39 protein-coding genes and 1 pseudogene are annotated in these 47,101 nt (G+C 59.0%); 8 read left to right on the plus strand and 32 right to left on the minus strand.

The window, feature by feature from the left end; translation table 11 throughout:
* Both QZ511_RS04995 and QZ511_RS05000 read right to left on the minus strand, forming a co-directional pair.
* Positions 1-1,665 (minus strand): malate synthase G (locus QZ511_RS04995; RefSeq protein WP_295799866.1); only part of this gene is annotated, 1,665 nt, incomplete at its 3' end.
* A 108-nt stretch (positions 1,666-1,773) separates the two neighbouring features.
* A complete protein-coding gene (locus tag QZ511_RS05000; protein ID WP_295799869.1) occupies positions 1,774-2,709 on the minus strand; it encodes a LysR family transcriptional regulator in 936 nt (311 codons plus the stop codon).
* A gap of 187 nt (positions 2,710-2,896) precedes the next feature.
* On the opposite strand from QZ511_RS05000, the gene QZ511_RS05005 reads away from it, so the two are divergent.
* From QZ511_RS05005 to pta, 3 genes are all read left to right on the plus strand, one after another.
* On the plus strand, positions 2,897-4,495 hold the full coding sequence (locus tag QZ511_RS05005) for an isocitrate lyase (protein ID WP_295799874.1): 1,599 nt from the start codon (positions 2,897-2,899) through the stop codon (positions 4,493-4,495).
* Positions 4,496-4,661: 166 nt separating this feature from the next.
* Complete coding sequence (locus QZ511_RS05010) at positions 4,662-5,897, plus strand: acetate kinase (protein WP_295799877.1); 1,236 nt, start codon at positions 4,662-4,664, stop codon at positions 5,895-5,897.
* 5 nt (positions 5,898-5,902) lie between these two features.
* Positions 5,903-8,038: a phosphate acetyltransferase gene (gene pta, locus QZ511_RS05015; RefSeq protein ID WP_295799880.1), complete on the plus strand. Its 2,136-nt coding sequence runs from the start codon at positions 5,903-5,905 to the stop codon at positions 8,036-8,038.
* A gap of 12 nt (positions 8,039-8,050) precedes the next feature.
* On the opposite strand, the gene QZ511_RS05020 is transcribed toward pta, so the two are convergent.
* The 5 genes from QZ511_RS05020 to ppsA form a co-directional block, all read right to left on the minus strand.
* Positions 8,051-10,303, minus strand: a complete 2,253-nt coding sequence (locus QZ511_RS05020; RefSeq protein WP_295799883.1) for an acetyl-CoA hydrolase/transferase C-terminal domain-containing protein — start codon at positions 10,301-10,303, stop codon at positions 8,051-8,053.
* Between the two features lie 56 nt (positions 10,304-10,359).
* Positions 10,360-12,573, minus strand: a complete 2,214-nt coding sequence (locus tag QZ511_RS05025) for an acyl-CoA dehydrogenase (RefSeq protein ID WP_295799885.1) — start codon at positions 12,571-12,573, stop codon at positions 10,360-10,362.
* A 201-nt stretch (positions 12,574-12,774) separates the two neighbouring features.
* Entirely contained in the window at positions 12,775-13,284 is a 510-nt protein-coding gene (gene rraA / locus QZ511_RS05030) for a ribonuclease E activity regulator RraA (RefSeq protein WP_295799888.1), read from the minus strand.
* 163 nt (positions 13,285-13,447) lie between these two features.
* Positions 13,448-14,020, minus strand: a complete 573-nt coding sequence (locus tag QZ511_RS05035) for a L,D-transpeptidase family protein (RefSeq protein WP_295799892.1) — start codon at positions 14,018-14,020, stop codon at positions 13,448-13,450.
* A gap of 556 nt (positions 14,021-14,576) precedes the next feature.
* Positions 14,577-16,943 carry a phosphoenolpyruvate synthase gene (gene ppsA / locus QZ511_RS05040; RefSeq protein WP_295799896.1) on the minus strand — a complete coding sequence of 789 codons (2,367 nt, stop codon included), beginning with the start codon at positions 16,941-16,943 and terminating at the stop codon, positions 14,577-14,579.
* 205 nt (positions 16,944-17,148) lie between these two features.
* On the opposite strand from ppsA, the gene QZ511_RS05045 reads away from it, so the two are divergent.
* From QZ511_RS05045 to QZ511_RS05055, 3 genes are all read left to right on the plus strand, one after another.
* Positions 17,149-17,988: a pyruvate, water dikinase regulatory protein gene (locus QZ511_RS05045; protein WP_295799899.1), complete on the plus strand. Its 840-nt coding sequence runs from the start codon at positions 17,149-17,151 to the stop codon at positions 17,986-17,988.
* Positions 17,989-18,175: 187 nt separating this feature from the next.
* Positions 18,176-19,534 carry an aminodeoxychorismate synthase component I gene (gene pabB / locus QZ511_RS05050; protein WP_295799902.1) on the plus strand — a complete coding sequence of 453 codons (1,359 nt, stop codon included), beginning with the start codon at positions 18,176-18,178 and terminating at the stop codon, positions 19,532-19,534.
* A gap of 166 nt (positions 19,535-19,700) precedes the next feature.
* Entirely contained in the window at positions 19,701-19,979 is a 279-nt protein-coding gene (locus tag QZ511_RS05055) for a hypothetical protein (protein WP_295799907.1), read from the plus strand.
* A gap of 46 nt (positions 19,980-20,025) precedes the next feature.
* On the opposite strand, the gene cysB is transcribed toward QZ511_RS05055, so the two are convergent.
* The 5 genes from cysB to QZ511_RS05080 all read right to left on the minus strand — a co-directional run bounded on the left by cysB (position 20,026) and on the right by QZ511_RS05080 (position 26,694).
* The gene (cysB, locus tag QZ511_RS05060) at positions 20,026-21,000 is read right to left on the minus strand and encodes an HTH-type transcriptional regulator CysB (RefSeq protein WP_295799910.1); all 975 of its coding nucleotides are present in this window, start codon (positions 20,998-21,000) and stop codon (positions 20,026-20,028) included.
* 213 nt (positions 21,001-21,213) lie between these two features.
* Positions 21,214-22,122 carry a 5'-nucleotidase gene (locus QZ511_RS05065; protein ID WP_295799915.1) on the minus strand — a complete coding sequence of 303 codons (909 nt, stop codon included), beginning with the start codon at positions 22,120-22,122 and terminating at the stop codon, positions 21,214-21,216.
* The gene (locus QZ511_RS05070) at positions 22,119-22,799 is read right to left on the minus strand and encodes a TetR/AcrR family transcriptional regulator (protein WP_295799919.1); all 681 of its coding nucleotides are present in this window, start codon (positions 22,797-22,799) and stop codon (positions 22,119-22,121) included. Before QZ511_RS05070 ends, QZ511_RS05065 begins: the two co-directional genes overlap by 4 nt.
* 97 nt (positions 22,800-22,896) lie before the next feature.
* A complete protein-coding gene (locus tag QZ511_RS05075; protein ID WP_295799922.1) occupies positions 22,897-25,263 on the minus strand; it encodes a TonB-dependent receptor in 2,367 nt (788 codons plus the stop codon).
* A gap of 123 nt (positions 25,264-25,386) precedes the next feature.
* On the minus strand, positions 25,387-26,694 hold the full coding sequence (locus QZ511_RS05080; protein WP_295799924.1) for an FAD-binding oxidoreductase: 1,308 nt from the start codon (positions 26,692-26,694) through the stop codon (positions 25,387-25,389).
* A gap of 225 nt (positions 26,695-26,919) precedes the next feature.
* Between QZ511_RS05080 and QZ511_RS05085 the strand changes: the two genes are divergently transcribed.
* Positions 26,920-28,254, plus strand: coding sequence for a glutamine synthetase family protein (locus tag QZ511_RS05085; protein ID WP_295799927.1), 1,335 nt, complete (start codon positions 26,920-26,922; stop codon positions 28,252-28,254).
* Positions 28,255-28,342: 88 nt separating this feature from the next.
* Here the strand turns inward: QZ511_RS05085 and QZ511_RS05090 are convergent, their stop codons facing one another.
* The 6 genes from QZ511_RS05090 to QZ511_RS05115 all read right to left on the minus strand — a co-directional run bounded on the left by QZ511_RS05090 (position 28,343) and on the right by QZ511_RS05115 (position 33,819).
* The gene (locus QZ511_RS05090; RefSeq protein ID WP_295799930.1) at positions 28,343-30,001 is read right to left on the minus strand and encodes a sodium:alanine symporter family protein; all 1,659 of its coding nucleotides are present in this window, start codon (positions 29,999-30,001) and stop codon (positions 28,343-28,345) included.
* Between the two features lie 202 nt (positions 30,002-30,203).
* Complete coding sequence (locus tag QZ511_RS05095; protein WP_295799933.1) at positions 30,204-31,238, minus strand: D-cysteine desulfhydrase family protein; 1,035 nt, start codon at positions 31,236-31,238, stop codon at positions 30,204-30,206.
* Positions 31,239-31,363: 125 nt separating this feature from the next.
* A complete protein-coding gene (yajC, locus tag QZ511_RS05100; RefSeq protein ID WP_295799936.1) occupies positions 31,364-31,696 on the minus strand; it encodes a preprotein translocase subunit YajC in 333 nt (110 codons plus the stop codon).
* Positions 31,697-31,838: 142 nt separating this feature from the next.
* Positions 31,839-32,285 carry a helix-turn-helix domain-containing protein gene (locus QZ511_RS05105; RefSeq protein ID WP_043316188.1) on the minus strand — a complete coding sequence of 149 codons (447 nt, stop codon included), beginning with the start codon at positions 32,283-32,285 and terminating at the stop codon, positions 31,839-31,841.
* Between the two features lie 387 nt (positions 32,286-32,672).
* A complete protein-coding gene (bcp, locus tag QZ511_RS05110) occupies positions 32,673-33,149 on the minus strand; it encodes a thioredoxin-dependent thiol peroxidase (RefSeq protein ID WP_295799948.1) in 477 nt (158 codons plus the stop codon).
* 133 nt (positions 33,150-33,282) lie between these two features.
* Entirely contained in the window at positions 33,283-33,819 is a 537-nt protein-coding gene (locus QZ511_RS05115) for a DUF2244 domain-containing protein (RefSeq protein ID WP_295799978.1), read from the minus strand.
* A 237-nt stretch (positions 33,820-34,056) separates the two neighbouring features.
* On the opposite strand from QZ511_RS05115, the gene asnS reads away from it, so the two are divergent.
* The gene (gene asnS, locus QZ511_RS05120; RefSeq protein WP_295799950.1) at positions 34,057-35,457 is read left to right on the plus strand and encodes an asparagine--tRNA ligase; all 1,401 of its coding nucleotides are present in this window, start codon (positions 34,057-34,059) and stop codon (positions 35,455-35,457) included.
* 117 nt (positions 35,458-35,574) lie between these two features.
* Here asnS and QZ511_RS05125 read toward each other — a convergent pair whose 3' ends face one another.
* The 14 genes and pseudogenes from QZ511_RS05125 to rpmF form a co-directional block, all read right to left on the minus strand.
* Positions 35,575-36,555, minus strand: coding sequence for a malate dehydrogenase (locus QZ511_RS05125; protein ID WP_295799951.1), 981 nt, complete (start codon positions 36,553-36,555; stop codon positions 35,575-35,577).
* A gap of 78 nt (positions 36,556-36,633) precedes the next feature.
* Positions 36,634-37,263, minus strand: coding sequence for a dUTP diphosphatase (locus QZ511_RS05130; RefSeq protein WP_295799953.1), 630 nt, complete (start codon positions 37,261-37,263; stop codon positions 36,634-36,636).
* A gap of 35 nt (positions 37,264-37,298) precedes the next feature.
* Positions 37,299-38,075, minus strand: a complete 777-nt coding sequence (locus QZ511_RS05135) for a TatD family hydrolase (protein ID WP_295799956.1) — start codon at positions 38,073-38,075, stop codon at positions 37,299-37,301.
* Between the two features lie 116 nt (positions 38,076-38,191).
* A complete protein-coding gene (locus tag QZ511_RS05140) occupies positions 38,192-38,545 on the minus strand; it encodes a PilZ domain-containing protein (RefSeq protein WP_295799958.1) in 354 nt (117 codons plus the stop codon).
* 71 nt (positions 38,546-38,616) lie between these two features.
* A complete protein-coding gene (locus QZ511_RS05145; protein WP_295799962.1) occupies positions 38,617-39,657 on the minus strand; it encodes a DNA polymerase III subunit delta' in 1,041 nt (346 codons plus the stop codon).
* On the minus strand, positions 39,650-40,282 hold the full coding sequence (tmk, locus tag QZ511_RS05150; RefSeq protein WP_295799963.1) for a dTMP kinase: 633 nt from the start codon (positions 40,280-40,282) through the stop codon (positions 39,650-39,652). The genes QZ511_RS05145 and tmk overlap by 8 nt, the downstream gene beginning before the upstream one ends.
* 9 nt (positions 40,283-40,291) lie before the next feature.
* Positions 40,292-41,392, minus strand: a complete 1,101-nt coding sequence (gene mltG / locus QZ511_RS05155) for an endolytic transglycosylase MltG (RefSeq protein ID WP_295799967.1) — start codon at positions 41,390-41,392, stop codon at positions 40,292-40,294.
* 30 nt (positions 41,393-41,422) lie between these two features.
* Positions 41,423-42,220, minus strand: a complete 798-nt coding sequence (locus tag QZ511_RS05160) for an aminotransferase class IV (protein WP_295799968.1) — start codon at positions 42,218-42,220, stop codon at positions 41,423-41,425.
* A 64-nt stretch (positions 42,221-42,284) separates the two neighbouring features.
* On the minus strand, positions 42,285-43,526 hold the full coding sequence (gene fabF, locus QZ511_RS05165) for a beta-ketoacyl-ACP synthase II (protein ID WP_295799970.1): 1,242 nt from the start codon (positions 43,524-43,526) through the stop codon (positions 42,285-42,287).
* 168 nt (positions 43,527-43,694) lie between these two features.
* Positions 43,695-43,931, minus strand: a complete 237-nt coding sequence (gene acpP, locus QZ511_RS05170; RefSeq protein WP_010130751.1) for an acyl carrier protein — start codon at positions 43,929-43,931, stop codon at positions 43,695-43,697.
* A 224-nt stretch (positions 43,932-44,155) separates the two neighbouring features.
* Positions 44,156-44,911 (minus strand): 3-oxoacyl-ACP reductase FabG, encoded by a 756-nt coding sequence (gene fabG / locus QZ511_RS05175; protein ID WP_295799975.1) that lies wholly within the window; start codon positions 44,909-44,911, stop codon positions 44,156-44,158.
* A gap of 65 nt (positions 44,912-44,976) precedes the next feature.
* Entirely contained in the window at positions 44,977-45,921 is a 945-nt protein-coding gene (fabD, locus tag QZ511_RS05180; protein WP_295799977.1) for an ACP S-malonyltransferase, read from the minus strand.
* Positions 45,922-45,973: 52 nt separating this feature from the next.
* On the minus strand, positions 45,974-46,984 hold the full coding sequence (gene plsX / locus QZ511_RS05185) for a phosphate acyltransferase PlsX (RefSeq protein WP_295799981.1): 1,011 nt from the start codon (positions 46,982-46,984) through the stop codon (positions 45,974-45,976).
* 27 nt (positions 46,985-47,011) lie between these two features.
* A pseudogene (rpmF, locus tag QZ511_RS05190) lies at positions 47,012-47,101 on the minus strand (50S ribosomal protein L32); the annotation flags it as partial.

The following is a 47,101-nucleotide window of genomic DNA, read 5'->3' on the forward strand; positions in this document are numbered from 1 at the left end:
CTTGTGATAGTGCAATGCGGGCAGCGCGGCCGCCGTTGGCGACGGTACCCAGGCGGTATTGGCTCCGGCCAGCGGGTGGCCGATCTTTGCTTCCATCATCGCCGCCATCATATCCGGCATGGCCCACATACCTTTTCCGATCTGCGCGCGGCCCTTGAGGCCCGTTGCCAGGCCGGTGTCCACGTTCCAGTCTTCGTAGGCGGTGATCCAGCTGGATTGCTTCATGTCGCCCTTGCGAATCATCGCACCGGCCAACATGGAGGTATGGATCTCGTCACCGGTGCGATCCAGGAAACCGGTATTGATGAACGCCACACGCTCTTTTGCCTCGGCGATACACGCCTTGAGGTTGACCGTGGTACGCCGCTCCTCGTCCATGATCCCCATCTTCAGGGTATTGCGGGCTAGACCAAGCGCATCTTCAATGCAATTGAACAGCGTGTTGGCGAAGGCAACTTCTTCGGGGCCGTGCATTTTGGGTTTGACGATGTAAATGCTGCCGGAGCGGGAATTTTTGTGCGGTCCGCTGCCTTTCAGATCGTGGATACCAATCAGGCTGGTAATCATGCCATCGAGAATTCCTTCCGGAACTTCATTCCCGTCTTTATCCAGCACCGCGTCATTGGTCATCAGGTGCCCGACATTGCGCACGAACAAAAGGCTTCGGCCATGCAGCGTAAGTGCGCTGCCGTCGGGTGCGGAATATTCGCGGTCGGCGTTCAGGGTGCGCAGGATTTCGCGATCCCCTTTGCGTACTTTTTCCTGCAGGTCGCCCTTCATCAGGCCGAGCCAGTTGCGGTAGACCACCACTTTATCTTCGGCATCCACCGCCGCGACGGAATCTTCGCAGTCCATGATGGTGGTCAGTGCCGCTTCCATCAGTATGTCTTTTACGCCCGCACGATCGGTCTTGCCGATGGGGCTGTTGGCATCGATCTGGATTTCAAAATGCAGGCCGTTGTTCTCCAGCAGGATCGACTGCGGTGCATCCTGGGTACCGGTGTAGCCGCAAAACTGACGGCTGTTCTGCAGTGCCGCCACCTTGCCGTTGGCGAGTTCCGCTTCCAGCAGTGAGCCGTTGATTCGATACGCGGTTACGTCACCGTGACTTGCGCCGGAAAGCGGTGCCGCCTGGTCGAGAAAGCTACGACCATAGGCAATGACCTTGTCTCCGCGGACGGGGTTATACGCCGTGCCCTTTTCCGCACCACCGGCTTCCGAAATCACATCGGTTCCGTACAGCGCATCGTACAAACTGCCCCAGCGCGCGTTGGCGGCATTAAGCGCGTAGCGTGCGTTCATTACCGGCACTACCAGCTGGGGACCCGCCATGGTGGCGATTTCACGGTCCACGTTCGCGGTGGTGGCCGTAAAATCTGCCGGGGCCTCTACCAGATAACCGATTTCCTTCAGGAAGGCCTTGTACTTTTCAAGGTCTCGGAAGCCTTCCGGGTTGTCCTGGTACCACTGGTCGATCTGTGCCTGGATCGCGTCGCGCTTCTCCAGCAATTGACGATTGATCGGGGCCAGATCATCGATGATCTTCTCGAACTCCGCCCAGAACACGTCGGCGCTCACGTCCGTACCCGGAATCACTTCTTCGTTAACGAGCTGGTGAAGATCTGCGGCGACCTGCAGGTTGCCGATACGGACGCGTTCCGTCATGTCTGGCCTCTTGAGACTGTTGAGTTTCGCAGCATTCTAAACACTTGTTCCTTCATGCCGCTAATTTATAGGTGGAATCTTCGGTATTCAGGGAATAAATACCAAATATCAGAGCTGGCGCCCTACATCGAGAATCAGGCGTCGCATCCAGCGGTGCGGGGCGCTCTGCTGCAGTAGCGGGCTCCACGCCATCTTGAGTTCCAGCGGCGGGATGCTGAGGGGTGGATCCCGGAGCACCACGCGGGGATTACGCTCCGCAAGCTGCGCCATACGTGTAGGGACGGTAACAATCAGGTCACTCTGTTCCGCCAGCAGCATGGCGACCTGGTAGTGACGGGTGAATACGGAGATATCCCGCTTTTTGCCCGCCCGCCCAATGGCCTCGTCAACCCATCCCAGGCGCTGCACGTCTTCCGGGTTCACCCCTACTCCGACCCCCATACCGGTTTTGCTCACCCAGATGTGCTGGGCCTCGAGATAACTTTCCAGACTGTAGTCGTCGAGGATCGGGTTATCCGCGCGCATCACACAGGAGAAACTGTCACTCCAGATGGTCGCCTGATGAAAGCTCTGCGGCATGCTGTCAAAGCGGTTGATCACCATGTCCACCTTGCCCTGTTCCACATCTACAAAGCTCACGTCACTGGGCGTCATGATGTCTAAACTGATACCAGGAGCGGATACGCGCAACTGCTTCAGCAGCGGCGGAATCAGTGTGGATTCCGCATAGTCACTGGCCATGATGCGAAAAGTGCGGCGGGCTTCCGCGGGCTCGAACTCGCGATTCGGCTGAATCACCTGGTCGATCGCGGCCAGTGCCTCGCGCACCATGGGCTGCAGCTCCATGGCGCGCTCGGTGGGCATCATGCCCTCGCGGGTGCGCACCAGCAGCGGATCTGCAAACAGTTCCCGCAGGCGCTTGAGACCGTTGCTCATGGCCGGCTGGGACAGCCCCAATTGGTTGGCCGCGCGGGTCACATTGCGCTCGCGCAGCAGCACATCGAGGTATACCAGGAGGTTCAGATCGGCTCGTTCCAGATTCATCGGCAGTACTCACGGAAACTTGACTGCGGCGCCACTCCAGCCGGGGTGACGGATCGCAGAATTACTTGGGTTTTGCCATGTATTCACCGCTTGTATAGCGGAAATAACAACAATAAATTAGCCAAATTATGCCATCACTCCTAGGATACGCAACACCTACTTGCAGTCACCTTTCGAGGAATCAGCCATGTCTACCTACTCTCAAGAAATCGAAAAGGCAGCCAAACTGTGCGACGCCAATGGCAGCTCCTGGGACGCTATCAGCCCGGAATCCGTCGCCCGTATGCGCCTGCAGAACAAGTTCAAGAACGGCCTGGATATCGCCCGCTACACCGCGGATATCATGCGCAAAGACATGGAGGCCTACGACAAGGACTGCACCAAGTACACCCAGTCCCTGGGTTGCTGGCACGGTTTTATCGGCCAGCAGAAAATGATTTCCATCAAGAAACATTTCGAGGGCAAGACCGACCGCCGCTACCTGTACCTGTCCGGCTGGATGGTTGCGGCCCTGCGCAGCGAATTCGGCCCGCTGCCGGACCAGTCCATGCACGAGAAAACTGCGGTTTCCGGCCTGATCGAAGAGTTATACACCTTCCTGCGCCAGGCCGATGCCCGCGAGCTGGGCGGCCTGTTCCGCGCACTGGACGCCGCCCGTGACGCCGGCGACAAAGCGGCCGAGCAAGCGACCATCGACAAGATCGACAACCACGTTACCCATATCGTACCGATCATCGCCGATATCGATGCCGGTTTCGGTAACGCGGAAGCCACTTACCTGCTGGCGAAAAGAATGATCGAGGCCGGAGCCTGCTGTATCCAGATCGAAAACCAGGTATCCGACGAGAAGCAGTGCGGCCATCAGGACGGCAAGGTAACCGTGCCCCACGAGGACTTCCTGGCCAAGATCCGCGCCGTGCGTTACGCATTCCTCGAGCTGGGTGTAGAAAATGGCGTAATCGTTGCCCGCACCGACTCCCTGGGTGCCGGCCTCACCAAGCAGATTGCCGTAACCAACGAACCCGGCGACCTGGGTGACCAGTACAACGCTTTCCTGGATTGCGAAGAAGTGGCTCCCGGTGACCTCCAGAACGGCGATGTGATTATCAACCGTGAAGGCAAGCTGCTGCGTCCGAAGCGCCTGGCTTCCAATCTGTTCCAGTTCCGCAAGGGCACCGGTGAAGCCCGCTGCGTGCTGGACAGCGTGACCTCCCTGCAGAACGGCGCCGACCTGATCTGGATCGAAACCGAGAAGCCCCACGTGCGCCAGATCGGCGGCATGATGGACGAAATCCGCAAGCAGGTTCCGAATGCCAAGCTGGTTTACAACAACAGTCCGTCCTTCAACTGGACCCTGAACTTCCGCCAGCAGGTATTCGACGCGTGGAAAGAAGAAGGCAAAGACGTTTCTTCTTACGACCGCGACAGCCTGATGAGTGCCGAGTACGACGGTAGCGAACTGTCCAAGGCGGCAGATGAGAAGATCCGTACCTTCCAGGCGGATGCGTCCCGTGAGGCGGGTATCTTCCACCACCTTATCACCCTGCCGACCTACCACACCGCTGCGCTGTCCACCGACAACCTGGCGAAAGAGTACTTCGGCGAGAAAGGTATGCTGGGTTACGTGGAAGGTGTGCAGCGCAAGGAAATCCGCCAAGGTATCGCCTGCGTCAAGCACCAGAACATGGCCGGTTCCGACATGGGTGACGACCACAAGGAATACTTCGCCGGTGAAGCTGCGCTGAAAGCGGCCGGTAAAGACAACACCATGAACCAGTTCGGCTGAGCCGATTTGCCGGAAGCAGATTCTTCCTTATCCCTGAGAATCGCTTCACCCATTGTGACGGGCCGCACTAGCGGCCCTTTTTTTGGTTTCTATTTCCCTCTCCAGTCTGATTGGCGCAAACCTGAACTAGTCTTAACACATGCGCGAAATCCAGCCGGCGTGAGATATGCAGAACTCCAGCCATGTACTCGTACTGAACTGCGGCAGTTCTTCCCTCAAATTTGCCATCGTCGACCCCCGCAGTGGGCGGGCGCTGGTCAGTGGTATTGGCGAAGCACTGGGACAGGCAGACTCACGGGTCAAATGGAAGCGCAACGGTGAGAGCATCGCGAAAAACCTGCCGGCGCAGGCAAAACACGGTGCAGTGATCCAGCTACTGGTGGACGAGATAATTGCGCGGGAACCGTCCCTGAAATCGCATCTGGTTGCCATCGGCCACCGGGTGGTACACGGCGGTGAGAAGTTCTCCCATTCCGTGCTGATCAACCAGGCAGTTACCGACGCCATTCGCGAATGCAGTGCCCTGGCCCCGCTGCACAATCCCGCCGCCCTCGCGGGTGTCGAGGCCGCGGGCAGTGCCTTTCCCGAGCTGCCGCAAGTCGCGGTGTTCGATACCGCGTTTCACCAGAGCATGCCCCGGCATGCGTATATCTACGCCCTGCCCTACAGTCTCTATCGCGATCACGGTATTCGCCGCTACGGCATGCACGGTACCAGCCACCGCTATGTGGCGGCCCGCGCAGCGGAGCTGCTCAACCTGGCCTTCAATGAGGTGAACATCATTTCTGCCCACCTGGGAAACGGCGCATCCATCACGGCAATTCGCAACGGTAAAAGTGTGGATACCAGTATGGGGCTGACGCCACTGGAGGGGCTGGTCATGGGCACCCGCAGTGGCGACGTCGACCCCGGCCTGCTGATGCACCTCGGTTGCCGTCTGGATTACTCGGTGAAACAGATCAACGATCTGCTGAACAAGGAAAGTGGTCTGCTCGGTATTTCCGAACTGAGCAACGACTGCCGCGAGCTGGAACAGGCGGCGGCACACGGACATAGCGGTGCGGTGCTCGCCCTGGAAATTTTTTGCTACCGGCTGGCGAAATATATCGCCGCCTATTATGTGCCACTCACGGATGTCGATGCCCTGGTGTTCACCGGAGGTATCGGTGAAAACTCCAGCCTGATCCGGGAAAAGGTACTCGCGCACTTGCAGTGTCTCGGATACCACCTCGATCCGGAAAAAAACCTTCTGGCCAGATTCGGGGAGGAAGGCGGCATTCACCGGGACAATTCCCCGGCGGTACTGGTCATTCCCACCAATGAAGAGTGGGTAATCGCCCGCGATGCCGCCGCCCTGGTGCCACCCGAGCAGCCCAACGGCGATTCGGTGAGCCGGGAGTAGTCGGGATGTCACGTACCATCATGCTGGTCCCCATCAGTGCGGGCGTCGGAATTACATCGGTCAGCCTGGGTACGCTGCGGGCGCTGGAACGCAATGGCGTCAGCGTCAGCTTCTACAAACCGGTCGCGGAAACGGTCAAGAACGAGAAACATCACGATCGCTCCAACGAAATTCTGCGCCGGGCGTCGGACCTTAAAGTGCCGGACTCCTGCTCAATGTACCACGCGGAATCCCTGATCAGCCGCGGCGACCTCTCCGCGCTGCTGGAGGATATTCTCGCCCGCTTTCGCGAGGGCGCCAGCAAAGCCGATGTTTCCATCGTGGAGGGGCTGGTTCCCAATGCGGAAAACCAGTTCGCCTCACAGCTGAACCTGCAGATCGCCAAGGCCCTGGATGCGGAAATCGTTCTGGTGGTCTGCCCGAACCTGGATTCCACCCAGCAACTGAAAGACCGCCTGGAGCTGGCGATGGCAGCTTTCGGCGGTGTCGAGTCCGGTCGCGTGGTGGGCTGTATCGTCAATAAGGTGGGCGCACCGACACAAGTACCGGATGCCCCGGGCGCAGATATTACCGGCGTATTCGAAGCGCCCAAGGCGCGCCGCGGCAACCTGGAAATACTCGCCCTGTTCGGCAAAAGTCCGCTGCCGATTATCGGCTGTATCCCGTGGAATGCAGACCTGGTAGCGCCCCGGGCAAAAGACCTGGCGGATCACTTCGGTGCGGAAGTGCTCAATTACGGTGAACTGGATACCCGCAGGCTACACAGCATCACATTCTGCTCCCGCTCCCTGGGCAATATGATCTACCGTTTTGAGCCCGGCGCCATGCTGGTCACTTCCGGTGACCGCCCGGATGTGATTGTGGCGGCGTGCCTTGCGGCCATGAACGGGGTGAAAATCGGCTGTCTGCTGTTGACCGGGGGATATTACATCGAGCCCATGGTGCGCAAACTGTGTGCGCCCGCGCTGGACACCGGGCTGCCGGTGATTCAGGTCAACACCAATACCTGGCAGACCGCACTGCAACTGCAGCATTTCAATACGGAAACCCCCACCGATGATCTGGAGCGTATTGAAAAGGTACAGGACTTTATTGCCGGCCACCTCGACAACCACTGGATCGAATCCCTGAGCAGTGAATCCGACAGGCCCAAACGGCTGTCTCCCCCGGCCTTCCGCTTCCAGCTTACAGAACTTGCACGCAAGGCCAACAAGCGCATCGTGCTGCCGGAGGGAGACGAACCGCGCACGGTGAAGGCGGCCCTCATCTGTGCCGAGCGCGGTATTGCACGACCGGTGCTACTCGGCGACCCCAAGGAAATCCACCGCGTGGCCGAACAGCAGGGACTTGCACTGGGTGACAAGGTGGAAATCATCGACCCGGCAACGGCGCGCAACAAATACGTCGAGCCCATGGTCCAATTGCGCAAGGGCAAGGGACTGACGGAAATCGTGGCCAAGGAGCAACTGCAGGACAACGTTGTGCTCGGCACCATGATGCTGGCCCAGGGTGAGGTGGACGGACTGGTATCCGGCGCCGTGCACACCACCGCCAATACCATCCGCCCCGCCCTGCAACTGATCAAGACCGCGCCCGGTGCCGCACTGGTCTCTTCGGTGTTTTTTATGCTGTTGCCGGACCAGGTGCTGGTGTACGGGGATTGCGCAATCAATCCGGACCCAAATGCCACGGAACTGGCAGACATCGCCATTCAGTCCGCGGACTCCGCAACCGCCTTCGGCATCGAGCCGCGGGTGGCGATGATCAGCTATTCCACCGGCACGTCCGGTACCGGTTCCGACGTGGACAAGGTGCGTGAAGCGACCGAGCTGGCAAAACACAAGCGCCCGGACCTGATCATCGACGGGCCGCTGCAGTACGACGCCGCGATCATGGAAAATGTGGCAAAGAAGAAGGCGCCCGACAGCCCGGTGGCAGGGCGAGCCACGGTATTTATTTTCCCGGATCTGAATACCGGCAACACCACCTACAAGGCAGTACAGCGCAGTGCCGACCTGATCAGTATCGGCCCCATGTTGCAGGGTATGCGCAAGCCGGTGAACGACCTGTCCCGCGGCGCCCTGGTTGACGATATTGTTTACACCATCGCCCTGACCGCTATCCAGGCCAGCCAGAACTGAAAGCCGACGCCGTCATTCCCCGGCGGGCTGGTGCTGCTGGCCGGTTTCCCCTGCGGCTTCAGCGGTCTCTCCCAGCGGCCTGCGGGAATCCACGAAGTGCACCAGTGCGCCCGCCACCAGATACGCTTCCAGGCGGTGTTCGTAACTGTCGGTGTAGGTGAAGGCCATGCGCTCGAGACAGCGCCCAACGGATTCGTGCTCTGGCCTGTCACTCTTCCAGCTGCGCCTGCCGTCACGCAGGACCGGCCACATCTGCCAGATTTTCCGACTGTGGCTTTTCAGCGCCTTGAGTGCAATGGCCAGGCGGGCCTCCTCTTCGGTGAGATCCGTACCCAGAGGAAAGTACGGCAGGTTGCGCAGGCGATGGCCCTGCTCAAACACTTTTTGCAACCGTTGCGGGGTATTGTTGTGGAAGGCCGCGGGAATCTCGTAGCCTGCCTCGATCTTGCCCGCTTTTTTAGCCTGTTTTAACAGCGCGTCCTGAAAACGGGAGTCTGCAATACACAGCATTGCCGCGATCACATCGCGATCGGTTTTCCCACGCAAATCCGCAGCGCCGTACTCCGTGACCACCATATCCCGCAGGTGCCGGGGTATGGTGCAGTGGGGATACTGCCAGACAATGTTGCTGCGGGTTTTCCCGCCGGCGATACGGGTACTGGGTACGGCGATTATCGAACGCGCCCCGGTCAACTCGTGGGCCTGGGCAACAAAGTTGTACTGCCCGCCCACGCCACTCACCACCTGCCCATCTTCCAGCCCGTCGGACACCACCGATCCGGTGAGGGTTACCATCATTGCGGAATTGACGAAGCGGGCATCCTGTCGCTGGGCGACCTTGAGTGCGCGGTCTTGCTGCAGATCGTTGATAAAATCGATGGCGGTCATATTGAAGCCGGCACGCTCATCTTCTGGCATTTCCCGCAGCGCGCGGTACATCGCATTGGATCCGAGGTAAAAGCCACCGTGCAGCCAGGTCGCTCCCGGCAGTTTGCGCCCGGCACATTCCCCCAGCAGCTTTCTGCGCCCGGTGCTGCTGTGCAGATCGCACTCTTCCAGCTCGCCGTGTTTGTCGAGAAAGCGGTGGCCCCGCCAGCTGTAGCTCGGGTCGATAACGCCCAGTCGCTGTAAATAATTGGTATCTTCTTCCGTCAGTGGACACTGAATGCGCCCGGCATCGTGCAGCTTGAGCAGCAATTCCTCGTCCACCTCTCCCGAGATACTGCCGCTGTTGATCAGCGACTGGATCACCGGGTCCGGGTACACTGCCCGCTTGAGGATCCCCGCCTTGCGCAGGTGAAGAAATCCCTCCGGCACCATTTCGCTGGCGCCATACAGCCCCAGCCTGAATTCATCCAGTTCCAACGGCAACCGACACAGCTGGCCGTCTTTATCTTCCCACAGGGTTTGCAGCAGTTCCCGGTACTCGTTGTTATTGCAGTGGCGCAGGCGCAGGATATGAGTGATCGCATCACTGAGCGCACCGATACCCACCTGCAGGGTACCGCCGTCGCGGATCAGGCCGGCGATATGCAACGCGAGCGCGTATTCGGTCAGCCCCACTGGCGGATTCGGCGCCGGGAACAGTGATTGCTGCATCCCCTCACCTTCCAGCAGGAAGTCGAAGTCCCCAGCTGGCAGTTCCGCATCGCGACCGATATATGGCAACTCGGGGTTGACCTCGCCCACCAGTACAATTGGACCGTAACCCCGCTCTTTGGCCAACGCCAGTAATGGCAGGGTGAGATCCGGATTGCTACTGAGGCTGAAACTGTCGCTGCGGTCCGGCGCCGGCGAAACCATCTGCGCAACCACATTCACGCCGCGATCCAGCAGGTCCCTGGGCACATGGGTGTAATTGGCGCTGACATACTGTTGCTGGGCGGTGGGGTTGTGGAGGAAGCTTCCGGGCTGGATAAAGAACTCGCACACTTCAATATTGTCCGGCAGCAGATTTTTGCGCCGGGCCTGGGTATAGGTGAGCTCCTGGTAATCCGTATACAACCTGTCGAGGAGTGGCTGCACGAAGCGGCGCTGCAGTTCGCTACTGGCGCGGGGTCGCTCCAGGGTCAGTGCGGTGTAGATGGTGAGACTAATTTCCGCGTCCTGCTGTGCCCGCGCAAACAGTGCATTGGCAAAATGGTTGGCCTTGCCAAGCCCCAGTGGCAGCCCGAGTACGATCTTCTTACCCACCCGCTCCAGTAGCGCATCGACACAGTCGTCTGCGGCATGAAGTCTCGTCGGTGTCCCTTTGCTGCCAGCCATCTGTTTATTCAGCCTTTTGCTTTCGCCTTGCCGAAATCACACTGAAAGACCGGGATTCAGGTGAGTTTTTCAAAGTGGTCCACCTGTATCGCTTTGTGTACCGCTTCCGACGTGATACGGATCTTTTTCGCCTCTTCCTCACTGATCAGTTTCTGTGAAACCGCAGCGTCGATTGACTCGTCATCCAGGGCCCGCACACCGCCTTTTTTCATTTTTGCGCGGATATCCGCCGTTTCGTGGCTGTGCAGGAAGGCCTTTTCCACCAGGTCGACACCGTCGCCCTCATTGCCGAGAAAAACGCCCTGGGTGAGACGATCGCGGGATTCTCCCGGCTCCATGATCAGTTCAGCGCAGGCGCGCGCCTGGCGGTCCGAGGCCATGCGGATACTGTGCCCCCAGGGCATGGTCAAGAACTGCATCACCTGTCCGACAAAGCGCATCGGGAAGTTGTGGAACACTTCCAGCAGGCTTACCTCGATATTGTGCATCCCCGCGCGCATGGCAAATTCCAGTAGCGGGCGATCACCCTGCGGGCTGCCATCATCCTTGAACCGCTTGAGCATGGCGCTGAGCAGATACAGCTCGCTGAGTACATCGCCGAGCCGGGCGGAAATCAGCTCCTTGCGCTTCAGCGCCCCTCCCAGCGACATCAGCGAGATCTCGGTTACCAGGGTGAGTACCGCGGAATAACGGTTCATCTGCCGGTAGTACTTGGCGGCATCGCCCACGCCCTTTGGACTGCTCGCAAACAGGCCACCGGTCCAGCCGTGGAACACCGCACGACAGAAGGTCTTGAGCTGGAACAGCATATGTTTCGGCAGCAGTGCATCCAGCGCCTTGATCCCCTCCTCCCGGTTGTCGTTGGTAGCGGCCTCCATTTCCTGCAACAGATACGGATGGCAGCGGATAGCGCCCTGGCCAAAGATCATCAGGCTGCGGGTAAGGATATTGGCGCCTTCCACGGTAATTGCCACCGGTACCGCGCGGTAGACATTGCCCAGGTAATTCAGCGGTCCGTCCATGATTGCCTTGCCGGCGTGAATATCCATGGCGTCGTTGACCGCCTGGCGCAACCCGTTGGTGGCGTGAGCCTTCATGATCGCCGACACGACCGCCGGCTTTCGGCCCTGGTCCAGCGCCCTGGTAGTGGTTTTATGCGCCGAGTCCAGCACATAGGCGATCGACGCGATCTCCGCGAGACGCCGCTGCACGCCTTCGAATTTGCCGATGGGAATACCGAATTGCTCGCGGATTGACGCATAGGCGCCGGTCGTGCGCGCGGCCATTTTGGCGCCGCCCGTCGACAACGACGGCAACGAGATACCGCGCCCTGCAGCCAGGGCGCTCATCAGCATGTGCCAGCCGTGACCGATGTTGTCTTGCCCGCCGATGACCCAGTCCATGGGGATAAACACATCCTTACCCCAATTGGGACCGTTCTGGAATGCCTGCATCGCCGGCAGGTGGCGCTGGCCGATGGTCACCCCCTCGGTATCCGTCGGCACCAGTGCCACGGTGATTCCCAGCTCCTCTTCTTCCCCGAGAATATGCTCGGGGTCGTACAACTTGAAGGCGAGACCGAGAATGGTGGCGACCGGTCCCAGAGTGATATAGCGCTTGTGCCAGTTGACCCGCATCCCCAGGGTCCGCTCACCGTTGTATTCCTGGTAGCAGACCACGCCGCGATCCACCATGGCGGCAGCATCGGAGCCGGCCTCCGGACTGGTGAGGCCAAAGCAGGGAATTTCACGCCCGTCGGCAAGGCGCGGAAGGAAATGATTCTTCTGTTCCTCGGTACCGTGTGCCATCAGCAGTTCGCCGGGTCCGAGGGAGTTCGGCACCATAACCGTGACGCCCACGGTGGTGCTGCGGGTTGAGATCTTGGTAACGATCTGCGCGTGCGCGGTGGGGGAAAACCCGAGCCCACCGAACTCTTCCGGAATAATGATGCCGAAAAACCGGTTTTTCTTCAGGAATTCCCAGAGTTCCGGGGAGATATCGTAATCTTCATGGGTGATTTTCCAGTCGTCCACCATACGGCAGAGCTCTTCCACCGGGCCGTCGAGAAACGCCTGTTCCGCGTCCGTCAGTTCCGGCGGTCCCATATCGAGCAACTGATTCCAGTCCGGCTTACCCGACAGTAACTGGGCGTCCCACCATACCTCCCCCGCTTCCATCGCTTCCCGTTCAGTGTCGGAAATCGGCGGCAATACTTTTTTGATCCAGTTCAGGAGCGGCGCGGTAATCCATTTCTGGCGCAGGTTGCTCATTGCTTATCCTTTGATTGGCTTCGGCCACGGCCCTGGAGATTCCCGACCCATGGATGAGGGATATGTGCATGGGATATGTGTATTTGCCGAACACATTCCGTTCATGCAACGCATGCCATCGTTGCAATTAACTCTATCGTTGCAACTATAGGCAATAACCAAGTTAGCAATAGGGGCAACCGTGTTGCAACCTGCGTCAGCTCAGGCCAGGGCCCGCGGTGCGACGATAATGCCGTTGTTGTCGGCGTACAGGTAGTCCCCTGGCGTGAAGGTTACCCCGCCAAATGTCACCGCGAGATTCCGCTCGCCGATGCCTTTCTTTTCCGTTTTCATTGGATGCGCCCCCAGCGCATGCACACCCAGATCGAGAACACCGATAGCGTCGACATCGCGAATGCAGCCGTACATCACAATGCCTTCCCAGCCATTGCTGACCGCCCTTTCCGCCAGCATGTCCCCCAGGCAGGCGCGGCGCATGGAGCCGCCGGCATCCACCACCAGCACTTTTCCCGAGCCATCTTCCGCCACCAGTTCGCGCACCAGGGAGTTGTCTTCAAAACACTTGATGGTAACAATCTCCCCGCCAAACCGTTCGCGGCCACCGTAGCTGACGAACATCGGTTCAACCACCTGCACCTCATCGGCGAATTCGTCGCACAGGTCCGGGGTGGCGAACTGACTGGAATGGGTATTGGCAGGTGAACCGGGCATGATGCCTCCTTTCAATCATTCAATGAGCAAAATCCAGCTCCGATACTAGCGTTGAAGACCCGTTGATGCAGCGCTCAACGACAAATGCCGGGTATCACCCTGATGGATAATACCCGGCATCCGTCCTCGCCAAACAGTTTCGGTTACGACCTTACCTGCCGCATCAGTAGCTCACGCGTACCGGCATACCGACACGGGAATACTGGAAGAATTTACGGGCCATGTGCGGGGGCATGCGCACGCAACCATGGGAGGCAGGATAGCGGGGTACATGGCCGGATGCGTGCAGACCAATACCGCCATTAAAACGGATGTAGTAGTTCATTTTGGCACCGCGATAATAGGTGCCCGGGGGGCGGCGATGCTTGCGGGTGTCCACATCCGCTTTCACCACGCGGCCGGTATTCCGGTCTACGAAACTGCCGTAGATACTGGAACGGTGGTTGGGTCGTTTCGCCAGCACCCGGAAATGACCCGGACTGGTTCGGAACCCGGATTTACCGGAGGAGACAAAGGACACACCTACCAGACGACTCCCCTTGTAAAAGTAGGCCTTCTGCTCTGAGAGGTTGATCCTGATGGAAGGCGGTGCGGAAGAACTTGCGGCCGCAGCCTCATCAAACCAGTTTACTCCGGTATTGGCAGCGGCGGGAAGTGCGGCAGCAATACAGAGCGCAACCAGCAGCCCCTTGATAAACGTCAGCCACACCGCAGGTGAAATCGGGCTACCGGCCAACTGCCCGGCCGCAACTGCGCACCCTGCAGACTTTTGCTGTCCGCTTGCCACTTGCGTATTCAACTCAATCCAATGCCGAACAATTTGCTCTCTGCTTCGCATGATCGCACCTCTTTTCACTACTCGTAATGGTGGCCCGCGCAAGGTCCCGCATTTTGCTTGAAAGGCCGGGTAAACAGTTGCCCGGGCCGACAGGGTTGCGGATAAAACTGGGGCTAATTCGATTCTATTGAGATGGCGGCGAACGCTTAGACTGAATGTCTATTGAAGGGGGCGATTTTTATGGTGATGGGCAATCTACTTAGCGTGGGAATAGCCGGTTCCCAAGGCGGAATCCAACGGGGAATTGAAACGCTGGCCGCCGATTGCGCTATCCGGGGAGAACAAAGTTTTTCGGATAAATTCCACCGCTGCTTGATAAATCACTTTGTGCACGAAATATGCACACCCAACGAAATGTTCGGCGAGATACGCAACGAGAAAATTTGTAGAAAAATGAAAAGCGGCCCGAAGGCCGCTTGGGTTTTCCCCTCGGGGAACCGGCAAACAAGAGCCCTCAATCCGGCTGCTGGTTTGCCAGGTAGAGCCAGGTATCCACCGCGGTGTCCGGATTCAGGGAGACACTGTCGATGCCCTCCTCCATCAGCCACTGGGCGAAATCCTTGTGGTCTGACGGCCCCTGTCCACAGATACCCACATACTTTCCCGCTTTTTTACAGGCCTGGATCGCGCGGGACAGCAGCATTTTCACCGCCGGGTCGCGCTCGTCAAACAGCTCTGCAACCAGTCCGGAATCCCGGTCGAGGCCGAGGGTCAGCTGGGTCAGGTCATTGGAACCGATGGAGAAACCGTCAAAGTACTGCAGGAACTCGTCTGCCAGCAATGCATTGGATGGCAGCTCGCACATCATGATGACCTTGAGACCGTTTTCTCCGCGCTTGAGACCATTCTCTTCCAGCAGTTCCACCACCTGGCGCGCTTCGTCCGGCGTGCGCACGAAGGGCACCATGATTTCCACATTGGTGAGTCCCATTTCGTCGCGGACTTTTTTCAGCGCGCGGCATTCCAGCGCAAAGCACTGGCGGAAATCCTTGGAGCGGTAACGGGCCGCACCGCGGAAACCGAGCATCGGGTTTTCCTCGCTGGGCTCATACATCTGGCCGCCCACCAGGTGTGCATACTCGTTCGACTTGAAGTCGGACAGGCGCACGATGGTGCGGTTGGGCGCAAATGCCGCCGCCAGGGTGGAAATACCTTCCACCAGCTTTTCGACGATAAACTCTTCCGGCGAGGCGTAACCGCCGATACGGTTGCGGATCGTCTTCTGCAGGTCCTGCGGCAGGTTATCCAGCTCCAGCAATGCCTTGGGGTGAATACCGATCATGCGATTGAGGATAAACTCGAGTCGCGCGAGGCCGACACCCTGGTTGGGCAGATTGCTGAAGGCGAAGGCGCGATCCGGGTTGCCCACATTGAGCATGATTTTGAACGGCAGCTCCGGCATGTCGGCCACTTCCGTCAACGAGCGCTCGAAGTCGAGCTCGCCCGCCATCACAAATCCGGTGTCCCCCTCGGCACAGCTGACCGTTACCGGCGTGCCACTGGACAGTTTTTCGGTGGCGTCGCCGCAGCCCACCACCGCCGGGATGCCGAGCTCGCGGGCAATGATCGCCGCGTGACAGGTGCGGCCACCGCGGTTGGTCACAATGGCGCTGGCTTTCTTCAGTACCGGTTCCCAATCCGGGTCGGTCATGTCGGTCACCAGGACTTCGCCATCCTGCATCATCGCCATGTCTTCCACGGACTCCAGTACGCGCACCCGGCCGGCACCAATGCGCTGACCAATGGCGCGCCCCTCGCACAGGATGTCGCCGCGCTCGTGCAGTTTGTAGCGTTCGATGCTGGTACCACTGTCGCGGGAGCGGACAGTTTCCGGGCGCGCCTGTACGATGTACAACTTGCCGCTGTCGCCATCTTTGGCCCACTCGATGTCCATCGGGCGCTGGTAGTGCTCCTCGATCTTGCGCGCCTGTTGCGCCAGATCGGTCAGCTCTGCTTCGCTCAGTGCAAAGCGCAGGCGATCGGCCTCCGCCACCTGCACCGTTTTGACCGAACGACCACATTCACCGCTCTCGTCGTAGACCATCTTGATCGCCTTGCTGCCGCGGTTGCGGCGCAAAATAGCAGGTCGACCGGCTTCGAGCGCGGGCTTGTACAGGTAAAATTCATCCGGGTTAACCGCACCCTGGACCACGGTTTCTCCGAGACCGTAGGCTGCGGTAATGAAGATCACATCGCGGAAGCCGCTCTCGGTATCCAGGGTGAACATGACCCCGGAGGCGCCGGTTTCACTGCGCACCATGTGCTGGATGCCCGCCGACAGCGCCACGCCCACATCCGCGTAACCGGTGTGCACCCGGTAGGCAATAGCGCGATCGTTGTAGAGGGAGGCAAAAACCTCTTTCACCGCCTGCAGCACTGCATCAATACCGCGGATATTCAGGAAGGTTTCCTGCTGCCCGGCGAAGGAGGCGTCCGGCAGGTCTTCCGCGGTTGCGGAAGAGCGCACTGCCACCGCAGTCTCACCACCACCGAGCGCGTCATAACCGGCGCGGATCTCCGCCTCCAGCTGTGCCGGGAAAGGCGTATCCAGCAGCCACTGGCGGATTTCCTCGCCGGCGGTGGCCAGTGCGGTGACGTCTTCGACGTCCAGGTCTGACAGGCGCTTGGCAATCCGGCTATCCAGCTGCGCGCTGGAGAGGAACTCACGGAAGGCTTCTGCGGTTGTGGCAAAACCGCCCGGTACGCTAACACCGGCTCCGGCAAGCGAAGAAATCATCTCGCCAAGAGATGCGTTTTTGCCGCCGACCTTGTCGACATCCGCCATGCCGAGCTTGGCGAACTCGAGAGTGTATGTGGTCAATGGAGTGCCCTCTGCAACTGCTGTGGTGGCGGAGATTATAAGGATGGGTTTTGTAAATAATACCCCGTAAATGTCCGCAAAACAGGCCGATTTCTGTTGTAATTTTTCTACAAAACACCAAAGGAACAGTCCCGCGTTTCCCTCCGCGGGCACCACTGGGATACCATGGAGCGCCGCATTGAACCCTTTTGGAGACACTCGGCCAATGCATGCAGAACAACAACAGCGTAAACGCACCGCTTTCTTCATTTCCGATGGCACCGGCCTGACCGTAGAAGGTATCGGGCACAGTCTACTGGCACAGTTTCGCGACCAGCACGTGGAGCAGGTCACGCTCCCTTACGTGGACTCCGCGGAAAAGGTAAATCAGGTTTTACAGCGTATCGAACGCGCCGCCACCGAAACCGGGCTGCAACCCATCATTATCACCAGTATCGTGTCCGACCAGATCCGCAAACAGTTGCACCAGAGCTCGGCGCTGATGCTGGACGTGTTTGAAAGTTACCTCGCACCACTCGCCAACCTGTTCGGCACCGACCCTGCACGAACCGTGGGCGTATCCCACGGAATCGCCGACGACCGCCGCTACAGTGAGCGCATCGACGCAGTACATTATGCGATGGACAACGACGACGGCCGCCGTACCCGCGAGTTTGAAACCGCCGACGTGATCCTGGTGGGCGTATCCCGCTCCGGCAAAACGCCTACCTGCCTCTATCTCGCCCTGCAGTTCGGCCTGCGTGCCGCCAATTATCCGATTACCGAAGAGGATATGGACACCACTGCGCTGCCAAAGATTTTGCGCCCCTATCGCAACAAGCTGTTCGGCCTCACCATTGATCCCCGGCGCCTGATGAGCATTCGCCAGGAGCGCCGCGCCAACAGCCGCTACGCGTCCCCGGAACAGTGCGAGTTTGAAGTGCGCCAGGTGGAGCAGATGCTGCGACGGGCGCAGGTGCCGTATCTGGATGCAACCGAGCTCTCCGTGGAAGAACTCGCCACCCGGTTGATGTCCCAGGCCGGTATCGAGCGCAGGATTGGCTAGATTTAAAGAGTGACACTGCGATCCCGGGCGTGGCGCCCCGCATTCGGCGCTACAGCCACACCGCTGGCTGCAAGTGAGAAATTGACCGGGAATTCAGGTAAAGTAGCGCCGCCCAAAAGGCCCCTATTACCGTGATCGCAGCGCTATTGCAGCGATAGAGAAGTTGGCCATCCGCCCAGGTACCGTTTTGCGAATCGTTTCCCTGCCCTATTCTGCGAATACCCCGCAGGCATTGACCGCCATTTCCGACCTCCCACTACCCGTGTGGCTGGACTCGGGAAGGCCCCGCGCCCGCAGTGGTCGCTTTGACATCATCAGCGCGGACCCGGTGGCCCAACTATCCCTGACTGCGGACTGCCCGGACCCGTTTGTACAGCTGGACGACCTGATGTGCGAACTGGCGCCACAGGATATGGACACGCAGATGCCGTTCTGCGGCGGCGCCATCGGTTACGCGGGTTACGAGCTGGGTAATCGCGGTAACTTTCTGCCCCCGGACACCCGTGAGACGCCACTGCCGGCGGGCTTTTTCGGGCTCTATACCTGGGCGCTGATTGTCGATCACCAGTTGCAGGCGACACACCTGGTGTTTCACCCGGCCTGCGCCGGGCATCAACAGCGGGACCTGACCGCGCGTTTTCAGGCGCTGGACTGGAGCGCGACACCCCGCACCGAAACTTTCAAGCTGACTTCCGCTTTCCGCCACGAGTTCACCAGGCCCCAGTACGAGGCCCAGGTCGCACGGGTCCTGCAATATATCCGCGCCGGCGACATCTACCAGGCCAATTTTACCCAGCGCTTTTTCGCCGACTGCGAGGGCGATCCACTGGCCGCCTACCTGGCGCTGCGGGAAGCCGCCGCGGGCCCCTTCTCGGCCTATCTCTCACTACCCCAGGGGCAGATTCTCAGCCTGTCCCCGGAGCGCTTCATCCACGGCGACGGGGACCAGCTGCAAACCGAGCCCATCAAGGGCACCGCGCGGCGCCATGCCGACCCGCAACAGGATGCAGAGGCGGCGACCCGCCTCGCCAGCAGCAGCAAGGACCGCGCGGAAAACCTGATGATCGTGGACCTGCTGCGCAACGATTTTGGCAAGGTCTGCAAACAGGGCAGCGTACGGGTTCCGGAGCTGTTCGCGGTGCAGAGCTTCGCCAATGTGCACCACCTGGTCAGTACCATCACCGGCCAGCTGCCGGGGGACGTCGAGTTTGCACAGGTACTGGACGCATGCTTCCCCGGCGGCTCCATTACCGGCGCCCCCAAACGGCGTGCAATGGAAATCATTCGCGAGCTGGAGCTGAGTCCGCGGGGCATTTATTGCGGCTCCATCGGCTATCTCAGCAGCTGCGGACGGGCCGATAGCAATATCGCCATCCGCACCCTGACAGCAAGCCGGGGGAAACTGCAATGTGCCGCCGGTGGCGGCATCGTTGCGGATTCAGACCCCGCGGCGGAGCACCAGGAGTGTCTCGACAAAGTGCGATTACTGCTACATACCCTGGAGGCCACTTTCCGCACACACGCGAACACTAACACCCGAGGCTGAACGAACAGCGACGGTTATAGCGCTATCGCCCTTTGGTATTTCCCTCAAACTTTTCGCTTTGCTAGATTTTGCGCCAGGCTGGGCGGCGTGCCTGCCCGGCACCCACTGGTAACAGTCAGGCTACCGAGGCCTGACAGCGCAAATTACAAGGCAGTAACACCCAAAGATGCATATTACCCTGGTAAAGAAAGTGCTCGCCGACGGCTCACTGTGTGCGAAATGCAATGATGTCGAACAGAAACTGAAGGAAAACGATCAGGAAAAATACCTGGACCAGGTACTGATTGCCGATGAGAGAGATCCGCAAAGTGCGGGCATGCAGCTGGCGCAGTCACTGCAAGTCGAGCGTGCGCCCTTTTTTGTGGTCGAAGAAGACGGCAAGGAACCGCTGGTGTATACCGTCTACTTCAAGTTTGTCAAAGAGATCATCGACGGCAGGCGCTAGGCCAGCGCCCGCCACCAGTCATTTTTTCCGGTAACGCCGGCTCACCTCAGTATACCGGCAGCTCCAGGTGGGAAAACAGTTCATCCACCTCGGCCCGGGACGAGGCCTGTGCGGCCTTGTCCACCAGCTCCCGGGTCAGGTGCGGCGCAAACTGCTGGATAAATTCGTACATGAATCCACGCAGGAAAATCCCCTTGCGGAAACCGATTTTGGTCACGCTGGATTCAAACAGCTCGCTGGCGTCCAGCGCCACAAGGTCGCTGTCTTCATCTTCCACGGCCGCCATATCTGCCACGATGCCAATGCCCAGCCCCAGCCGCACATAGGTCTTGATGACATCCGCATCCGCCGCGGTAAACACCACCTTGGGCGACAGTCCTTTCTCCAAAAACGCCTCATCCAGTTTCGAGCGCCCGGTAAATCCGAATACGTAGGTGACGATCGGGAACCGCGCCACATCTTCCAGGGTGAGTTTGGATACCTGGCACAACTCGTGATCTCTCGGCACCAGAATGCAGCGGTTCCAGCGGTATACCGGCATCATCACCAGGTCACTGAAAAGTTCCAGCGCCTCGGTGGCAATGGCAAAATCCGCGGTGCCGTCTGCGGCCATTTCCGAGATCTGCATCGGTGTACCCTGGTGCATATGCAGGGATACTTCCGGGTAGCGGGCGATAAAACTCTTGATCACCGGTGGCAAGGCGTAGCGGGCCTGGGTGTGGGTGGTTGCGATGGCCAGGCTGCCGCGCTTGTCATTGCTGAACTCCTGCGCCACCTGCTTGATGTTTTCCACCTTGCGCATGATTTCGCCGGCGGTTTTCAGGATCGCCTCACCCGCAGGTGTCACCCGGGTAAGATGCTTGCCGCTGCGGGCAAAAATCTCCACCCCGAGCTCATCTTCCAGCAGCCGGATCTGTTTACTGATACCGGGCTGGGATGTAAACAGGCTCTGCGCCGTGGCAGAAACGTTGAGGTCGTGGTGTGCCACTTCCCAGATATAACGCAACTGCTGCAGCTTCATAGTTTCTCCCTGTCAATCGCGCTGCGGGCTACCCCTGCCAGCAAACTGTACCCGCAAATCGCTCAAAAATGCGCCGCGTACTGGTTATAAAAAGTCTATGACTTTATTCGCGAAAAGCATAGCAGCGATTGTTATTGCGAGCCAACAGCGAAGATGTGCATTGGTGCTCGGTTTGCAACCCCGACAGAAGCACCCCGGAGATTAGCGCGCCAATCAATTTTCCGCGTTGGCGATACCGTGGGGTACGTGGCCGGTGGCGACATGCTCTGCAGCCGAGGCGCAATGGGCAGGCTGGTCATCAAAAAACACGTCGGCGCCAAAAGCGCGCAGGAACTCCCCTTTCGGCAAGCCGCCGAGGAATACGGACTCGTCAATGCGGATATTCCACGCCCGCAACGTGCGGATAACCCGCTCGTGCGCCGGCGCCGAACGCGCTGTAACCAGTGCGGTACGAATGGGACACTGCTCGGGCTGGAATTCCGCCTGCAGCTTTTGCAGGGCTTCGAGAAAGCCCTTGAAGGGACCACCGCCGAGGGGTTTTTTCGCAGAAGCCCGCTCTGCGGTGGTAAATGCGGCGAGACCGTCGCGCTTGAAAATCTGCTCGGCCTCGTCGGAAAAAATAACCGCGTCGCCGTCAAACGCAAAACGCAGGATGTCGTCACCCCGCTCCCTGGCGCCGCCGGGAATCAGCGTTGCCGCGGCAATTCCCTGCTCCAGCGCGCGCCGCACATCACTGCCGTCGCTCGATAGGAACAGGTGGCAACCGAACGGGGCGATATAGCGGTAGGGGCTCTCGCCATTACAGAAGGCCGCGCGACTGATGTTGAGCCCGTAATGCTCGATGGAATTGAACACCCGCAGGCCGGTGTCGGCGCTGTTGCGGGACAACAGGACAACCTCTACCCGCGGCGCGCCTTCCAGGCGCTCGTTGATCTGCAGGAACTTTTCCACCAGCGCGAAGGCATCGCCCCTGGGCAGCACATCGTTCTCGCGCTCGATCTGATATGCGGCAAACGCCTCGACCCCCTGCTCTTCATAGACCTTGTGGCTCTCGCGCAGGTCGAACAGCGCCCGCGAGGAAATCGCGATGATGAGTTTGCCTGTATCCGCGGAGCTGCTCACGGTGCCTCCACATCGTCCAGCCCGGATGGCCGGGTATCGTTGCGATGGGGTTCCAGCAACACCATCAGCATGTTGCGCAGATCCGCCCGGGTGCGCTGGGAGCGAACCCCCTCCTGGTTCACGATCACCAGCATCATCGCGTGGCAGGTTTCCAGGGTGGCCCGCGCAAGACGATTGCTCTCGTTGGGCGGACAGCTAAAGCCCATACGGCTGAACATCTCCACCAGGTGGTTGATTACCAGTTCATCGTGGCGCTGGTCCAGCTCGTGCAGTTCGGGGATGCCCCACATCGCCTGTACCAGTGGCAACAGGCCGCGCTGTTCGCGGTATACGGAGAGCCAGCGCTCGAGCAGATCATCCAGAAAATTTTCGAGCGCCAGTTGCTCCAGGTCGCTGGTGGCCAGATCATCCAGGCGCTCGGTCAGGCTTGCCAGCCACTGTTCGCCCATGGCGTAGAGGATGGCGTGCTTGTTGGGAAAGTAGTGGTAGACCGAGCCCACCGAAACGCCCAGCTCCTTGGCGATCAGGATAGTGGTGAGATCATTCAGTCCCACCTGCTCCAGCAGGCGGCCGGTGACATCCAGTATCTGGCGCGCGCGCTCCCGCGCCCTGGCCTGCACCGGGGCCCGGCGCGGCGCGAGCTGGTTTCTACGTCGGTTTTGCTCTGCAGTCGACACTTCCGGTTCCTTTCTGTTCAAGCCCCTTTTTAACAAAAAAACCGGCGCGATGCGCCGGTTTTTTTGTCCATCCTGTGAGATTGACGGATCAGAAGCGTTAGAAGCGGTAGTCCATGTTGACGCCCACTACGCGACCGCGGGACGGGTCGGTCTTGGTGGCCGGCAGGTTGTACAGCGCTTCGGCGTAACCCCAGTGGTAGTACTCTTCGCCGGTCAGGTTTTCCGCATAGATACCCGCAGTCCAGGTGTCGTCCGCAGAAGTCAGCGCGACACGCAGGTTCATCACATTGCGCGCATCCAGCTTCACCGCCTCGGTGTTTTCCAGGTCGGACCACTGCTCACCGGTGTAGGTGTACTCACCGGAGTAAGCCAGCTCGCCAAAGCTGGTGCTCTGGGTATAAGTCAGGACCGTAGCGGAGGAGAACTTCGGTGAGAACGCCATTTCATTGCCATTACAGGCATCGCACAGCTCTTCCGGCGCACCGCTGAACTTGGTATCCAGCAGCGCGGCGCCGAAGTACAGGTCCAGGTTGTCGGTGATCAGCCAGCGCGCGTCCACTTCCAGACCGCGGCCTTCAGACTCACCCACGTTGCGGGTAATTGCCGCGGCACCCACCCAGAACGCCTGCTGCATGTCTTCGTAGGAATACTGGAATGCGGCCGCATTCAGGGCCAGGCGGTTGTCCAGCAAACGCGCTTTCACACCCAGTTCGTAAGACAGTACGGTTTCCTCGTCGAAACGGCTCGGCTCGGCATTGCTGGCGTTGACCTCGTAACCCTGCTCGTCCAGCCACTCGTACTGGCTATCTTCATCGGTGCCGTATGCCGGATCGGTGATGTGGTAGGACAGGTAGTCGAAGCCGCCGGACTTGTAGCCGGTGGCAACGCTGGCATAGGTGGTCAGTGCATCGCTGATCACATGGGTCAGGGTCACGCGTCCGGAAACGTTGTCCCAGGTGTGGTCGCCGCTGATGCCGTCTTCATCGGTGTACATCGCCTGGTAGTTCCAGCCACCAGTCCAGGTGTCCGGCCACGGCGAAACCACGTCGTAAGTCTTCTGGTCTTCGGTGTAGCGCACACCAAAGCCGAGGGTGGTGGCGTCGGTCAGGTCGTAAGTGGTGTTGGCGAAAACACCCCAGCCGGAGTATTCACCCAGGGTATCCGCAGCTTCGATGGACTGCCTGCCCGGCGCGTACTCCCAGGGCTCCCCTTCAAAACCAAAGGCTTCATCGAGCACATCCTGGGGCAGCATGTCGCAGGTTACGAAGCTGTCCAGCCCCTCTTCCCACTCGTCGGCGTAGATGCCATCACAGATGAAGTCTTCCTGGTCGATACCGGCGAAGAAGGCATCCACCTCCTCCTGATAGTAGGAAGCGCCGAGCACATAGTTGAACGGGCCACTGCTGTTTGAGGCGAGGCGGAATTCCTGGCTGAAGAAGTCGCCGGACTGATCGCGCACGTAGGTGTCGATCGCCTCCGGGGTGCCGTCGAAGTCTTCCCGGTAGGTGTAATTGTGGGTCTTGTAGCCGGTAATGGAAGTAAAGGTATTACCGCCTGCCAGCTCGTGCTCGACGGTCAACACGACGTCGGCGATCTCGGACTGATCGATACCCTCGACGTCGTTATAAACCTGGTCGTAGTCCCCTTCCGGGATCGCATAGGTATAGCCGGCACCGCTGTCGAAGGCGCGGTAGATGGTACCGTCGCTCTCACGGTCCTCATACTGGGCCATCAGGGTCACGGTGGTTGCGTCGAAACCGTCGTACACCGCGGTCATGCGCATCGCGTTCAGCTCGCTGGCACCCAGATCGCGGCCGCCGGCCAGGTTCTCGACGTGGCCATCTTCAGAGAAGTGCTTGCCGGCAATGCGCACGGCAAAATCCTCGCTGACGGGCACGTCCATACCGCCTTCGATCTCGCTGCGACCGTACTGGCCGGCACCTACGGAAATATCACCACCAAAGACTTCGCCCGGCTTCTTGGAAACCATGGAAATGGCGCCGGATGCGGTATTGCGGCCGAACAGGGTGCCCTGCGGCCCCTTGACCACTTCCACCCTCTCCAGGTCGTACATGCTCGGGGTGGCGCCGGTGCGGCTCTGGTAAACGCCGTCGAGGAAGATGCCCAGGGCCGGGTCGCTGCCGCTGCCAAAGCTGTTGTTGTTGACGCCGCGTACGGACACGGAGTCAAAGTATGAATCGTTGGTTTCGCCGGAAACCCCCGGGGTCAGCGCAAACAGATCTTTGAAATCGCTCAGATTGCTGTTCTTGACGGTATCACCGGTGAAGGCACTGACCGCCATCGGTACATCTTTCAGAGATTCGGCACGCATCTGCGCGGTGACGGTCACCTCTTCGATTTCCGGCGCTGCGGAAACACCGCCACTGACGGTAAATACAACTGCGCCGATGGCGGAGGCCAGCAGGTGTTTTCTGGCTGCGAATGGCTGGTCTGTCAGGTTCATCGTAACTCCCCGTAGGTTATTTTTATCGGGATTCGGCCCATTAACTACCACTCAGGACGTGACCCGGAGATTGAGTCGTTCAGCTTGTTATCCCACAAACCGAACGATTATTCAATTTCTACTTCACCGGCCCAGCTTGTCCTTCAAGCTGTAATAGAGCATTCCCGCTACCAACCCGGGCCAACGCAACAGCGTCCCTCCCGGGAAGCTCGGCGTTGGTATGCGCGCCAATATATCAAATCTCTCTTCGGTACCTGCAACAACTTCTGCCAGCAATTTGCCGGCAAAGGTCGCTGTCGGCACACCGTGACCTGAATACCCCTGGCTGTAATAGACATTGGGTTCCAGGCGACCGACACAGGGCATCCGGTTCAGGGTGATGGCGAGGGTTCCCCCCCAGCCGTAGTCCACCCTGGTATCCGCCAGCTGCGGATAGACCTCCAGCATGTACTTGCGCACGAAGGCCCGGATATCCTGGGGGAACCGCGATGTGTAGTTCTCGCCACCGCCAAATACCAGGCGGTTATCCCCGGAGAGCTTCCAATAATTGATCACAAATAGCGTGTCTTGGAGCGCGTAGTCATTCGCTATCAATTCCTGTGCCAAGCTTTCCGGAAGGGGCTCGGTGGCGAGGACGAAATTGTTGATCGGCATGATTTTGCCGGCCAGGCGCGGTTCCAGACCACCCAGGTAGCCGTTGCAGGCGAGAATCACATTCTTCGCCCGCACCCGCCCTTTTGCGGTATTGACGACGCACGGGTTGCCGCCGGTATAGCTGGTCACCCGGCTGTACTCATAGAACTGCACGCCAGCCTTGGCCGCGGCATCCGCCAGCCCCAGGGCATAGTTGAGGGGATGCAGGTGCAGCGAGCCGCTATCGATCTGGCCTCCGTGGTAGCGGTCCGAGCCCACCAGGCTGCGAATCTCATCCCTGTCCGCGTAGCGCATGTGCTGGTAGCCGTAACGCTCCTGCAGCAGCTCGGTCTCCTCTTGCAGCCAGGCATTGTGACTGGGCTTGGCGGCCAGGTGCATAATGCCCCGTTTCAGGTCACACTGGATGTTGTGGCGCTGGATCAGGTCTTCCACCAGCTCGACCGCCTCAAGCCCCAGATCCCAGAGCGCCCGAGCGGTATCCAGCCCGAGCATCTTCTCGAGATCTTCCTGGCCCTTGCGCTGCCCTACTCCCACGTGGCCGCCGTTGCGCCCCGAAGCTCCCCAGGCGATCCGCTCCGCCTCCAGCACCACCACCTTGTAACCCTGCTCGGCAAGATGCAGCGCCGAAGAAAGACCGGTATAGCCTGCACCAATAATGCACACATCGGCTTCCACCTGCTGGTCGAGCGCCGGATATTGGTGCGCCGCGTTCGCACTCGCGGCATAGTAGGAATCGGTGTGGCCTAACAGTTTGGTGACGGTTCCACTGGCGGACATACATTAGCTCCAGATAAGATCGAAAAACCGAATTATCATTCAAATATTTATTGAATGATAATTCGGTTTTTTGCCATAATCAAAGCCTGCAATAACCGGTAGCTGTGGAAGTACCGTTTTTGCAGGCCTGACGCCATTCAGGGGCCGCCTTCTGGTCGCGGCCCGGCGGGGGCATATACTAATAAACCCCATTCCGGGGACGACCATACACAATCAAGGTGTAACATGGACAAGATTACCCAGTGGCTCGCGGAACATTCCATCTCTGAAGTCGAGTGCCTGGTACCGGACATGTCCGGAAATGCGCGGGGCAAATTCACCCCGACGAGCAAATTCCTCGCCCAGGACAGCCGCCTGCCGGAAAGCATTCTGGTGCAGACGGTCACCGGCGATTACGTCGACGAGCACAACGAACTGGTGGATCCGGCAGACACTGACATGCTGCTGGAACCCGACGCCGACTCCATCCGCCTCAACCCCTGGGCAAATGAGCCCACCGCGCAGATCATTCACGACTGCTACACCCGGGATGGCAAGCCCCACCCCATCAGTACCCGCAATATCCTCAAATTCGTTCTGCAGAAATACGAGGAACAGGGCTGGAAACCGGTAGTGGCACCAGAGGTGGAATTCTACCTGGTAAAGCGCAACCTGGATCCGGACGAGAAGCTCTCTGCCCCGGTAGGTCGCTCTGGCCGCACGGAAAAAACCCGTCAGTCCTACAGCATTGATGCGGCCAATGAATACGAAGCCATCATTGAAGACATGTACGACTTCTCTGAGGCTCAGGGGCTGGATGTGGACACCCTGATTCACGAGTCCGGCACCGCGCAGATGGAAATCAACTTCCTGCACGGCGACCCACTGAAGCTGGCGGATCAGGTATTCACCTTCAAGCGCACGGTGCGCGAAACCGCACTGCGCCACGGCATCTACGCCACCTTTATGGCCAAGCCCATGGAGGATGAACCCGGCAGCGCACTACATATCCACCAGAGCATTGTCGATGCGAAAACCGGCAAGAATATTTTCGTCGACGAAAACGGCGAGGAAAATGAAACCTTCATGCACTTTATCGGTGGCATGCAGAAATATACCCCCGGTTTTATTACCTTCTTCGCCCCGAACGTGAATTCTTTCCGGCGCTTTACTCCGGAGATTGCTGCACCGACCAGCCTGCACTGGGGCTACGACAACCGCACCACCGGCCTGCGGGTACCGGACAGTTCACCGCAGGGAAAGCGCCTGGAAAACCGCTTCCCCGGTGCCGACTGCAACCCCTACCTGGCCATCGCCACTTCACTCGCGTGCGGTTACCTGGGCATCATGAACAAGGTCAAACCGAGCAAGCCCTACCACGGTGACTGCTCTCAGGAGCCCATTACCCTGCCCCGCACCCAGGAGCACGCGCTCAGCCTGCTGGCGGAGTGCCCGGAAGCCGCAGACATGTTCGGGGAAAAATTCGTACGCGCGTGGGCGGCGATCAAACGGGATGAATACGAGGAATTCAACCGCGTAATCAGTTCCTGGGAACGGGAGTACCTGCTGCTGAACGTATGAACTGATCGGCAATTTGCCCCATAAAAAAACCCGGCACTTGCCGGGTTTTTTTATGCCTGCCCGGCATTTGCCGGGCACAACCGTCGGATCATTTGTGGCTGGGATCCTTCCAGTATTCCTTCACGGTATCTTTCATTTCCCTTGCCAGAATGGAAATACCGAACAGGTTGGGCAGCGTCATCAACACAATGGCCACCGCCGAAAGGTTCCAGATAATGGTGGTATCCTCGATTGCCGCCCAGAAGAACGCCACCACATACACCAGGCGATACGGCATCACCGCTTTCGGACCGAACAGGTAGATCATCGAGCGGTCGCCGTAGTAGGACCAGGCGATGGCAGTGGAGAAGGCGAACAACAGAATCCCCAGTGTCACGATATAACTGCCGTACTCACCGAAGAAACCGCGCTGGAACGCCTTGTTGGTCAGTGCGACCGAGTGCACCAGCGAGTTGCCCCAGACATCGACCTGCTCATTGACGAAGCGACCTTCATTCACATTGAGCACGCCGCTGTAGCTGTCATCCCCTACCCGGAATTCCACATCTTCCGCCACCGAGCGGGCATTGATGATGGTGAATTCGTCCTGGTTCAGCGGGCGGCCATCGGCTACCACTACAGTACCGGTAAACGACTTCACCTCGGATTCGTGGCCACTGAGGTAACCGAACAGCTGATCCACATCCGCCGCTTCCTTGTCGGAGAAAGCGCCGGCAACGACAACCATATCCGCGCGCTCGAAGCGGTTCATGTGTTTCTCGGTCCACACCCCGGAAGAGAGAATCACCAGACCGGTCAGGGTACAGATGATCAGGGTGTCGATGAACGGCTCCAGCAGGGACACCATGCCCTCGGATACCGGCTCGTCGGCGCGCGCCGCGGCGTGCGCAATCGGAGCCGAGCCCTGGCCCGCTTCGTTGGAGAAGAGTCCGCGGTTTACGCCGCGGTTGAACGCGTACGCAAATGTCGCACCGAGGAAGCCACCCGCTGCCGCACTGCCGTTAAAGGCATCGGAGAATACCGCGGCGAAAGACGGCAGGATATTTTCGTAGTTGTACAGGATTACACCGAGGGCACCGATCACATAGAGCAATGCCATCACCGGTACGATGGTGGAGGTCACTTTGGCAATCCGGGTAATGCCGCCGATGATGACCATCCCCAGAAGAATCGCGAGCACACCGCCGGTGAGCATCTTGTTGATACCGAAGGTGTCGTACATCGCCTGCGCAATATTGTTGACCTGCGGCAGGCTACCGGTGCCGAATGAACTGATCACGGTGGCGATAGCGAAGATAACCGCCAGCCACTTCATGTTCAGTCGGCGCTCCATGTAGAACATGGGTCCACCGGCAAAGTAACCATCTGCGGCCTTGATACGGTACTTGTGCGAGAGGGTTACCTCGACAAACTTTGTTGTCATCCCGAGAAATGCGGTTACCCACATCCAGAACAGCGCCGCCGGGCCACCGAGAAAAATCGCCAGGCCCACACCGCCAATATTACCGGTACCAACGGTGCCTGAGAGTGCAGTGGAAAGTGCCTGAAAGTGTGACGTATCACCGGGGTCGCCTGGCTTGTCGTATTTGCCCTGCACGATCTTGATCGCGTGCCCGAAATAGCGAACCTGCGGAAAACCCAGGTAGATCGTGAAGAAAAAACCGACCCCCAAAAGCACCCACGGAAACCAGGGTGCAGACCCGAGCAACCCGTCCAGGGATAACAACAGTTGATTGAATGATTCCAAACTAACCCCCACTGCAATTTATTTTGTTTGATTTTTGCTCAGCAATTGGCTCGTGCGCCAGATGACGGGCAGATTATCAGTTAAAGTTCGGCTAGAACAGTAATCCCCTAAATATCAGCAGGATAGGCACTATTTCTGCCAACAATTGAAAATATTGCCGATAACACTGGCGACATCCGGACATTTGTCGCAAAAATAATTTTCACTCATCCATCGCTCGCACACTGCCAAAGTGCGCGCGATGGGGAAACAGGCCAAACTGACCACCGGTGTGCACAAACACAATATCGCGGCAACCACCATAGGCACCCAACTTGATCTCCTCCAGCAGGCCGTGAAACGCCTTGCCCGTATACACCGGATCCAGCAATATCCCTTCCAACTGCGCCGCCAGCGCAATCGTCTCGTAAACCGCCTTATCGGCAACGCCATAGCCGGGGCCGATATACTGGTCGTTCACCGCAATGCGCAACAATTCCGGTGCAATATTCTTTCCGTAGCGCTCCTTCCAGTCCGCCACGTCCTTGCTCACTTTATCGACAAAATAAGCCCGATCATCACACACCGCATAACCGGTAATCTGCGTGTTTGCGCCGAGTAGATGCGCCCCCAATGTAAGGCCGGCCTGAGTGCCACCACTTCCGGTAGCACAAATCACATGCTCCGGCGCTATCTGCGCAGCCGCGCAATCCTGCATCAACTCTTCCGCTGCGCGGATATAACCCCAGATCCCCAGGCCGTCACTGCCGCCAGTGGGCACCGCGAGCGCCTTGTGCCCCCGCTCCTCGTAATACGCGGACCAGGATGCAAACAGCTCCGGCAGTTCATTGATATATTGCTTGAGCGGGTAAATAGACACACTGGCACCGGCGAGATGATCCACCAGCAAATTGCCATCCACTTCCGCATTGTTACTGGCAGTGGCTGCGCCTCGCAGGACCAGGTGCGCGTGCAGCCCGGCTTTCGCCGCCGCCAGTGCCGTGGCCCGCGCGTGATTCGACTGCTCGCCGCCACAGGTAATCAGGGTGTCGCAACCGGTCGCCCGCGCTTCAGCGATGATGAATTCCAGTTTGCGTAACTTGTTGCCCGACATGGCACTTTCTGTCAGATCGTCCCGCTTGACCCACAAACGGGGCCCGCCATAGGGTTTTGAATAACGCTCGGTGATGCGATCCAGCGGTTGCAGCGGTGTTGGCAGCTGAGCCAGGGATACTCGCTCCGGGTATTCGATATTCATGGGTAATCCATATCTGCTGATTTGCGGGGAAACTTGCTAAAAAATGCACAATAAAAAACCCGGCATGTGCCGGGTTTTCCAGGGTATTCACGCGACGGTAATCACTTCCATCGACACGACTACCTTCAGATGTTCTTGATGGTGCCTTTCGGCAGTACCGCATGCACGGCAACCTTCTGGAACTTCAGTTTCATGTTGTCGGCAACTTCCAGAATCAGGTAATCGTCATCGACCTTCTCAACGCGGCCCAGCATACCACTGGTCATTACCACTTCGTCGCCTTTTTTCAGCGCAGTGACCAGCTCCTGATGCTCTTTTTGACGCTTGCGCTGCGGACGAATAATAAACAGCCACATGAACACAAACAGGCCAGCGAACATCAACAGGGTTACCAGCGGGTTGCCCTGCGGTGCCGGTGCAGCCTCTTGCGCCATTGCTGCGGGAATAAAGAAATCCATGGTCCAAACCTCGGTCGAATTGGCAAAAATTAGCCGCCAACTCTAACGACTTTATTAAACATAGGCAATCCAGAGCAGCCAACTACCTACTATGGTAGCCGCTCCGGATTACGTGATGCGAGGTTGCTTGGCTGCTGTCAGGTCAGAATCGCTGGCGGACCTGACGACGATAGCCGGTGGGGGACATACCGGTCCAACGCTTGAAGGCGCTGGTAAAGCTGGTCCGGTCAGAAAAGTCCAGAATTCGTGAGATTCCGTCAACACTGAGCGCGGTATCCTTGAGGAAATGCACTGCGTGGCGGAAGCGCACGTGATCGCGCAGGGATGCGAAACTCAGGTTGTGTTCCTGCAGGCGTCTTTGCAAGGTCCTGGTAGACATGCTGAGATCTGAAGCCACCGGGCGAATTGCCAGGGATGCCTTTCCAATCCTTTGTTCCAGTACATCGATCACCCGCGCAGCAATACCAAAGCTGGTGGCTTCCGGGGGAGCCAACAACTGGTCCAGAATATTGGGATCACCCGACAGTCTGGCCTGCTGCAAAGGTTTGTCTTCTGAGAGCGAAGCTTGATCTGGCTGAATATGGTTCATTGAGCTGCTCCTTAATGGGTTCCGTGAGCCGCGGTTATTGTTCTACGCCCGCTTCCTGCGAGTCCCTATTTACCACTGCCAGCACTGCTGACTACTACTTGGGTGCGGGGGCGCACCTGAAAACAGGCATCGAAGCCTACCCAGATAGATTGATTTTTGTACTACTCCCTCGCACCACACACAATCGCTCTGGGCCTTACGGTTGGGCGGCGCTCCTTTACACAAGCCAGTATAGACCATACTGGGAGAATGCAAGGGACGACAGCAATTTTTTTTCGATCAATTCACAAAGGTGCCATCGCCCGCCAGCAAAACGGTCATTTTGCGATCAAAAACACAGGACCGGGCTCGCAGCGGCGCGAGCGGACCTGTCTGACCTGACAGCAATTACGCCAGGTTTTCGTCAATCCAGGTGAGGACATCGTCGTGATGGGTTTTCGTCTTCACCTTGTCGATGATGTGCTGCAGGCGACCGCTCTTATCAATAATGAAGGTGGTGCGCAGCAGTCCCATATACTCACGCCCCATAAATTTTTTCAGACCCCAACAGCCGTACTTGTCCGCAACCTTGTGATCTTCATCTGCCAGCAGGTCGAAGTTGAGTTCGTGCTTGTCGATAAATTTCTGCAGTTTCGCTTCTGGGTCCGGACTCAGCCCCAGCACCACGGTGTCGCGCCCGGCAAACTCTGCAGCGCTGTCGCGTATCCCGCAGGCCTGGGTGGTACACCCCGGGGTCAGGGCCTTGGGATAAAAATAGAGCACGACGTTTTTGTGTCCGCGGAAGTCTTTCAGGGCGACCTTTTCTCCGGACTGGTTGTTTAACGTGAATGCCGGCGCGAGATTTCCGACTTTTGGAAATGCCATGGTGCCCTCCCCTGAGCAAAATTTGGTTTATCCAAATGCGATTGGGCCAGGTGAAACATTCCGGACCCACCGCAAAGCTGGCGCGATTATAACCAAAGCCCACTGGGCTCGCAGGCGCAGCACCGACGAAAGTTCAGAAATCCTTCAACTGGAAGCACTGGTCTTTGCGCGCGCAGATGCCACAGCCGCCCAGTTTTTCCACCAGGGCAGCCTTTTCCCCATCGCTGAGAAAGTCACCGATTTCCAGACAACCCTCCGGCCCGGTGAAAGTCAGACACGCGGGTTCCGCCGGAGTGCTGCCCACCCTCACTCGCACCGACAGGCTGTCGCGGTTGAACTCTGTGTGATAGACCGGCTTTTTCAGGTTGCCACGGCTGCAGTCAAGAATTACGCGGTCGTCACTGATTCGGATCACTTCGCGACGGGTACCTTCCACATACACGTACCCGAACAGAACGGCGAGCAACAGCGCTTCCAGCGCTGCGAACGGAATCACCATCCAGGCTCCGGCAAGTGCAAACGCGACGCTGATACCAAGGGACACGGCGACCAGGGAAATGAACACCCACAGATTGCCGGCAAAGGAAAGTGACTGGTTGGGCGCGAGGAGGAAACAGGCCCGGCGCCCGCGCAGGCCGCCTACTTCTTTGACCATGATGACTACTTCCATCACTGTGACCCCTCCAGTGTAGGACAGCACTTTTTGGAACCAAGAGTCACGTCTCGCAGCAGGTCCTATACTGGCCGCAGGCACGTGGCTCCGGGACTGGATTTTCCCCCGTCGAGGCGGCAAGATGCCCGGCGTCGCACAATACTGGAGCCCGCGGCCACAAGCCGCGGCCCCTGCGCCCCGATGCGGGCCCCGCTCCATACAATGAACACTGCTCCATACAACAAGAGCCAACCTATGCAAGTTGAATCCATTGATACGCTATTGAAATCCAGCCAGCGGGAAGGTGAAACCGCCCGGGTGCAGGGCTGGATCCGTACCCGCCGCGACTCCAAAGCGGGCCTGTCTTTCCTGGCGGTGCACGACGGCAGCTGCTTTGACCCCATCCAGGTGGTGGTGGAATCCAGTATCAACAATTACCAGTCCGAAGTGCTGCGCCTGACTACCGGCTGCGCGGTGGATATCGAGGGCACCATCAAGGCCTCCGAGGGCAAGGGCCAGGCGATCGAGCTGCTGGCAACCTCGGTCACCGTGATCGGCTGGGTGGAAGACCCGGACACCTACCCGATGTCGCCAAAGCGCCACACCATGGAACACCTGCGCGAGCACGCGCACCTGCGCCCGCGCACCAATGTCAGCGGCGCCGTGGCCCGCGTGCGCAACTGCATCGCCCAGGCCATCCACCGCTTCTTCCACGAACGCGGCTTCAACTACGTCCACACCCCGATCATCACCGCTTCCGACTGCGAGGGCGCCGGCGAGATGTTCCGTGTCAGCACCCTGGACCAGACCAACCTGCCACTGACAGACAAGGGTGAAGTGGACTACAGCGAGGACTTCTTCGGCGAAGAGACCTTCCTCACCGTATCCGGCCAGCTGAACGTCGAAAGCTACTGCCTGGCGCTGTCCAAGGTATATACCTTTGGCCCGACATTCCGCGCCGAGAACTCCAATACCACCCGCCACCTGGCCGAGTTCTGGATGGTGGAGCCGGAGATCGCCTTTGCCGACCTGGCAGACTGCGCCAACCTGGCAGAGGAAATGCTGAAATACGTGTTCCGTGCGGTGCTCGAAGAGCGCCCGGACGATATGGCCTTCTTTGCCCAGCGCATCGACAAGGAAGCCATCTCCCGGCTGGAAAACATCATCGACAATGACTTCGCGCGCATCAATTACTGCGAAGCCATCGAGATCCTGGAAAACTGCAAGGAGAAATTCGAGTTCCCGGTGTCCTGGGGCATCGATCTCGCCTCCGAGCACGAGCGTTACCTGGCGGAAAAGCACTTCAAGCGCCCGGTTATCGTGCTGAACTATCCGAAGGACATCAAAGCCTTCTATATGCGCATGAACGACGACGGCAAGACCGTGGCGGCAATGGACGTGCTGGCACCGGGTATCGGCGAGATCATCGGCGGTTCCCAGCGCGAGGAGCGCCTCGACAAGCTGGACGCGCGCATGGAAGAAATGGATGTGCCGAAAGAACACCTGGACTGGTACCGGGACTTGCGCCGTTACGGCACCGTACCCCACGGCGGCTTTGGCCTGGGCTTCGATCGCATCGTTTCCTACGTCACCGGCATGGGCAACATTCGCGACGTAATCCCCTTCCCGCGCACCCCGCGCAATGCGAAGTTCTGATGAGAAGTTCTGATTAGAACCTGCCCGCCCGGCCCTGTCAGATACAGGGCCCGCACACAAAAAAACCCGCACCGAGGTGCGGGTTTTTTTATTGCCGTTACGCAGTGCGTAGCGGGCTTACGGCAGCAGGTGCGCTACAGCGTCACGCTCTTCCGCCAGTTCCTGCTCGGTGGCAGTCATTTTAGCGCGGGAGAAATCGTTGATGTCTACGCCCTGTACGATTTCCCAGTCACCGTTTTTGCAGGTGCAGGGGAAGGAGTAGATCAGGCCTTCCTGGATGCCGTAGGAACCATCGCTGTATACACCCATGCTGGTCCAGTCACCTTCAGCGGTGCCCAGCGCCCAGTCGCGCATATGGTCGATGGCGGCATTGGCAGCGGAGGCTGCGGAAGAAGCACCGCGGGCCTTGATGATGGCCGCGCCACGCTGCTGTACCGTCGGGATAAAGTCGTTTTCGTACCAGTCCTGGTCGATTTTACCCATGGCATCTTCACCATTTACCTTGGCCTTGTGCAGGTCCGGGTACTGGGTGGAGGAGTGGTTACCCCAGATGGTCATGTGGGTAATATCATTGACGGTGGAGTCGGTCTTGTTCGCCAGCTGTGACAGCGCACGGTTGTGGTCCAGGCGGGTCATCGCGGTGAAGCTACGCGGATCCAGGTCCGGCGCGTTGCGCTGGGCGATCAGGGCATTGGTGTTGGCCGGGTTGCCGACTACCAGTACTTTCACATTGCGCGCGGCAACGTCGTTCAGGGCCTTACCCTGAGCAGAGAAAATGGCCGCGTTGGCTTCCAACAGGTCCTTGCGCTCCATGCCGGGGCCGCGCGGACGCGCACCGACCAGCAGTGCGTACTCGATGTCCTTGAAGGCAACGGTCGCGTCGTCGGTCTGGACAATTCCTGCGAGCAGCGGGAATGCACAGTCTTCGAGCTCCATGGCAACGCCTTTCAGCGCTTCCAGTGCGGGAGTGATTTCCAGCAGCTGAAGAATGACCGGTTGATCCTTGCCGAGCATTTCGCCGGAAGCGATGCGAAACAGCAGCGAGTAGCTGATCTGACCGGCGGCGCCGGTAACTGCAACACGAACAGGTGCTTTCACGATTTATCTCCGTTGTTTTCAGGCGCCCGCATTATAGGGCCTGACAAATAAATTTCATTATCCTTTGGTCGCAAGCCGTCAGGCCAAAGCTTCCTCGGTGGCGCGATAGCGGGATTCCAGCGCGCGGTAGAGCTGCTCGCTATACCCCGCTGCAGCCGCGTCCAGCACCTCGGCAAGTTCCGCCAGATGTTCGTTGTCTTCCCGTCCCGCCCAGGTCTTGCGGTAGCTGCCGTCCTTGTAACCGTGGTCCTGGCGAAAGCGGTTCAGCACGTTTTTACCCACGTAGCGGCGGTAAAGATCGTCAAAGGACATGTCCACATCGTTTAACAATTGTGCAAACCCCGCGAGGTCGAATTGCTTGGTGGACAGGGTATTCAGGGTAAAGGCTTCGAGGTCTTCGCGAAAATCCCCCGCAGCTGTATGGTTTTCAGCCAGCACCTGCTGCATTTTTTCGGCCACCGCCGCCGGGCTGCCCTGCTGCAGCTCCAGGCTCAGGCCAAAGTGCCAGATATCCACCAGTTCCAGCTTTACCTGGTCCAGCTCTGGGTCCTGCTTCTTCCACCACTTCCAGCCGAAGTGATCCAGCAGCTCGGCGCTCTCGACCCAGATTGCCCGGTACCAGGGAAAATTCTGGCCGCGCCAGTCGCTATTGACGACAGTGTTGATCTGGTCCTGCAGTGTCAGCATGGTGTGCAATTGCTGTTGCATCGCGTTGGGTTCCTGCTTGGTTGCCGGGCCTGCCTTCAGGCGGCGCGGGGGAAAAGTCGATAAAAGTTTTCGGTCGTGCGTTCGGCAAGCTCTTCGTACGAGATACCGCGGAGTTCGGCGACGAATTCCGCCACTTCGCGCACATAGGCCGGGATATTCGGTTTGCCGCGGTAAGGCACCGGCGCCAGGTAGGGAGAATCGGTTTCCACCAGCAGGCGATCCAGCGGTACCTGGCGGGCAACGTCCCGCAGCTCCCCGGCATTCTTGAAGGTCACGATGCCCGACAGGGAGATGTAATAGTTCAGGTCCAGTGCTGCCCTGGCCATGTCCCAGCTTTCGGTGAAACAGTGCAGTACCCCCGCATGCTCGCGGCTGCCGTGCTCGCGAATCAGGTCGATGGTGTCCTGCCGCGCGTCCCGGGTATGCACGATCACCGGCAGTTCGGCCTGCTGCGCGGCCTGCAGGTGGGCGATAAAGCTCTGCTGTTGTATCGCCTTGGTCTCGGTGCTGTAGTAGTAGTCGAGTCCGGTCTCCCCCAGAGCGACCACGTTGGGCTGCTGCGAGAGTGCGACGAGCTTGTCGACATCCGCCAGCCCGGAATCCACATCCAGCGGATGGACCCCGACGGAACACACCACATCGTCGTGCTCACCTGCCAGCGCCACGACTGCATCGGCATTGTCGAGGCTGATACCGACACACAGGAATTTACCGACACCGCGCTCGCGGGCCAGGCCCAGAACCTTGTTCAGGTCACCGTCAAACTGATCAAGTTTCAAACGATCCAGATGGCAGTGAGAATCAACCAGCATCAAATCCAGCCTTGTGCGTTGTGTTGAATGTGCGGGGGATTATACAGATTGCACACCGCCAGCGGGCGGTGTGATTGCGAGACTGCAGAGACAATTATCGCGGCGGCGGACCGCTGTCAGAGGGTGTGGGTGGGTCGGCTGGATTCTAGGGAGCCGGCGAGCAGGGTCTCGATCTTGGCCTGAGCCTGATTGTCCTTGTCACTGAACTGGATGCCGATACCGGGCGTGCGGTTGCCCTGGGCGCCGTTGGGGGTAATCCACACTACTTTGCCCGCCACCGGCAGCTTTTCCGGCTCCTCCATCAGGCTGAGCAACAGGAACACCTCGTCGCCGAGGTTGTAGCTTTTGTCGGTATTGATGAACAGACCGCCGTTTTTCACAAACGGCATATAGGCCGCGTAAAGTACCGACTTGTCCTGGATTTTCAGCGACAGAATACCGTTGCGTGCGCCGCCACCCATACCTTTCATATTCGACCCCAACAAAATTCTCGTTATGGCGCTAAGTTACCTCTGACGCCATTGGCATGTCTACTGCACATTCACCGGAACAGGTTGCTCCAGCGAATCATCAGCTCTTCCATCAGCAGCCGCCGGTTCGGATTGCTGTTACCCGTCAGCAACTGACGGGCCCTGGTCAGCTGGTCATAAAACCCGAACAGCGGCCGCAGGCTTTCGGGCCCGGTACCGGGCAAGCGCTGCAGCAATCCAGCGACCCGCTGCTCATTCAGCGTGTCGGTGCTGCGCGACTTGAGCATCTGGCCTACAAGGTTCTGCCAGAACTGCAGTAGCAGATTCAGGTCCACCGCGTCCCCCGGGCTATCCCACTGCCCTGCCAGCGCCACCGCATTGGCCGATGACGCCGCCAGCGCAGCCAGATCGCCGAAGAACTGGTCGCGCACTTCCTGCACTTCCGGTTCCATCAGCGCCGCAGCCAGCAGCGGCGCGCCGCCAGCCAAAGCCAGCGCACTGCTGGCCGCCGGCCCCTCTACCCCGCTCTCGCCCAGCCAGCGCAGGGCCGCCTGCTGCGGCGGCACCGGAAAGGCGACGCTCTGGCAGCGGCTGCGGATAGTGGGCAGCAGCCCCGAGGGGCTATCGGTAACAAGCAGGAATACCACCGAGCCCGATGGCTCCTCGAGGTTCTTAAGCAGCGCATTCGCCGCATTCACGTTCATGGATTCCGCCGGCGACAACCACACCACCCGTGCGCCCTCGCGCCCGCTGGTGCGGCCAACAAATTCACCCAGCTGGCGAATCTGCTCCACCTTGAGCGGGCCCTGTTCCTTCTCCGGCACCACCCGGATAAAGTCCGGGTGCGAACCGGCAATCCGCAGCTGGCAGCCGCGACACTCACCACAGGCCAGTCCGTCGCGCGGCTGATCGCACAGCAGCAAGGCACTGAAGGCCTCCGCAAAACGGCGCTTGCCAAGTCCCGCCTGCCCGTTCAACAGTAGTGCATGGGGGCAGCGTCCCGCCGCCCATTGTGCGCCAAGTCGCTGCCACTGGTTCAGTTGCCAGGGCATGGGCGATGGAATCCGGACGCCGATGTCTCCTGCTTCGCGGGTATTCGCCACCTCAGCCATGCAACAATCCCGTCAATTCCTTCGCCAGTTGCTGCTGCACATCCACCAGCGGCTGTGCAGCATCGATGATGGCATAGCGCTCCGGTGCCGCCAGCGCGCGCTCTCGGTAGGCTTCCCGCACCTTGCGGAAAAACGACAGCTGTTCACTTTCAAAGCGGTCCGCTTCACCGGTGGCGGCGGCCCGCTGCAAGCCGATTTCCGGATCCAGGTCGAGCAACAACACCTTGTCCGGACGCAGATCTTTCTGCACCGTCTGCTCGAGCTGGCTGATCAATGCCCGGTCGAGGCCGCGGCCGCCACCCTGGTAGGCGTATGTGGCATCGGTGAAGCGGTCACAGATCACCCATTTGCCGCTTTCCAGCGCAGGCACTATCACCTCACGCAAATGTTGTGCCCGCGCAGCAAACACCATCAGCAATTCGGCGGTGGGATCGACATTTTCCGCGCGCTTCTGCAGCAGCAATTCGCGCAGCTGCTCCGCCAGCGGCGTACCACCGGGCTCCCGGGTCTGGACAAATTCCACCCCGTGGGAATCGAGCCACTGGATAACAAACTGCAGATTGGTGGATTTGCCCACCCCTTCCCCTCCTTCGAGGGTGATGAATTTACCTCTGGGCGATTGCATGATCGTCTCTTAATGTTGTTCTGCTTCGTCCGGCTGTACGGGACTTGAGCGGTAATCGGTACGGCGTTTCAGCTGGTATTCCCGCACCGCGCGGTTGTGCTCGGCCAGGGTAGCGGAGAAATGGTGTGAGCCGTCGCCCTTGGCCACAAAATACAGCGCATCGCCCTCTTTCGGGTGCAGGGCCGCGTGAATCGCCTCGCGCCCTGGCAAGGCAATCGGCGTGGGCGGCATGCCACCGACCATATAGGTATTGTACGGTGTCGCCTTGCGCAGGTCCGCCCGGCGAAGATTACCGTTGTATGCCTCGCCCATTCCGTAAATCACCGTGGGGTCGGTTTGCAGACGCATGCCTTTATCCAGGCGGCGCACAAACACCCCGGCAATTTCGTCCCGCTCCCAGGGCGCGCCGGTTTCCTTTTCCACCATGGAAGCCATGATCAGCGCATCGTAAGGTGTCTGGTAAGGCAAGCCCTGCTCGCGCCCTTCCCACTCCGCCTGCAAGATGTTTTGCATGCGCTCGTACGCCTGGCGCAACAGCTCGATTTCGGCAGTGCCAGAGCGGTATACATAGGTATCGGGGAAGATCCAGCCTTCCGGATTGCCACTGATTCCCAGTGCACTGGCGGCGGCGCTTACGCTGTCACCGGCTTCCGTTGATGTGATCCGCTCCGCGGCACGCACCTGCTCCAGCGCCTGACGGAAAGTCCAGCCTTCGACAATGGTCACCCGATAACTGGTGACATCTCCCCGGTGCAATCGCGCCACCAGGTCCATGGCGTTACTCCCGGCGGGAATGATGTACTCCCCGGGGTGAATGCTGCTCTGCTCCTTGATGCGGGCATAGAGCCGAATAATCCGCGGCGAACGCAACACCTCCTGGGACTCCAGGCGGTTGAGTACCCGGGACAGGTTACTGCCGGGCTCCACATCCATGCGCAGACCATCGGGCGCCACGGCGAGGGGTTGCACCAGGGATCGCTCGGCGATCCAGAGACCGCCGCCGATGGCCGCGAGGAACGCGACAACGCAAATAAGGAATATTCCCCAAAAAGCGCCGCGGCGCGCGGGTTTTTTCCGCTGTTTTTTCTTGTTGGATTTATTGCTTGCCACAATTACTTACCACAAGTTCCTTACTACACGTTACTTCCACAATACATCTGCTATCCGTTTCTGGAGAGATGCGGTCTCGCGCCTGCGGGACCACGTCTGCGAACCCTCCAGGGAGACTACCGGAATTACGCCGCGCAGGCTGTTACATAATGCCACTTCTTCGGCGCGGCACAGCATTTCCAGGCTGACTGTGGCTTCAGCAATCGGCAGCCGCTGCAGCAGCCAGTCGCGCATCACCCCGCGCACGCCGTGCCGCTCCAGTTTCGGGGTCACCCAGCGGCCAGCACGCCACAACAGCAGATTACACCGCAGCGTCTCGATGACATTGCCATCCGCATCCAGCAGCAACCCCTCACGGCTGTCGCTTTCACCGCTTGCGGAGCCAGTGAGCTCCGCCGCAGCGCGTTGGTAGAACGCCCGATCCAGGGTTTTACAGCCGCGATGATTATCTTGCCCTCGGGGGAACGCGGTTGTGCACGGCACCAGAGACACACCATCTTGCCACAGGGTGCCCGGGTCAAATGGAACAACAGACAGATCCCACCCGGGCTGTCCAGCGCGACGCCCCAATCGCAGTCGCACCCTGCCGGCAGTGTGCCAGCCACTGCAGGTATTCGATAGGGACTGAATTACAGTTTCGATTGCCACAAGCGTCTCCGGTGCAATCGCGCTGCAGCGGAGCAGTCGCGCCCGGTGCAGGGACCAGAGAGGAATGCCATTCGCTTCGAGGCGCATGGTTTCCAGTGCACCTGGGCCAAAATCCGCATCTGCCGGTAGCTGATCGACCCGCTCGCGGTTGGCAAAATAGATGGCTTGCGCTTGCTTCATGGTGAGAAAGAGTTGAGAACCGCAATGATAGCGTGCGCTACCATTGCGGTTTGCGGGGAGCGGGTCAGACGCGCTTGAAAATCAGCGACCCGTTGGTGCCACCAAACCCGAAGGAATTGGAGAGCACCGCGTCGATAGCGAGTTCCTGCGCGGTATGCGGCACCAGGTTGATACCAGCACAGCTTTCATCGACGTTATCCAGGTTGATCGTGGGCGGTACCACTTGATCGCGCAGGGACATCACGGAAAAGATGGCCTCGATAGCGCCCGCCGCACCCAGCAGGTGTCCGGTCATGGACTTGGTGGAGCTGACCGCAAGCTTGTCCAGCGCGCCGTCGAATACCGAGCGCACCGCGGCCATTTCGGCCTTGTCTCCCAGCGGGGTGGAAGTGCCATGGGCGTTGATGTACTGGATGCCTTCCGCTGCCAGTTGCGCATCATTCAGCGCATTGCGCATGGACAGCGCCGCGCCAGCGCCATCTTCCGGCGGAGAAGTCATGTGATGCGCGTCGCCGCTCATACCGAAACCAATCAGCTCCGCATAGATCTTGGCGCCACGCGCTTTCGCGTGTTCATATTCCTCGAGGACCAGTACGCCGGCACCCTCTCCGAGGACAAAGCCATCGCGATCGCGATCCCAGGGACGGCTGGCGGCCTGAGGGTCGTCATTGCGGGTGGAAAGCGCGCGCGCCGCGCAGAAGCCACCCAGACCCACAGGTGTGGTCACCATTTCCGCACCGCCGCAGACCATTACGTCCGCGTCACCGTATTGAATGGTACGCAAGCCGAGGCCAACGGCGTGGGTACCGGTGGTGCAGGCAGTGGTGGTTGAAAGGTTCGGACCTTTCATGCCGTATTTGATCGATAGGTTACCGGACACCATATTGATAATGGCGCCGGGTACAAAGAACGGAGAGACGCGACGCGGACCCTTTTCCGCAATCAACATTGCATTGTTTTCGATGGCCGCGATGCCCCCCATGCCGGAGCCGATACAGGCACCCACACGCGCGGCATTGCTGTCATTGACCTCAAGCCCGCTGTCTTCCATTGCCTGGATACCGGCGCTCAGGCCGTACTGCAGGAACACATCCATCTTGCGCGCTTCTTTTTGCGCGAGATGGGGCTCAGGATCGAAATTCTTAACGGTTGCGGCAAAGCGCGTTGAAAAAGCTGAAACATCAAAAGTGTCGATATCTACGGCACCACTCTTGCCAGCAAGCAAAGCGGACCAGGTATCGTCAAGGGTATTGCCCAGCGGGCTCACTGTGCCCATACCGGTAATAACTACTCTTCTCCGCGACACTAGCGCCTCCCCCGAAATTCAGGATACCGATGACAATTAATGCGTCACCGGTCATTTTTCATCAATACAAAAACACGGAGAGCCGCGCTATGCAACATAGAACGGCTCTCGCAATACGTGTGTAACGGGTAAAAGTGATTACCCCTTACTTAAACTGCCCAGCGGCTATCAACCAAGGTTCTGGTTGATGTAGTCGATGGCGAGCTGAACAGTTGTAATTTTCTCTGCTTCTTCGTCAGGGATTTCGGTTTCGAATTCCTCTTCCAAAGCCATTACCAGCTCAACTGTGTCGAGGGAGTCAGCGCCGAGATCTTCAACAAAGGAGGCTTCAGGTTTTACATCTTCTTCCTTCACGCCCAGTTGTTCAGCAACGATCTTTTTTACGCGCTCTTCAATGCTGCTCATGATTCAATTTAACTCCTAGTGGATAAAAATCTGTTTTGGTCACTGCCTAAAAAACATTCGCTTTAAGCTCCGGAGCAATGACCGCTTAACACAGCTTATGGTTAATGCGAGGCGGCATTGTACCCTGATTTTTTCGGGATGTAATGCACCGCACTTCACCAACGTCTGAATGATGAAAATTTTCCTAATAATCAACAACTTATGAGGATTTTCCCGAAGGAAAATCAGCCCATATACATGCCGCCGTTTACGTGAATGGTCTCACCGGTCACATAACCGCCGGCGTCACTGGCCAAAAATGCGACAACACTGGCAATCTCCTCCGGTGCCCCCAGGCGGGCGAGCGGAATCTTGCTCAGTAGCGCCTCGCGCTGCGCTTCCGGCAGGACCTTGGTCATGTCTGTATCGATAAAGCCCGGCGCTACCGTATTGACGGTAATGCCACGGGAGCCCACCTCTGCCGCCAGCGCCCGGGCAAAGCCGCCGACACCGGCCTTGGTTGCAGCGTAGTTGCTCTGGCCGGGATTGCCCATACTGCCGACAACGGAACTGATATTGATGATGCGGCCCCAGCGCGCCTTGGTCATGTCACGCAGGCAGCTCTTGGTCATGCGGTAAACAGCGGTCAGGTTGGTATCGATCACCGCCTCCCACTCGTCGTCTTTCATCCGCATCAGCAGATTGTCCTTGGTGATGCCGGCGTTGTTCACCAGGATCACCGGCGCACCGAACTCGGACTTGATGGAATCCAGCAGTGCGGAGATGCTATCCGCACTGGTTACATCCAGCTCCCGACCGACGCCCTGGACGCCTTTCTCGGCAAACCGCGCAGAGATCTTCTCGGCGCCGGATGCACTGGTGGCGGTACCGACAACGGTGGCGCCCTGCGCCCCGAGCAGATCGGCGATTGCCGCGCCGATACCGCGGCTAGCGCCGGTAACCAGCGCTACCTTGCCTTCCAGTGATGTCTTCAGTGTCATAGTTACTCCCAATCAGACACCTGTCGCAGCTGCCACAGGCGACCGTCTTTCAGTGTTGTGAATTGTTATTGCGCGGTAGCCAGCACAGCCTCGGAAAGCTGCGCCGGTGTCTCGATATTGTGGGCAGTCAGGCTGCGATCAATACGCTTGGCCAGCGCCGCCAGCACCTTGCCCGGACCGCACTCGACCAAGGTCGTCGTTCCGGCCGCGGCCATCGCCTGCACACAGGCAGTCCAGCGCACCGGACTGTATATCTGCTCAACCATCAACGCCTTGATGGCCGCCGGATCGGACTCGGATTTTGCGTGCACATTGTGGATTACCGGCGTTTCCGGCGCGTGGAACTGGGTCGCATCTATCTGCGGTGCAAGCTTGTCTGCCGCGGGGCGCATAAGCTCGGTGTGGAACGGTGCGCTGACCGGCAGCGGCATGGCGCGTTTGGCTCCCGCGGCCTTGCAGGCCTCGATTGCACGCTCAACCGCACCACTGCTACCGGCAATCACTACCTGCCCCGGCGAATTGTAGTTCACCGCGGCAACCACCTCGCCCTGGGCGGCTTCGCTACAGGCCGCTTCTACCGCGGCATCATCCAGCCCGATCACCGCAGCCATGGCGCCCTGCCCCGCAGGTACAGCCTCCTGCATCAGGCGGCCGCGCTCGCGCACCAGGCGCACCGCATCTTCAAAGGCGATAACCCCGGCACAAACCAGCGCCGACCACTCGCCCAGGCTGTGGCCCGCCATGCGCGCGGGCGTTGCGCCGCCCTTCGCCTGCCAGGCGCGGTACAGCGCAACGCTGGAAGTAAGAAGTAACGGCTGGGTGCGCTCGGTAAGATTGATATCTTCCTGTTGGCCGTTCTGGCAAAGATCCCACAGATCGTAGCCGAGAACGGAGGAAGACTGTTCGAAGGTGGTGGCGATTTCGGGAAACTCGGCCGCAGCCTCAGCCAGCATGCCAATCTGCTGGGATCCCTGACCGGGAAATACGAAAGCCAAAGTTGAGTTGGTCATGGAACATCCTTCAACCAATTGAACTGAACCGGGACCGCTTCGTCAGACTCCGTCAGTCACATCCTGTCTGTTGTTGCGACTGCAGCGCCATCGACCGGCCCACTCGCTCGGCCAGATCGGCTTCTGCACATTCCTTTGCGGTAATCAGAGCCCGGTAAAACGCCTCACTACTGGCGCCCCCATGACTCTTGATGACATTGCCTGCCAGCCCCAAAAAGTTGGCGCCATTATAGCGACCGGGTTCTAGCTGTGAGCGCCATTTTCGCAATAGATTTATGGCTAATTGGCCAAAAAAACGCTTGATCGGCGCCTTTTTGTCGATCGTAAACGTCTTTTGACCGATAAGTCGTATGACACCCTCTGCGGACTTCATCGCCACATTGCCCATCAGGCCGTTGCACACGACAACATCCACAACGCCCGCAAAGATATCGTGCCCCTCGACAAATCCCACATAATTCAGCGACGGGTCTGCACTCAGCAGCTTCCCCGCGCGGCGAATTTCTTCCGTTCCCTTATGTTCTTCCGCACCGATATTCAGCAGTGCAACCGAGACATCACGCTTCTCCGCGAAGACTTTCTGCGCCTCAACCCCCATACGGGCGAACAGCACCAGGTCCTCCGCACTGCAGTCGATGTTTGCCCCCAGGTCCAACAGAAAACAGCTGCCATCCGCGGTCGGCAGCGACTTGCCGAGCGCGGGCCGGCGCACACCTTCGACGGTACCGAGAATACTGCGCCCAAGCGCCAGCAATGCCCCGGTATTACCGGAAGTCACCATGGCACTGCAGTCGCCATCGGCCACCGCCTGCAGGGCTCGGGCCATGGACGATTCGCGCTTGTGGCGCAGCGCCTGAACGGGATTACAGGCCTGGGTGATGACCTGTTCGCAGTCGACGATCTCGAGGCGCGCACGCATGGAGTCAGACTGATTGGTCAGGAGGGGGTGAAGCTGGGAGCGCGGACCGAAGAGCTTGAGCTCAGCCGCGGGATAGCGGGAGAGAAATCTTATACAGGCCGGAACGACAGAGCGGGGACCTAAGTCCCCGCCCATCGCATCCACGGCCAATCGTAATTGGCTGGACAAGGCTTACTCTTCTTCGGAAGAGTCGCCGCCGACATTGACCACTTTGCGACCGCGGTAGAAGCCATCTTTGGTCACGTGGTGACGGTGATGCTT

Origin of the sequence: uncultured Microbulbifer sp. (genome assembly GCF_913055755.1) — a bacterium.
Classification (GTDB): Bacteria; Pseudomonadota; Gammaproteobacteria; order Pseudomonadales; family Cellvibrionaceae; genus Microbulbifer.

Bases quoted from the DNA above. Each gene is read 5' to 3' on its own strand.
- QZ511_RS05000 (WP_295799869.1), bottom strand. From the start codon at position 2,709: ATGAATCTGGAACGAGCCGATCTGAACCTCCTGGTATACCTCGATGTG.
- QZ511_RS05005 (WP_295799874.1), top strand. From the start codon at position 2,897: ATGTCTACCTACTCTCAAGAAATCGAAAAGGCAGCCAAACTGTGCGAC.
- QZ511_RS05010 (WP_295799877.1), top strand. From the start codon at position 4,662: ATGCAGAACTCCAGCCATGTACTCGTACTGAACTGCGGCAGTTCTTCC.
- pta (WP_295799880.1), top strand. From the start codon at position 5,903: ATGTCACGTACCATCATGCTGGTCCCCATCAGTGCGGGCGTCGGAATT.
- QZ511_RS05020 (WP_295799883.1), bottom strand. From the start codon at position 10,303: ATGGCTGGCAGCAAAGGGACACCGACGAGACTTCATGCCGCAGACGAC.
- QZ511_RS05025 (WP_295799885.1), bottom strand. From the start codon at position 12,573: ATGAGCAACCTGCGCCAGAAATGGATTACCGCGCCGCTCCTGAACTGG.
- rraA (WP_295799888.1), bottom strand. From the start codon at position 13,284: ATGCCCGGTTCACCTGCCAATACCCATTCCAGTCAGTTCGCCACCCCG.
- QZ511_RS05045 (WP_295799899.1), top strand. From the start codon at position 17,149: ATGCATGCAGAACAACAACAGCGTAAACGCACCGCTTTCTTCATTTCC.
- QZ511_RS05055 (WP_295799907.1), top strand. From the start codon at position 19,701: ATGCATATTACCCTGGTAAAGAAAGTGCTCGCCGACGGCTCACTGTGT.
- cysB (WP_295799910.1), bottom strand. From the start codon at position 21,000: ATGAAGCTGCAGCAGTTGCGTTATATCTGGGAAGTGGCACACCACGAC.
- QZ511_RS05075 (WP_295799922.1), bottom strand. From the start codon at position 25,263: ATGAACCTGACAGACCAGCCATTCGCAGCCAGAAAACACCTGCTGGCC.
- QZ511_RS05080 (WP_295799924.1), bottom strand. From the start codon at position 26,694: ATGTCCGCCAGTGGAACCGTCACCAAACTGTTAGGCCACACCGATTCC.
- QZ511_RS05085 (WP_295799927.1), top strand. From the start codon at position 26,920: ATGGACAAGATTACCCAGTGGCTCGCGGAACATTCCATCTCTGAAGTC.
- QZ511_RS05095 (WP_295799933.1), bottom strand. From the start codon at position 31,238: ATGAATATCGAATACCCGGAGCGAGTATCCCTGGCTCAGCTGCCAACA.
- yajC (WP_295799936.1), bottom strand. From the start codon at position 31,696: ATGGATTTCTTTATTCCCGCAGCAATGGCGCAAGAGGCTGCACCGGCA.
- QZ511_RS05105 (WP_043316188.1), bottom strand. From the start codon at position 32,285: ATGAACCATATTCAGCCAGATCAAGCTTCGCTCTCAGAAGACAAACCT.
- bcp (WP_295799948.1), bottom strand. From the start codon at position 33,149: ATGGCATTTCCAAAAGTCGGAAATCTCGCGCCGGCATTCACGTTAAAC.
- QZ511_RS05115 (WP_295799978.1), bottom strand. From the start codon at position 33,819: ATGGAAGTAGTCATCATGGTCAAAGAAGTAGGCGGCCTGCGCGGGCGC.
- asnS (WP_295799950.1), top strand. From the start codon at position 34,057: ATGCAAGTTGAATCCATTGATACGCTATTGAAATCCAGCCAGCGGGAA.
- QZ511_RS05130 (WP_295799953.1), bottom strand. From the start codon at position 37,263: ATGCAACAGCAATTGCACACCATGCTGACACTGCAGGACCAGATCAAC.
- QZ511_RS05135 (WP_295799956.1), bottom strand. From the start codon at position 38,075: ATGCTGGTTGATTCTCACTGCCATCTGGATCGTTTGAAACTTGATCAG.
- QZ511_RS05140 (WP_295799958.1), bottom strand. From the start codon at position 38,545: ATGAAAGGTATGGGTGGCGGCGCACGCAACGGTATTCTGTCGCTGAAA.
- QZ511_RS05145 (WP_295799962.1), bottom strand. From the start codon at position 39,657: ATGGCTGAGGTGGCGAATACCCGCGAAGCAGGAGACATCGGCGTCCGG.
- tmk (WP_295799963.1), bottom strand. From the start codon at position 40,282: ATGCAATCGCCCAGAGGTAAATTCATCACCCTCGAAGGAGGGGAAGGG.
- QZ511_RS05160 (WP_295799968.1), bottom strand. From the start codon at position 42,220: ATGAAGCAAGCGCAAGCCATCTATTTTGCCAACCGCGAGCGGGTCGAT.
- acpP (WP_010130751.1), bottom strand. From the start codon at position 43,931: ATGAGCAGCATTGAAGAGCGCGTAAAAAAGATCGTTGCTGAACAACTG.
- fabG (WP_295799975.1), bottom strand. From the start codon at position 44,911: ATGACACTGAAGACATCACTGGAAGGCAAGGTAGCGCTGGTTACCGGC.
- fabD (WP_295799977.1), bottom strand. From the start codon at position 45,921: ATGACCAACTCAACTTTGGCTTTCGTATTTCCCGGTCAGGGATCCCAG.